The organism is Mesorhizobium sp. M0601, assembly GCF_040320845.1.
Taxonomy (GTDB): domain Bacteria; phylum Pseudomonadota; class Alphaproteobacteria; order Rhizobiales; family Rhizobiaceae; genus Mesorhizobium.
This window is the reverse complement of sequence record NZ_JAMYQK010000039.1, coordinates 1-57,243: the sequence shown is the minus strand read 5'-3', so window position 1 is coordinate 57,243 and position 57,243 is coordinate 1. Positions and strand designations below refer to the sequence as shown.

The window sequence follows — 57,243 nt, the reverse complement described above, 5'->3', positions numbered from 1 at the left end:
CTGTTTTTTTTTTTTAAAACATACTTTTTTGGGGGGGGTGTTGCTACGGTATACCGTGCCCCATTCACCACCCTGCGGGGCGGGGCGCGGCGTCCCCCGGCGCCGCCCTTCGTGTATCGGAACGCCCAGTGTTTCGGGGCGCACCGAAACGCGTCACACGCACGATGACGAGGACCAGATGACGGTGAAGCCCCTCTACCGACGTGTCTTGCTGAAAGCGTCGGGCGAAGCGTTGATGGGCGAGCAGCATTTCGGCATCGACGTATCGGTGGTCGACCGCATCGCCGCCGACATCGCCGAGGCCCGCGCATTGGGCATCGAAGTCGGTGTCGTCATAGGCGGCGGCAACATCTTCCGTGGCGTCGCGGTTGCGTCAAAAGGCGGAGACCGCGTCACCGGCGACCATATGGGCATGCTTGCCACGGTTATCAATTCGCTGGCGTTGCGCACCTCGCTCAACAAGATCGGCGTCGACGCCGTGGTGCTGTCGGCGATCGCCATGCCCGAGCTTTGCGAAAGTTTTTCGCAGCGTCAGGCGACCGCCTACATGAACCAGGGCAAGGTCGTCATCTTCGCCGGCGGCACCGGCAATCCGTTCTTCACCACCGATTCGGCTGCAGCCCTTCGCGCCGCCGAGATCGGCGCCGATGCTCTGTTCAAGGGCACCCAGGTCGATGGTGTCTATTCGGCTGATCCCAAGAAGGACCCGGATGCGACACGTTTCGAGCGGATCAGCCATGACGAAGTCATCAAACGCAGGCTTTCGATCATGGATACGGCGGCGATTGCACTTGCGCGCGAAAACAACATTCCGATAATCGTCTATTCGATCCACGAGAAGGGTGGCTTCGGCGATATCCTGAGGGGCGGCGGCCGTTGCACGGTTGTCGCAGACGATTGACCGGACCATGAACCCGAAAGGGACCGGTTGCGGATGAGGCTCGAACAGGGCCTAAGCAGTGAACCCGGGTTAACGGGTCGAGGAGACGATGATGAGTGGCGAGTACGACGATCTCAAACGGCGCATGGACGGGGCGATCGCCGCGTTCAAGCATGATCTGGCTTCGCTGCGCACCGGCCGCGCGTCGAGCAACCTGCTCGATGCCGTGCAGGTGCAGGCCTATGGCACCACCATGCCGATCAACCAGGTGGCAACAGTGTCGGTGCCGGAACCGCGCATGATTTCGGTTTCGGTCTGGGACAAGTCGATGGTCAGCGCAGTCGACCGCGCCATCCGTGAAGCCAATCTCGGCTTCAATCCTATCGTCGACGGTACCAATCTCAGGATTCCGCTGCCCGAGCTCAACGAACAGCGCCGCAAGGAGCTGGTCAAGATCTCGCACGGTTATGCCGAGAATGCCCGCGTCGCCGCACGCCACGTTCGCCGGGACGGCATGGACTTTCTGAAAAAGGCGGAAAAGGACGGCGACATCAGTGAGGACGACCATCGCAAACGGGCCGACCAGGTTCAGAAACTGACCGACGAGACAATCAGCACCATCGACCACCTGCTTTCCGACAAGGAAGCGGAAATCATGCAGGTCTAGGGTCTGGCCACGCCTGGCCCGGAAGCGAGAATATGGCAACGCCCGCGCATGTCGCGATCATCATGGACGGAAACGGACGCTGGGCCAAGGCGCGCGGCTTACCGCGGCTGGCCGGTCACCGCGCCGGCGTCGAGGCGCTGCGCAAGACAGTGCGCGCCGCACCCGGCCTCGGCATCTCCTTCCTGACCGTCTACGCTTTTTCGTCGGAAAACTGGTCACGGCCGAAATCCGAAGTCAGCGACCTCATGGGCCTGCTTAAGCTTTTCATCCGACGTGACCTCGCCGAGCTGCACCAGAGTGGGGTGCGGATCAGGGTCATCGGTGACAGGGCGGGGCTGCAGCCCGACATAAGGGGGCTGCTCGAGGAAGCCGAAACGCTCACTCTCAGCAACGAGGCGCTGACACTGGTCATTGCCTTCAATTACGGCGGGCGCGACGAGATCGTGCGCACCGCGCGCAAGCTCGCAGCGGCGGTGGCGCGCGGTGAGATCGAGAGCGAGGCGATCACGGCCGATTCCTTTGCCAGCTCGCTCGATACAGAGGGCATTCCGGACCCGGAACTGGTCATCCGCACCAGCGGCGAGCTTCGGCTGTCCAACTTTCTGTTATGGCAGGCAGCCTATAGCGAACTCGTTTTCCTGCCTTGCTACTGGCCCGACTTCAGTCGCGAGCACCTGTCCGATGCACTGCGCGATTTCGCCGGCCGCGAGCGCCGCTTCGGCGGACTTGCCGCCCAAGATGTCGCCTCAGGCTGAGGAATGAGCAACCTCCAACTCCGGGTCATTTCGGCCGTCGTGCTTGCCATCGTCACGCTTGCCCTGACCTGGCTCGGCGGACTGTCCTTCCGGTTGCTTTGCGCTGCCATGGCGGCGGTCATCTTCTACGAGTGGACGCGGATGAGCCGCCCCGTTGCCCCGGCAGGTGCTGGTGCTACGGCAGGTCTCGGCTTTCTGCCCGAGGCGCTGATCGTGGTCTTTATTGGTGCCCTCGTCGCCGGCCTGCCTGCGTCTTTGCTGCTGCCGCTCGTCGCGGCTCTGGTTGCTGTCACTGCCGTCGCTTCTTCCATGCGCAGGGCAGGACCGTGGGAAGTATCCGGCCTTGCCTATGCGGCCGTGTCCGGCTTGTCGCTGGCCTTCTTGCGTGACGGCGACCATTCAGGGCTGCTGGCCATTCTGTTCCTATTCGCCGTGGTTTGGGCGACCGATATCTTTGCCTATTTCGTCGGCCGCTCCATCGGTGGTCCAAGGCTGGCGCCGTCGATCTCGCCGGGCAAGACGCGGAGCGGGGCGCTCGGTGGGTTGGTCGGCGGCGTAGTGGCCGGGCTGCTTCTGGCCGCCGTAGCCGGAACGGGCAACCTCGTCGTGCTTGGCGTGGTCGCACTGGTGCTTTCGATTGTCGCGCAGGCCGGCGACCTGTTCGAATCATGGGTCAAGCGACGCCACGGCCGTAAAGATTCCGGCACGCTGATACCCGGCCATGGCGGCATCATGGATCGGGTAGATGGGCTTGTCGCGGCGGCTTTCGCCCTATACGTCATCGGCTGGATTTCCGCGACCGCCGACCATCCGGCACAGGGGCTGTTTCCGGTTTGAACGGCATCGTCGGTGGGCCGGCGCGGGGCTGCGTCATGGATTCGCCTGGATTGATGTCACAGTCGCGGCGTGATCTGTGCCGTGGATGAATTTGAGGGCATGAATTGAACGAGATTTTTCACGCGGTTTTCAGCACAGAGGGCTTTGTCCTCGGCACGCTGGTGCCTTTCCTGTTCGTGCTGACCGTGGTCGTTTTTGTCCACGAAATGGGCCATTACCTCGTCGGGCGTTGGTGCGGTATCGGCGCAAAAGCCTTTTCCATCGGTTTCGGCCCAGAGATCATCGGCTTCAACGATAGCCGCGGCACGCGCTGGAAGCTTTGCGCCATACCGCTCGGCGGCTACGTCAAGTTCGTCGGCGACATGAACGCGACGTCGAGCCAGCCCAGCTCGGAGGAGATCGAGGCACTGAGCGACGAAGAACGCAAGGTGGCCTTCCACACGCAGCCGATCTGGAAGCGCGCGGCGACCGTCGTGGCGGGGCCGCTGTTCAACTTCCTGCTGACGATCGCCGTCTTTGCCGTGCTGTTTTCCGTCCATGGCCGGCCCGTGCTGGAGCCGATGGTGGCTGAGGTCACTGTCGGCAGTCCGGCCGCCGCGGCCGGCATCATGCCCGGCGACCGATTCGTCAGCGTCGACGGCAGCAAGGTCGAGACCTTCGCCGACGTCCAGCGTCTGGTCTCTGGCCGCGCCGGCGACAGCATCACCTTCGTCATGCTACGCGGCGGCAAGGAAATCACCGTCACGGCGACGCCGCGCTTGATGGAACAACAAGACGCACTGGGCAACAAGGTCCAGGTGGCCGTGATCGGCGTCGTCAACAACAACGAACTCGGCCAGCCGCGGCTGATCACCTATAGTCCGGCCGGGGCGGTCGGGGCAGCGGTCCAGGAAACCGGACACGTCATCCAGCGTACCGGCCAGTTCCTGCAACGTTTCGTTGTCGGTCGCGAGGACAAGTGCCAGCTGGGCGGCCCCATCAAGATCGCCAAGATGTCGGGTCAGGCGGCAAAGCTCGGCTTTGAATGGCTCGTGCAGCTTGTTGCATTCCTGTCAGTCGGGATAGGGATTCTCAACCTTTTGCCGATTCCCCCCCTCGACGGAGGGCATCTTCTGTTCTACGGCGTGGAGGCTGTCATCCGGCGGCCGGTGTCCGAACGCATGATGGAAATGGCTTACCGAAGCGGCCTCATATTGGTGCTCGGGTTCATGGGCTTTGTTTTCTGGAACGATCTGTTTGGGTGCTGAAATCATGAAGGAATTTGGCTTCGGCACGAGCAATGTTGAGACGCCGTTTACCATGCGTGGGGATATGCGTGACGCGAAAGCCACGCCGCAGGGTTAAGTAAATACAAATTAACCAGAAGCCTTGCGTGTAGGGAAAATCCGGTTAATACGGTAGGGGAAATTACCGCACGTCCGGTTTTCTCGCCGTGGGGACTTCGAGAAAAGGTACAAAAGCCCGATGAAGGCAGCATCCAAGTTTTTGAGCGCCGCGTCCGCGGTGGCTATGTCCGCCGCTCTGGTTGTACCAGGCGCGCTCGCAGTGCAGTTCGTTGCCACATCGGCCGCCGAGGCGGCTGTCGTCTCCAGAGTCGAAGTCACCGGCAATCAGCGTGTCGACGCGGACACCATCCGCAATTACGTGACGATCAAGCCCGGCAAGGCGTTTTCCAGTTCGGATATCGACGATGCGGTCAAGGCGCTGTTTGGCACCGGGCTGTTTTCGGATGTGCAGATCAACCAGGTCGGATCGACGCTGGTCATCAAGGTGTCCGAATACCAGGTCGTCAACCAGGTGCTGTTCCAGGGCAACAAGAAGCTCAAGGACAACGCGCTTGAGGCCGCGGTGCAATTGAAGCCGCGCGGCACCTTCTCGCAACAGCAACTCGATGCCGATGTCGAGGCGGTCAAGGCCGCATACCGGCGTATCGGCCGCGACGATGCCGCCGTGACCACCCAGATCATGGATCTCGGCGACAACCGGGTAAACGTGGTCTTCAACATCAACGAAGGCGGCCGCACCCAGATTGCCGCGATCAATTTCGTCGGCAACAGCGCCTATTCGAGCCGCCGTCTGTCGGACATCATCTCCACCAAGCGCTCGTCCTTCCTGTCGTTCGTGCTGCGCGACGATGTTTATGACGAGGACAAGCTGCGCGCCGACCAGGAGCTGCTGCGCCGCTTCTATTATAATCACGGCTATGCCGACTTCCAGGTCGTCTCGGCTGTCGGCGAACTCGACGACACAACCAACAAATACACCGTCACCATCACGGTGCAGGAGGGCGAGCGTTATACGTTCGGGGATGTCAGCGTCGAAAGCACGATCCCCGAGGTCGACGCCAAGTCGCTTGAATCGGTGGTCGAGACCCACAAGGGCGATGTCTACAACGCCAAGAACGTCGAGGACACGATCATCGCCTTGACCGAAAAGGTCGCTGGATCCGGCTATGCCTTCGCCCAGGTGACGCCGCGCGGCGACCGCAACTTCGAGAACCACACGATCTCGGTCGTCTATACGGTCGACCAGGGCACCAAGGCCTATATCGAGCGCATCGAGATTCGCGGCAACGATCGGACGCGCGACTACGTCATTCGCCGCGAGTTCGATGTCAGCGAAGGCGACGCTTTCAATCAGGTCCTCATCCAGCGCGCGAAGAGGCGGCTGGAAGCGCTCGATTATTTTGAAAAAGTCGAAATTTCCACCGTTCCGGGTTCTGAGCCGGATCAGGTTGTGCTGGTGGTGGATGTGGTCGAGAAATCGACCGGTGAGTTCACCGTCGGCGCCGGTTATTCGAGCGGCGGTGAAACGTCAGGTCCGTCCGTCGAAGGTTCCGTCAGTGAGCGCAACTTCCTCGGTCGCGGCCAATTCATCAAGGTGGCAGCGGGCGGTGGCAAGAACTCGCGCGACTACAGCTTCTCTTTCACCGAACCCTATTTCCTCGGACGCCGCATCGCGGCCGGCTTCGACATCTACAAGCAGAGCCGAAACTACGACCATTACGACAGCGACACGACAGGCGCGACCGTTCGCTTCGGTCTGCCGATCACCGACAATATCTCAACGCAGCTGGCTTATAATATTGCGCAAGAGAAGTACGAGTTCGACGAGGGCTGCGTTCCCGTTATCAATGGTGGCACCTGCGACGTCTCCCAGGCGATCGTAAACGGCGTTGAAGAGAGCCCATGGCTCAAGTCCTCGGTCAGCCTCGGCCTGATCTACAATACCATCGACGACATGAAGAACCCGCATGACGGTATTTATGCCAATGTCGGCACCGAAGTGGCTGGCGTCGGCGGCGATGCCAAGTTCATCAAGGTCACGGCGCGCGGCAGCATTTATCAGACGCTGTCCGAACAATTGGACCTGGTGGGCCTCATTTCGGGCGGCGCCGGCCATGTCCAAGGCTATGGCAACGGCGATCTGCGCGTCTTCGACCATTTCCAGAGCAGCGACCGTATGATCCGCGGTTTCGAATACGGCGGCATCGGCCCGGTTGCTTCGGACAACAGCAATGACCATCTCGGCGGCACCACCTACTTCAATGCCTCGGCGGAAGCTCAGTTCCCGCTGCCGGTCATCCCCGAAAGCTTCGGTTTGCGTGGCGCTGTGTTCGCCGATGCGGCAACGCTCTACGGCAGCAAAATCGCAAGTGGCCTTGTCAATTCTTCGACAACCGGCATGGAATGGCGCGCTTCCGTCGGTGTCGGTTTGATGTGGGCATCGCCTTTCGGCCCGATCCGCATCGACTATGCGATCCCGGTCAAGAAGGAAAAGACCGACGACGTGCAGGAATTCAACTTCGGCATATCGACCCGCTTCTGATGTGCGGGCAATGATGCTTCCGGCTCGTTTGGATCCGGATGGCAGTGATCCGACACTACAGCGCAGCGCGTCCTATCGGACGCGCAAAGGACGTTGTAGCATTTTGATTTGCGCATGATCCTTTCCGAGGGTCGATTTCCGATTTCGGGGTCATGCGCTAGCTGGATATTGCTTCTGGAATGACCGATCCGGTGTTCTTCGCGCCCTCACGCCGGTATACGGCCGGCGAAGTCGCGAATCTGACCGGCTCGACGCTTGTTGATTCCGGTCTCTTCGATGTATCGATCGAGGCTCTGGCGCCCGCCAACGAAGGCGGCGAGAACGCCCTTGTCTTCGTCGATGGCAGGCGCAATTTCGCCCTGATGCAGTCACTGCGGGCGGCGGCGGTTCTCTGCCCTGCCGAATTTGCCGGCAAGGCGCCGGCGGGCATCGCGGTGCTGGTGCATCCGCGCCCGCAGCAGGCCTTCGCAATGGTCGGGCGTCTGCTTTTTCCGGCCGCTGCAACGCCTGGACCGATGACCGGCGAAACCGGTATCTCGCCGCACGCCCATATCGATGCGACCGCCCATGTCGAGGCCGGTGCGATCATCGAAGCGGGTGCGATCATCGGACCTCGCGCTGCCATCGGCAGCGGGACCGTCATTGCCCCGCATGCGGTCATCGGTCCGTCCTCGCAGATTGGCCGTGACGGCTATGTCGGTCCAGGTGCCAGCGTGCAATATGCGTTGATTGGCAATCGCGTCATCATCCATGGCGGTGCCAGGATCGGCCAGGATGGCTTCGGTTTCGTGGCCGGCGCCAAGGGTCCGGAGCGGGTTCCGCAGATCGGCCGTGTCATCATCCAGGACGACGTCGAGATCGGGTCGAATACGACCGTCGATCGCGGCGCCATGTCCGACACGATCATCGGCCAGGGCACCAAGATCGACAATCTGGTGCAGATCGCGCACAACGTTCGCATCGGCCGCAATTGCATTATAGCCGGGCTTTCGGGTATTTCCGGTTCCGTGACGGTAGGCGACAACGTCACCATGGGTGGCGGTGTCGGCCTTGCGGATCATTTGACCATCGGGTCCGGGGCCAAGCTTGCGGCAAGAAGCGGGTTTATGAGCAATGTGCCTGCCGGTGAGATTTGGGGAGGATATCCGGCGCAGCCGATGGCGGAAGCCATGCGCGAGATAGCGGCCTTGCGCAGACTTGCACGGACGCGCAAACAGGGTGAGGGGGGAAATGGCTGACATCGCAGCGGCGACGCTCGAAGCGGTTGACATAATGCGGCTGATGAAGCTCCTGCCGCACCGCTATCCGTTCTTGATGATCGACCGTATTGTCGACATAGATGGCGACGAATCCGCCGTCGGCATCAAGAACGTCACCATAAACGAGCCGCATTTCCAAGGTCATTTCCCCGACCAGCCGGTCATGCCCGGCGTGCTGATCATCGAGGCGATGGCGCAGACGGCCGGCGCCATCTGCATCCGCAGCCTTGGTACGGAAAAGCCGTCGCTGGTTTATTTCCTGACCATCGACAATGCCAAGTTCCGCAAGCCGGTCGTTCCAGGCGACCAGCTGAAAATTCATGTGAAGAAAATCAAGAAACGCGGCAATCTTCTCAAATTCGCTTGCGAGGCCCTCGTCGATGGCGCCAAGGCGGCGGAAGCCGAGATCTCGGCGATGATGGTCGCAAGCGGCTGACAAACGAATGCTAATGAAAATCCAGACAGTCATCCATCCATCCTCGGTCATCGAGGCAGGCGCCCAAATCGGCGAAGGCGCCCGCATCGGGCCCTTCTGTCACGTCGGCCCCGACGCCGTGATCGGCGACCGCGTCGAACTGGTCAGCCATGTCTCGGTGATTGGCGCGACCACCATCGGTGCATCGACCAAGGTCTATCCGATGGCGATACTGGGCGGGCCGCCGCAGAACACCAAGCACAAGGGCGGCCGTACCACGCTGGTGATCGGCGAGAACTGCACGATCCGCGAAGGTGTCACCATGCATGTCGGCACCGATTCCAGCCGCGGCGAGACGACGATCGGCGACAACGGCAATTTCCTTGCCTATGCCCATATTGCCCATGACTGCGTGGTCGGCAAGAACGCCACCTTCGCCAATCAAGCGACGTTAGGCGGGCATTGCGAAGTCGGTGACAATGTCTACATCGGCGGCCTTACCGCGGTTCATCAGTTTGTCCGCATCGGCGATAACGCCTTTCTCGGCGGTTGCTCGGCGATCGTCGGCGACGTCATTCCTTACGCCATCGCCGTTGGCAACCGTGCCAGCCTTCGCGGCCTCAACATCATTGGCCTGAAGCGCGCCGGCCTGCCGCGTTCGGAGATCCACTTGCTGCGCAAAGCCTACAAGACGATCTTCGATCGCTCCCGGACCGTCGGCGAAAACATCGAATTTGCCAAGGCGGAATTCGCCTCGTCGCCGACTGCCATGAAGATCGTCGACTTCATCGCCGGTCGCGGCAAGCGGCACTACGCCGTGCCGTCCCTCAAGGGTAGCGACGGCGACGACACCGATGATGAAGACTGAGGGCAGATGACGAAGATTGAGGCTGCCGGAAAAGGCCTTGATCTCGCGCCAGATGCCAAGGTCGGCATCATCGCCGGCGGCGGCAGTCTCCCGGTCGAAATTGCCCGAGCGCTCGCCCGGCAAGGCAAATTGCCCTTCGTCGTGATGGCGGCCGGCGAGGTCGATCGCATAGCCGATTTCGAGCCCTACGAGCAGGCAACCTTGAGGCTGGAAGACGTCGGCTCGCTGCTGCCGATCCTTAAGCGGCACCACGTCACGCATCTCGTAACCGCGGGTCATATCACGCGCCGCCCCAGGCTGAGCGCCATGCGCCTCAATTTGGGCCTGCTCGCGTGGCTACCCAGCCTCTTCGTCGGTGTAACCCGGGGGGACGATACGGTGCTGAAACTGTTCGTCCGCAGGATCGAGCGCAGCGGCATCAAGGTCATCGGCGCTCACGAGATCGTGCCGGAGCTGGTCGCCGCCGAAGGCCTGCTGACCAAGGCGGCGCCACGCAAATCCGACTGGCGCGACATCGAGGCGGCGCACGCGGCGGCAAAAGCCATCGGCGCGCTGGATATCGGCCAAGCGGCTGTTGCGGTCGGCGGCCGCGCCATTGCGTTGGAAGGCGTCGAAGGCACCGACGGGCTGCTCGAGCGGACAAGGGAGTTGCGCGGGCACGGCAGGCTGGCCGGCGGGAGCCGCGGTGTTCTGGTCAAATGCGCCAAGCCCGGTCAGGAACTGCGTGCCGATCTGCCCTCCATCGGCCCGCTGACCGTCGAGGCGGCGCATGCCGCCGGACTGGCCGGCATTGCCGTCGAAGCCGGTCGCTCGCTGGTGCTCGAAGGTCCCGCCACCATCGGACGTGCCAATGCGCTCGGCCTGTTCGTGATTGGCCTGCCTGCTACGGAGCCGGCGCATGGCGAATGAGCGGCCGTTGAAGATAGCCGTCGTCGCCGGCGAGGAGTCCGGCGACCTACTTGGCGCCGACCTTTTGCAGGCGCTCAAGCGCATGACCGGGCGCGAAGTTCGGCTTGTCGGCATCGGCGGCCGCCATTTGCAGGCGCTCGGCCTGGCGCCATTGTTCGACGGCAGCGAGATCGCACTGATGGGGCTTAGCGCCATCCTGCGCGACCTGCCGCGCCTGATGCGGCGGATCGGCCAGCCGGCAAACGCGATTGCCGGTGAAAAGCCCGATTGCCTTATCACCATCGACAGTCCGGATTTCTCGCTGCGCGTCGCCAAGAAGGTGCGTGCCGCCGATCCGACTATCCCGATCGTCCACTATGTCTGCCCGAGCGTGTGGGCGTGGCGGCCGGGCAGGGCGGCGGCGATGAAGCCATATGTCGATCACATTCTTTGCATCCTGCCGTTCGAGGTGAAGGAACTCGCTCGCCTGGGCGGGCCGCCCGGCACCTATGTCGGGCATCGCCTTGCACACGATCCGGGCATAATCAGTGCCGCCAGGGCGCAGGCGCAGCCGCGTGACCTGTCCGCAGATCACGTCAAAACGTTGCTTGTACTGCCAGGTTCGCGTCGTGGTGAGGTGCGACGCATGGTCGGGCCGTTCGGCGAGACGGTGTCGATCCTGCGGGCGCGCGGGCACCGCTTGCGCCTGCTGTTACCGACGGTGCCGCACGTCGCCGACCTGGTCAGGACCTCGGTCGCGAGCTGGGACGAGAAGCCGGAGGTCATCCTTGATGCCGAACGCAAATGGCAGGCCTTCGGCAAGGCCGATGCGGCGCTGATCGCGTCGGGGACGGTATCGCTGGAACTGGCACTGGCGAGTGTGCCGATGATCTCCTGCTACCGGCTCGATCCGGTCATGCGCATGGCGCAGCCGCTGATCAAAGTATGGAGCGCAGCCTTGCCCAATCTCATTGCCGACCGGCCGGTTGTGCCGGAACACTACAATCAATATGTGCGGCCGCATTATCTGGCGCGGCAGTTGGAAGCGCTGTTCTCCGATACCGCCTACCGCACCTGGCAGAAGCACGGTTTTGCCGACATTGCCGGGCGTATGGCAACCGCCAAGCCGTCAGGCGAGATTGCCGCGGGTGTGGTGATGGGGATGGTGAGGAAGTGAGTGAATTGTGAATAGTGAATTGTGAATAGTGGTTTCTATGGACAGGGAGCGACGCTTCGCTACTCCCATTCACCATTCACCATTCACCATTCACCATTCACCGCTTCGCGATTGGTACGTAGTCTCGTTCCGGCGCGCCGGTATAGAGCTGGCGCGGGCGACCGATCTTCTGGTGCGGGTCCTCGATCATCTCCTTCCACTGCGCGATCCAGCCGACGGTGCGGGCGACCGCGAACAGCACGGTGAACATGGTGGTGGGAAAGCCCAGCGCCTTCAGCGTGATGCCGGAATAGAAATCGACGTTCGGATAGAGCTTCTTCTCGATGAAATAGGAATCGGTCAGTGCGATCCTTTCCAGCTCCATGGCGATGTCGAGCAGTGGATCGTCCTTGATGCCGAGCTCGCCCAGGACCTCGTGCGCGGTCTTCTGCATGATCTTGGCGCGCGGATCGTAATTCTTGTAAACGCGGTGGCCAAATCCCATCAATCGGAACGGATCGTTCTTATCCTTGGCGCGCGCAATGAATTCCGGGATGTGATCGACATGACCGATCTCGCCCAGCATGTTCAGGGCTGCCTCGTTGGCGCCGCCATGTGCGGGACCCCACAGGCAGGCGATGCCGGCAGCGATACAGGCAAAAGGATTGGCGCCCGACGAGCCGGCCAGGCGGACGGTCGAAGTCGAGGCGTTCTGTTCGTGATCGGCGTGCAGGATGAAGATGCGCTCCATCGCGCGGGCCAGCACCGGATTGATCTTGTATTCCTCGCAAGGCACGGCGAAGCACATATGCAGGAAGTTGGCTGCGAAATTCAGCTCGTTCTTCGGGTAAATGAATGGCTGGCCGATGTGGTATTTATAGGCCATCGCCGCGATCGTCGGCATCTTGGCGATCAGCCGCATTGACGCGACCATGCGTTGATAGGGGTCCGAGATATCGGTGGAATCGTGATAGAAGGCCGACAGCGCGCCGACCACGCCGCACATCACCGCCATCGGATGCGCATCACGGCGGAAGCCGGTGAAAAAGCGCGACATCTGCTCATGCACCATAGTGTGGCGCGTCACCCGGTAGTCGAAATCGTCCTTCTGCGCCTTGGTCGGGAGTTCACCATAGAGCAAGAGATAGCAGACTTCGAGGAAGTCGCCGTGCTCGGCCAATTGGTCGATCGGGTAGCCGCGGTGCAAAAGAATGCCAGCACCGCCATCGATGAAGGTGATTTCCGATTCGCAGCTCGCCGTCGACGTAAAACCGGGATCGTAGGTAAAGACGCCGGCGGTGTTGTAGAGCGAACCGATGTCGATGACGTCCGGTCCTACCGAACCACTTCGTATCTTGAATTCATGGGTTTTGCCGCCGAGTTCCAGCTTGGCCGTCGATGCCTGGGTTTTGCCGCCAAATTCCATTTTTGTCGCAGGTTCGGTCATAGCAAACTCCTTTTTGTTTCCTCAGGCCGGCAAAGGCAAAATATCTGAACCCAACACGTCAAAAGCATCGGAATACGCACATTTGCGCCCGCAATTGAATCTGCGCGGCAGATTAGGCCAAGACCCAATGTTGCACTGCGAAACACACCTTTCAATGCCAATCTTCTTGGGCCAGTTTGCTAATCGATTTGATCAGCGATCCGCGCCAGGCTTTCCTCGCGGCCAAGCACGGCAAGCACATCAAACACACCTGGCGAGGTACTTTTGCCGGTGAGCGCGGCGCGCAAAGGTTGGGCCACGGCGCCGAGTTTATGGCCGGCGGCCTGCGCATAGTCGCGGATCGCGGCTTCGGCTGAGGCGGCAGACCACCCCGAAACCGTGGCTAGTGCCGCATGAGCGCCCCGCAGGATCGCGCGCGCCTCACCGCTGAGCAGCGCCGCCGCCTTCTCGTCGACCGGCAGCGGCCGTTCGACGAAAAGGAATGCAGCCCCTTCAACAAGTTCGACCAGCGTTTTGGCGCGCTCCTTCAGGCCCGGCAACGCGGCAAGCAGTTGCGCCCTGCGTCTGTCGTCGAGGCGAGCGGCGATTGCCGGGCCGCCTTCTAGATAGGGCAGAGTGGCGATGAAGATGTCGAGCAGCGCCGCGTCGTTCATCCGGCGCATATGCACGCCGTTAAGCGCCTCGAGCTTGGCGAAGTCGAAACGGGCGGCGCCCTTGTTGACGTCGCCAATGTCGAACCATGTAATCATGTCGGCGATCGACATGATCTCATCGTCGCCGTGGCTCCAGCCAAGCCTCGCCAGATAGTTGAGCAGCGCCTCCGGCAGGTAGCCCATGGCGCGATAGGCTTCGACGCCAAGCGCACCGTGCCGCTTCGACAGCTTGGCGCCGTCGGCACCGTGGATCAGCGGGATATGCGACATCGACGGCACCTCCCAGCCCATGGCCTGATAGATTACGGTCTGGCGTGCGGCGTTGGTCAAATGATCGTCGCCGCGGATGATGTGGGTGATGCCCATGTCGTGATCGTCGACGACGACGGCATGCATGTAGGTGGGATTGCCGTCCGAGCGCAGAATAATGAAATCGTCGAGATCCTTGTTGGGAAAGCGCACGTCGCCCTGGACGCGGTCATGCACCACCGTCTCGCCGTCTGTCGGCGCCTTGATGCGGATCGCCCCCTTGGCGCCGGGCGGCGCCTCCGACGGGTCGCGGTCGCGCCAGCGCCCATCATAGCGGGGCGGAAGCCCCTTGGCTCGCGCTGCCTCGCGCATCGCCTCCAGCTCCGCCGGCGTCGCGTAGCAGTAATAGGCCTTGCCCACGCGCACCAGCTCCTCGGCCACCTCGCGATGGCGCGGCGCGCGCTCGAACTGCGAGACAGGCGCGCCGTCCCAGGTGAGTCCGAGCCAGGAAAGTCCGTCGAGAATGGCTGCCGTCGCCGCATCCGTCGACCGCTCACGGTCGGTATCCTCGATGCGCAGCAGCATCGTGCCGCCCGTGTGCTTGGCGTACAGCCAGTTGAACAGCGCCGTGCGCGCGCCGCCAATGTGCAGATAGCCGGTGGGCGAGGGGGCAAAACGGGTGACGACCTTATCGGGCATGGAACTCTCAGGCGGGCGAAGGAAGTGGGTTTGCGGACTTTCGCGCGTTGCGCGTTCATGTAGCATAGGAGGTCGAGGGCGCAAGGGGCAGACCCGATGGCTGTGCGAGGCCGTGGTGCGGGCGAGGGCGAGGACGTTGGCAGCGACGTCAGCGAACCCTTGCTGTTTGCCGCTCCCCCGCCTGTCCTGCCGGCACCGGCATTGCTACCTGCTCCGCGCTTCGATGCTCCGTCGCTGCCGGCCAGCGACCCAGCAACGGTTCTCGTGCCCGCGGGCGAGCCCATCGTACGCCTGCCCAGGCGTTTCCGCCTCCCGTCACCGTCCCGTATCCGCAACAGCGTAACCACGGCGGCCGGTCTGGAACTCGACCGCGGCATCGCCTTCCTGCTGGTGCCGGTGTTCCTCGCATGCGGGGTGGTCGTTTATTTCGGGCTGTCGGTGGAGCCGGCCTTTCCACAGCCGATCGCAATCGCGCTCCTCGCGACCCTTTGTGCCGTCGTCTCGCGGTCATGGCCCAGGACGCGCCTGTGCTTCATGGTGGCGCTGCTCTGCGCGCTTGGCGTACTTGCCGCCAAGTTCGAGACATGGCGTGTCGGAACGCATATGCTCGGCTCCGAAATCTCGACGCGGCTGACGGGTCGCGTCGTATCGTACGAGCCCATGGCGAGCGGCCGCATCAGGCTGACAATCGATGTGATCTCAACGGCCAGGCCGACACTGCGCTACATGCCGGAACGGGTCCGCGTTTCGGCGATGAAGATACCGGCTGAGCTGACCGCCGGTTCCGAGATCACCGGCTATGTGCGGCTGCTGCCGCCGACCGGCCCGGTGCGGCCCGACAGCTATGATTTCTCGTTCGACAGCTATTTCGCCGGTATCGGCGGCAGCGGCTTTTTTCTCGGCAATCCGAAAGTCGTGTCGTCGGGCAGCATGCCGCTTGCCGCGCAGCTTTCTTCCGCGATCGAAGACGCGCGCGAATCCATCGCCGACCATATCCGCAGCCGCATCGGCGGTGCCGAGGGCGAGATTGCTGCTGCGCTGATCGTCGGCGTGCGCGCCGGCATTCCCGAGGAGATCAACGAAGCGATGCGGCGCACCGGCATCTACCACATCATCTCTATCTCGGGGCTGCATATGGCGTTGGTCGCCGGCACCATCATGGCGCTGCTGCGGGGTGCCTTCGCGCTGTTTCCCGATTTCTCATCCCGACGGCCGGTCAAGAAATATGCCGCGGCCGCCGCGCTTTTTTCGATTGCGGCCTACCTCGTCTTTTCCGGCATTGTCGTGGCGGCCGAACGCAGCTTCATCATGCTGGCGGTGATGCTTATCGCCGTGCTGTTCGACCGGGCCGCGCTCACCATGCGCAACCTGGCGATCTCGGCCATCGCGGTCATCCTGGTGTCGCCGCACGAGGTGGTCGGTCCGAGTTTCCAGATGTCCTTCGCCGCGACGGCGGCCCTTGTCGGCGCCTATGCAGGCTGGTCCGATTACCGCGCCGGCAGGGCCACCACGCCGCCGCCGCGGCAGTCGCCGCTACGCTTTGCCACTCGAAAGGTCCTGCTGGGCATGTGCGGTCTGGCGATGACCTCGATCATTGCAGGGAGCGCCACGGCGCTTTTCGCCATATGGCATTTCCAGCGCGTGGCGCCGCTCAGCCTGTTCGCCAATCTGGCCATCATGCCCATCGTGTCACTGGTCGTCATGCCCTTCGCCGTTCTCAGCGCGCTGGCGATGCCGTTCGGTGCGGATGGCCCTTTTCTCTATGTCATGGGCAAGGGGCTGACGGCGATGATCGCCCTGTCCGGGTGGATCTCGGAGCGCTCGCCGATCGATGCGGTCGGGCTGATTTCGCTGAGATCCGTCCTTCTGGTGACGATCGCCCTCGTCATTGCCAGCATGGCGACGACGTGGTTGCGGCTGGCGGCACTTCCTTTTGCGCTCGCCGGCTTGCTGACGACAACGCAGACACGCATACCCGACGTATTGGTCTCGGAGGACGCACGGCTGGTCGCGCTGCCGATCGGCAGCGGTGAACTCGCGGTCAACCGGGCACGCCCGAATGAGTTCACCATCGACAACTGGAAACGCGCGCTCACATCAGAGGCTATCGTCGCGCCGGAAACACCTGGAAAGAACGACCCGCAATTCGACATTGCCGATCCGGCCGACCTACCGCCGGGCATGCCGTTCATTTGCACGGACGGCCTCTGCCTTGCCAGGCATCCATCCGGCGCGATCATCGCGCAAGCCAAGGACCGCGATACTGCGCGGCCAGCCTGCGCCTTTGCCAGCTTGATCGTCATCGACGACGCCACCGCCCATAACCCCTGCTACTACGACCGGCTGGTCCTCGTCGTCACCAAACGGCAACTGGCGCGCGCGGGAAGTGCCGCCGTCTATTTCGATCCACAAGCGGCAACACGCGCCGAGATCCGCTTCGCCGTCGAAAAATCATACCGGCCCTGGCACGTGCAGCGGAAATTTTCACGCGCGGCACGGGGCCTGCCGCCATACCGCCGGGCCGACAACCCCAAAGCCGGCGCCAAGGGCGGAGCTCAGTAGCGGCGGATCAGTCCGACGAGCTTGCCCTGCACCTTGACCCTGTCTGGTCCGAAGATGCGCGTCTCGTAGGCCGGATTGGCGGCTTCCAGGGCGATCGAGGCGCCCTTGCGGCGGAACCGCTTCAGCGTCGCTTCCTCCTCGTCGACCAGTGCCACCACGATCTCACCGGGGCTCGCCGTATCGGCATTGCGGATGATCACCGTGTCGCCGTCGAAAATGCCGGCCTCGATCATCGAATCGCCTTTGACCTCAAGCGCATAATGCTCGCCGCCCATGATCATATCCGGCGGCACCGAAATCGAATGCGTCTGGTGCTGGATGGCGTCGATCGGCACACCGGCAGCGATGCGGCCCATCACCGGGATCGAAACGGCGGCGACGACATCGTCGTCATTTCCGGCTGCGGGCACGCGCGACGATGTCGGCTTGCCTTGCCGAGGGGCGCCTTGCCCAAGACTGCCCTGGATGACACTCGGCGAGAACTTGCGCGCCGCATTGAGGCCGGGGGCGATCGAGTCAGGCAGGCGTAGCACCTCCAGCGCACGGGCCCGGTTGGGCAAACGGCGAATGAAGCCGCGCTCCTCCAGCGCCGTAATCAGCCGGTGGATTCCGGATTTGGAAGCCAGGTCGAGCGCTTCCTTCATCTCGTCGAATGAAGGCGGGATACCGCTTTCCTTCAACCTTTCGTGGATGAACATAAGCAGTTCGTGTTGTTTGCGTGTCAGCATAGCGACCCCCAACAGAATCAGAAAAACAAACCCAGAACAAACACTATCTGTTCCAGTTGTGTTCCGCAACTGTTTAAAGTTTAATGAATGCGTTAAGGCTCGGGAAACAAACGACGTCCCCTACCGGCGTACCGCATTTTCACCGCCGCGAGCCTCATCGCCTTGATTCTGCTTTCGTTTGCGCCCTTCTGGCCTCCTAGAAGGCAGCACTGGCATCGGCCGTCGGTCGGCAAAAGGCACGGAATTGAACCCGTATCGACTGTGCGGTTTGGTCGATGCACCGTGAACGAAACGAACTCAAAACGCCAACCTCGGGTTAAGTCCCGGTTTCCACCGCCTGGTCAGGCTGCTTCTCGCCGGTGGAGCCTTGCTGCGCGCAACCAGGTAATGGAAGAACAGTCGATGCGTGTCCGGCGTTGCGTTGGATGTTGGGGGAGCAGACAAATCATGACAGGAATTCCCGATCTCGTGGCCATAAAGGCGATGGATGCCGCGGATCCGCTGCGCGCGATGCGCGACCGCTTTGTGTTGCCGCAAGGAGTGATCTATCTCGACGGCAATTCGCTAGGAGCTGCTTCACGTGCCGCTTTCGATGAACTGCACAAGGCCGCGACCGAAGAATGGTCGCATGATCTCATCCGCGCATGGAACACGGCCGGCTGGTTCAACATGCCGCTTGAACTTGGCGACCAGCTCGGGCGCCTGATCGGGGCCGCGGCCGGCCAGACAGTGGTCTGCGACACGACATCGGTCAATATCTACAAGCTGCTGCACGCCGCCATGGCCATGCGACCGGAGCGGCAGGTCATCGTCGCCGAGGGCGATAGTTTTCCGACGGACCTCTACATGGCCGAGGGTGTGGTTTCGACGCGAAAAGATACGCTGCTGCGCCTCTCGGGAGTCGACGCGCCGACCATCGAAGAGCTGATCGACGAACGCACCGCCGTGGTGCTGGTCAACCACGTCAACTATAAGTCGGGCGAACTGCGCGACATGCCGGCGCTGACGCGCAGGGCTCAGGAAGCCGGGGCGATGATCGTCTGGGATCTCTGCCACACCGCCGGCGCGATGCCAGTCGAGCTCGACAAGGCAAACGCCGATTTTGCCGTTGGCTGCACCTACAAATATCTGAATGGCGGCCCGGGCGCGCCTGCCTTCATCTATGCGGCTGAGCGGCATCTTTCCGACATCCAGCAGCCGCTCACCGGCTGGTGGGGCCATGCACGGCCCTTCGCCTTCGAGCCAGGCTATGCGGCCGGCACCGGCATCCGCCGGTTTCTGTGCGGCACGCAGCCGGTCCTGTCGATGCGCACGCTGAAGGGCGCGCTCGACATCTGGAACGATGTCGACATGACGGCGGTGCGCAAGAAGAGCATCGCGCTGGCGGATCTGTTCATCGAGCTTGTCGAGGCAAAGTGCGGCACTTACGGGCTCACGCTCGAAAGCACGCGCGATGGGGAAAAACGCGGCAGCCAGATTTCATTCATGCATGAGCATGGCTACCAGGTCATGCGCGCGCTGATCGAACGTGGCGTGATCGGCGATTTTCGCGCGCCATCGACCATGCGCTTCGGCTTCACCCCGCTCTATGTCGGCTATGCCGATGTCTGGCAGGCCGTCAAAGTGCTTGAGGACATCCTGCACACCGGTGCGTGGAAGGATGCGCGCTTCGCCATCAAAGCAGCTGTCACTTGAGATTGATGCGAGAGCTGGAATCGTGAGGCTGGCGACGACGCGCCGCGCGATGCTTACGGCTACGCTGCAGGGCCATATGCCAGGGAGGGCGCAGGGTGTTCGAACGTCACATTGCCGATTGGGACAACGCCTATGCCAACGGCGCCAACATAGCCGGCAGCGATCGCTGGCCGGCGGCCTGGATCGAGCCCGCGCGGGTTTTCCGCGACGTGCTTTCGACCGAGGGCAGGGCGCGGCTCGACATGGCCTATGGCGACAACCCACGCAACCGGCTCGATCTTTTCCTGCCGGCCATCAAGCCCAAGGGACTCGTAGTGTTCGTTCATGGCGGCTACTGGATGGAATTCGACAAGAATTTCTGGTCGCATCTTGCCGCTGGCCCTGTTGATCGCGGCTATGCGGTGGCGATGCCGTCCTACACGCTCTGTCCGCAGATACGCATTGGCGGCATCGTCAAGGAGGTCGGCGCGGCGATCGGCAAGGCGGCGGCGACGGTTGCAGGGCCGCTGATGCTGACCGGGCACTCGGCCGGCGGCCATCTTGTTAGCCGGATGGTTACGGCGACGACGCCGCTGGCGACCGAAGTGGTCCGGCGCGTTCGTCATGTGGTGTCGATCTCGGGGGTGCACGATTTGCGCCCGATCATGCGCACCGGCATGAACGAGACGCTGGCGATCGATGAGGCCGAGGCGCAGGCCGAAAGTCCGGTGCTGCTGCGCCCGATGGACAAGGCCCGCCTGACCTGCTGGGCCGGCGGCGGCGAGCGCGCCGAATTCCTGCGTCAGAGCGCGTTGCTGGCCAACATCTGGATCGGCCTGGGTTCCGCGACCAGCTCGGTGGTCGAACCTGACCGGCATCATTTCAACATCATCGACGGTTTGGCCGATCCAGACCATCCGCTGACCCGGACCTTGATTTCGGAGTGAGGCAGGTTCAGCGTAGCATCAGCACGTCGCAGGGGGAGCCCGTCGCCGCGGCAGGCGCGAACGGCGCGCGAACGATCAGCCCGTTGGCATCGGCCAGCATTTTCAGCATCGAGGAGTCCTGGATGCCGAACGGCGTCGCCACGAGCGTACCGGCGTCATCTATGACAACAGCCCGCACATAATCTTGCCTGAGATCGTTGGCCGGCATGGCGGCACCGAGCCGTGCCCGACGTATATCCTGCTGAAAGGCGCGGCCGCCGAGCCGCGCCAGCAGCGGCTTCAGGAAGAGCTGAGTGCAGACCAGGCTTGCCACCGGATTGCCGGGCAGGCCGATGCAGCGAATGTCTCCCAGCCGCCCGAACATCAGTGGCTTGCCCGGCCGCATGGCGATCTTCCAGAAATCGAGCGTCATGCCTTGCCCGGTCAGCACGTCATGGACGAAGTCGTGGTCACCGACCGAGGCACCGCCCAGCGTGACGATGACGTTCGCGCCAGCCTTCACGGCCTTTTCAACCAGCGCAGCGATCGCCTCCCTGCGGTCCGGCGCGATGCCAAGGTCGAGCGCGCGCGCACCGACCGACTGTGCGGCAGCGGCGACACCATAGGCGTTGGAGGAGATGATCTGGTCGGGGCCAAGATCGCTGCCCGGCGGCAGTAATTCGTCGCCGGTGGCGATGATGGCCACCAGCGGCCGTTTGACCACGCGCACCTCGGGGTGATTGGCCGATGCCGCCAGCGGCAAGGCCGCCGGGTCGAGCAGGCGGCCTTTGGGCAGCAGGACATCGCCCTTGGCGAAATCGAGCCCGAGGCGGCGGATGTTGCGCCCCTGCACCGTCCGTTCCGTCACTTCGACGCTGCCGCCACCGAGATCGCGGACGTTCTCCTGGATGACGATAGTGTCGGCGCCTTCGGGAAGCGGCGCGCCGGTAAAGATGCGCACGGCCTGCCGCTGCTGCACCGTTCCGGCAAAGCCGCGTCCGGCCGGCGCCATGCCGACCACCGAAAGCCTTGCCGGTACGGACGCGATATCGGCCGCCCGCACGGCATAGCCGTCCATGGCGGAGGCGTTGAACGGCGGCTGGGTGCGGAGCGCCACAACCGGCTCCGCCAGCACGCGGTCGGCGGCATCCAGCAGTGCGACGCGTTCGCCCGGCAGCGCTGCTGCGCCGTCCAGCAGGCGCTCGAGCGCCTCGGCAACTGGGACCAGCACCATTATCGGCCTGCCTCGGTGGCCCCGTCTCCGGTGATCTTGTAGTCGCCGGATTTGCCGCCGGTCTTTTCAACCAGCCTTATGCCGGAGATGACCATGGCGCGGTCGACCGCCTTGGCCATGTCGTAGATGGTCAGGCAAGCGACCGAGACGGCACTCAGAGCCTCCATCTCAACGCCGGTCTTGCCGGTGACGCGGGTCAATGCTGTCACCTTCAGGCCGGGCAGCGCGGCGTCCGCCTCGATATCGACAGATATCCTGGTCAGCAGCAGCGGATGGCAAAGCGGGATCAGTTCATGCGTCTTCTTGGCCGCCATGATGCCGGCAATGCGCGCGGTGCCCAGCACGTCGCCCTTCTTGGCGTCGCCGGCGAGGATCATGTCCAGCGTCTCGGGCCGCATCGCGACAAAGCCTTCTGCGACTGCCGTGCGCACCGTCACAGCCTTGTCGCCGACATCGACCATGTTGGCTTCGCCCTGCGCGCCAAGATGGGTGAGGGTGGCCGCCATCCTCAAACGGCCTCTGCCGGCGCCTTGCCCGTCAACAGCAGGCGCGTTGCCGCGGCCACGTCCTGCTGGCGCATCAGGCTCTCGCCGACCAGGAAAGTCGCAATTCCGCTCTGCTCCAGCCGGCGGCAATCGTCGTGCGAAAAGATACCGCTCTCGCTGACCAGATGGCGGTCGGCCGGCACCATCGCTGCCAGCCGCTCCGAGGTCTGCAGGCTGGTTTCGAAGGTCCGGAGATTGCGGTTGTTGATACCGATCAGCCGCGACGACAGCTGCAGCGCGCGTTCCATTTCAGCCTCGTCATGCACTTCGACCAGCGCGTCCATGCCGAGCCCGAACGCTGTCGCTTCGAGTTCTCTTGCCAACGCGTCGTCGACGCTGGCCATGATGATCAGGATGGCATCGGCGCCCCATGCCCTGGCCTCGTAGACCTGATAGGGGTCGAACAGGAAATCCTTGCGCAAGGCAGGCAGCTCGACGGCAGCGCGCGCAGTGGTGAGGAATTCGGGCGCGCCTTGGAAGGAGGGTGCGTCGGTCAGCACCGAAAGGCAGGCGGCACCGCCCTTCGCATAGGCCCTGGCCAGCGCCGGCGGATCGAAATCGGCGCGGATCAGGCCTTTGGATGGGCTAGCCTTCTTGATTTCGGCAATCAGCGCGAACCTGCCGGATTTGCGCTTTGCTTCAAGGGCGGAAAGAAAGCCGCGCGGCGCGTCGGCATGCGTCGCCCGTGCCTTGATCTCAGCCAGCGGCACGCGCGCCTTGGCCGCCGTGATCTCGTCGCGCTTGTAAGCCTCGATCTTGCGCAGGATGTCGGACATGGTTTTTAACCGTTCGAAATCTCGATCAGCCTGTCGAGCACTTTCAGCGCGCGGCCGCTGTCGATGGCCTGCGCCGCCGTTACCATGCCGTCGGCGAGCGTCGTCGCTGTGCCGGCCACCACCAGCCCGGCGCCGGCATTCATCAGCACCGTATCGCGAAAGGCGCCGGCGGCGCCGCCCAGCATGTCGCGCAGTGCCTGGGCGTTGTGGGCGGCGTCGCCGCCGCGCAACTCGTCCTTGGTGTGCCGCTTCAGTCCGACGGCTTCCGGGGTCAGCGTAAAGCTGCGGATCTCGCCGCCGGCCAATTCGGCGACAAGTGTCTCGCCGGTGGTGGTGATCTCGTCATAGCCGTCGCCATGGACGATCCAGGCATGGTCGGCACCAAGTTCCTTCAACGTTTCTGCCACCGGCATGATCCATTCGGGCAGGAACACGCCGACCATCTGCCGTCTGACACTCGCCGGATTGGAAAGCGGGCCCAGCAGGTTGAAGATGGTGCGGGTTCCGAGCTCGACCCGGGTCGGGCCGACATGCTTCATCGCCGGGTGATGCGCCGGCGCGAACATGAAGCCAACGCCGGCCTCGTGGATGCAGCGGCCGATCGTCTCCGGAGGGATGTCGATCTTGACGCCCAATGCGATCAGCACATCGGCGGCGCCGGTCAGCGAGGACAGTCCGCGATTGCCGTGCTTGGCGACGGGCACGCCGCTGCCGGCGATGACGAAAGCGGATGCGGTCGAAATGTTGACGCTGTGCGAATTGTCGCCGCCGGTGCCGACAATGTCGATGGCACCCTCGGGAGCTTCGACACGCAGCATCTTGGCGCGCATGGTGGCGACGGCGCCGGCGATCTCGCTGACGGTCTCACCGCGCACGCGCAATGCCATCAAGAAGCCGCCGATCTGGCCGGGGGTGGCATCGCCGGACATGATGATGTCGAAGGCCTCGCGCGCCTCCTCGAAGGAAAGAGCGCTGCCGGCGGCGACCTTGGCGATGTGGATCTTCAGCGCGCTCATCTGGCCAGGGCTTGGGTTACGGCCGCCTGATCGATGCGGACGTCATATTGCGTCTGCAACTGCGCCACCAACTGGTCGAGCAGGTCGTCGGACATGCCGGAGGTGAAGGACTTCTGTGCGTCCTGGGGCACTGAGCTGGCATCGGCCCCGGCAGGCTCGAACACCTCGGCAACCTTGAACAGGATCTGTCCGTCGCCCGTAGGTGAGGGGATCAACCCGGCGCCGCCTTCTCCGACGCCGAACATCGCGGCGGCGCCTTCCTTGCCGAAATCGACGTCGTCCGCATCGCGCTTGACGCCGCGCTTGGTCTGCTTTTCGAGCTTGAGCTCACCGGCGATCACCTCGAGCGTGACGCCGGCCTTGAGACGCTTCTCGAGCTCCTGTGCTTTTGCTGTGAGCCGTTTGGTGGTCTCCGCCGCGGTCCAGTCGGCCACGACCTTCTGGCGGACTTCGTCCAATGTGCGATCGCGGGCAGGCGTGATCGCGCTCACGTCGTAGAAGACGAAGCCGTTATCGGCGGTGGTGAGGCCTTCATTGTCGGTTCCGGGTTCGGATTCGAACACCGCCTTGATGAGTGCCGGCGATTCCGGCAGGTCTTTGACGATGCTTCCATCCGGCCGTTGGCCGGTGCGGTCGATGGCATCGATGGTGACGACCTTCAGCTTCAATTTGGCGGCAGCCTCGGCGAGCGAACTGCCCGAGGCGCGCGTATCCTCGTAATTGTCGTGCACGTCCAGCAAGATGCGGCTTGCCTCGCCCAGTGCCAGGTCCTTGCGGATCTGCTCGGACACTTCGGCCAGCGGCTTCACCACTTCGGGCTTGATGTCGGTGACGCGCAGCAGAACGGGACCAAAGGCGCCCTGTACGACCGGGCTGACCTCATTGACGTTCAGTTTGAAGGCAGCATCGGCGACCGCCTTGTCGGCGATCTTGTCCTTGGCCAGCGTGCCGAGCAGCGTGTCTGCCGGCGTCTTGCCTTCGGCAGCGACGATCTTGTCGAAGGTCGCGCCGGTCCTGAGCGAATCGAGCGCCGCCTTTGCGGCATCAGGTGTCTTGAACACAAGCTGCTCGATGGTGCGCATCTCCGGCGTGGTGTAGCGCGCCTTGTTCTTATTGTAGTCGTCGCTGACCTGTTGGTCGGTCACCGCGCTCAAATCCATGATGTCTTCCGGTTCGAGCCTGACATAGGAGAACTTACGGTATTCGGGAGCGGCGTAGGTTTTCTTGTTTTCCTCGAAATAGGCCGAAAGCGCGCTGTCGGACGGCGCTTCTATCGGTTCGACCAGCGATTTCGGCAAGGTCAGGTAGTCGATGGTGCGATCTTCGCCGCGATAGAGCGCGACCGCCTTGAAGAATGTATCCGGGGCCTTGAGGCCGTCCGAAACCGCCTCGACGATCTGCTGGCGGACCGCGACCTGGGCGCGGTTCTTCAAATAGTCATCCGGCCGCATGCCGACCTGCCGAAGCAGGTACTCGAAGGTTCTCCTGTCGAAGGTTCCGGCAGGCCCTTTGAACGCCGGGTCTTCACGCGTCAGTTCGGCGAGCCGGTCCTTGGACAGGCCGAGGCCGAGCTTGCGGGCCTGCTCGTCGAGGACGGCACCCGACACGAGTTGCGCCAGCACCTGGTTGTCGATGCCGAGCGCCGTCGCTTGCTCACGGCTGATGCGCTGGCCGAATTGCTGCGACATGACGCTGAGCTGGCGATCGTAGGCGAGGCGGTATTCGTTGATCGAGACCTTGGTGCCTCCGGCCGTAATCACGGCGTCATGGCCGGCAAGACCGCCCATCAGCCGCCCCGAGATGCCCCAGATGGCGAAGCTCAACACCAACAATGACAGCAGCAGTTTCGCGACCCAGGTCCCCGCCGCGCTTCTCAACATACCAAGCATGAGTACTTCCGATTTTTGCGCATTTCGCATGCGCCGAGTCTGAAACAAGCGCAATAGCGCCCTTCCTGCCCACTGTCGATTGCTTTGTGGCCTGATTTTGATAGTGAGGGCCAGCTGGAAATTGCCCGGAGAAACAAATCCCATGACCACTGGAATCCGCCCGCTCGTCGCCGGCAACTGGAAAATGAACGGCACCAGCGCCTCGCTCAACGAGATCAGGATGATCGGCAACGGCTTCATGAGTGGGCTCGACGCCGAGACCGAAGCGGTGGTCTGCGTGCCGGCGACCTTGCTTGCGCACGCCGCCGAGATTCTGTCGCGCACGCCGGTGCGGGCCGGCGGAGAGGATTGCCACACCGAGGAGAGCGGCGCCTATACCGGCTGCATTTCGGCCGAGATGCTGAAGGATGCAGGTGCCAGCCATGTCATCGTCGGCCATTCCGAATGCCGCGCCGATCGCAAGGAGGACGATGCCTTGGTCCAGGCCAAGGCCTCCGCCGCATGGCGCGCCGGGCTGGTGGCCATCATCTGCATTGGTGAGACAAGAGCCGAACGAGAAGCAGGAGCCACGCTCGACGTGCTGTCGCGCCAGGTCGCTGGCTCGGTCCCGCCAAACGCCACGGCTTCCAACACCGTCATTGCCTATGAGCCAATATGGGCGATTGGGACCGGCTTGACCCCGACCGCCGCCGACGTCGCCGAGGCACATGCGCATATCCGCGAAGAACTGGCACGGAAGCTCGGCAATACGGCGGCCAAGATGCGCATTCTCTACGGCGGCTCGGTCAAGCCGTCCAACGCCATCGAGTTGCTCGGCGTCAGGAATGTCGATGGCGCGCTGGTCGGCGGCGCCAGCCTAAAGGCGGCGGACTTCCTCGGCATCGCGGAAGCCTATCGAAACATCGCTTGATACAAGGGCTGGCTGCTGCATTTGAGCGGACGGCCGGCGTCGAAATCGTTGCAAAGGACGCATTGCTTCCCATATTCCGGCCACGGGCTTGGAAATGCCGTCAAAGCATTGTATTGAGCCGCCTCCAAATCAGCGGCCGCACAAGGCCTTGCCAGGGTAAATTATGGAAACCGTACTGATCGTCGTCCACCTCATGGTCGTGCTCGCGCTTGTCGGCGTGGTGCTGCTGCAGCGCTCCGAAGGCGGCGGCCTCGGCATCGGCGGCGGATCGGGCTTCATGACCGCGCGTGGCGCCGCCAATGCGCTGACGCGGGCGACGGCGATCCTGGCTGCCGCTTTCTTCGTCACTTCGCTGACACTGTCGATCGTTGCGCGCTATGGCGAGAAGCCGATCGACATTCTCGATCGCGTGCCGGCGACCTCGGACGGAGCAGGCAAGGGCGTACTCAACCAATTGCCTGGAACCACGACGCCGACGCCGCCGTCGGGCACCACGGCGCCGACCCCGCCGTCCGGCAATGGCGCGGCAACGACGCCGCCGCCAACCGCTCCGGCGACGCCGCCAGCGACAAACGGCGCCACCGCGCCGGCTACGCCGCAGGTCCCCAACCAGTAATAGGGCAACTTATGCCGCGATCTGTTGTCGTTTGAACACAGTCGCGGCAAATGCCGCACGATCACGAAGATTCGACTGCGCCTCACGCTTGAGGCGCTTCCGGCTAATCGATTATACGTTGCACGCGGCATTCTCGGCGTCCTTGGGGGGCGCCGGGCGACGCCGTGGGCAACAAGCATTGAACGATCGGATCTTCCCCATGCAGCTTCGCAGCTTCATTTTTGCCGGCCTTTGTGCCGTGCTCAGCCTAGGTGCGCCCGCTTTCGCGGCCATGCCGACGGCAAACTCGGCCCACAAAGCCGCAACAACAACCGACGTCGTCAAGGTCGCTGCCAAAAGCGATGCAGCGCAATTGAAGCTTCTCAAGAAGAAGAAAGATCCGACGCCGGACGACCTTGCGCAGATCCGCAAGATCGAAGCCAAGATCGCAGCCGACAAGGACGCCGCTCGCGCCAAGGCACTCGAAGCCAGGAAGCTGGCGATGCGCGAGGCGGCGAAAGCCAAAGCCGATGCGGAACGCCAGGCGTTCCTTGCCAAGAAGAGCCAGCCGCTCGCAACGGCCAAGGTGGCTGACGCCACGCCGGCCAAGAAGAAGACCGTCAACATCATCGAACCGATTACGCCCATTGCGCCGATCCAGTCGGCCGAGCCGATCCCGGCCGAGGCCATGAACGTTGCGCTGACCGGCAACAATGGCGAGTTGCGCAGCGAACCGGTCGGGCAGAAGCCGCAGAGCGTCGGGCTGTTCGCGGGACTGTTCGGCGGCACATCCTCTTCGTCGATGTCGCTGCTTCCGGAAACACGCGCGCTCGACGCCGCGCTCGAAAGGAAGCAGGCCAAGCGGCAGTTCAAGGTCAAGCCGGAATTCGTGCCGCAGGAGGTCGAATTCACCGGCTACAACCCCGGCACCATCGTCATCGATACCAGCGCCCGTCGTCTCTACCTCGTCGAATCATCGTCAACCGCCCGCCGTTATGCCATCGCGGTCGGCCGGGAAGGCCTGCAGTTCAAGGGTACGGTTGCCGTCGGCGACAAGCAGGAATGGCCGCGCTGGATTCCGACGCTGGATATGCAAAAGCGCGAACCCAAGCACTATGGCCAGTACAAGGACGGCATGCCCGGCGGCGGCGACAATCCGCTCGGTGCGCGCGCCATCTATCTTTACGACGGCAAGAAAGATACCCACCTGCGCATTCACGGCACCATCGCGCCGCAGTCAATCGGAACCAGCGCCTCCAATGGCTGCTTCCGTATGATCAACGAGCACGTCATGGACCTTTACCGCCGGGTGAAAGTAGGCACCAAAGTCGTCATCATCTGACGCTTTGACAGATCGTGCCAAAAGGGCCGGCCTCGCCGGCCCTTTTGTTTTGATACGCCAACGACCAGAGCGCCTTCTTGGGAAAAAGCCTTCGCGGCGGTTTTTTCTCTGGCGGAATCAATTCGGCCGCGTTAAGCGATGACTCCCATGGCGCGATATGTATTCATCACAGGCGGCGTGGTCTCCTCACTTGGAAAAGGCATTGCTGCAGCGGCCCTTGGGGCTCTCTTGCAGGCGCGGGGCTATCGCGCACGCATCAAAAAGCTCGATCCCTATCTCAATGTCGATCCCGGCACGATGTCGCCCTATCAGCACGGTGAAGTCTTCGTGACCGATGACGGGGCCGAGACCGATCTCGATCTTGGCCATTATGAGCGCTTCACCGGCCGCTCGGCCAACCAGCAGGACAACATCACCACCGGCCGCATCTATAAGAACATCATCGAGCGCGAGCGGCGCGGCGACTATCTCGGCGCCACCGTGCAGGTCATTCCGCACGTCACCGACGAGATCAAGAATTTCGTCCTCAACGGCAATGACGACTACGATTTCGTGCTGTGCGAGATCGGCGGCACCGTCGGCGACATCGAAGCGATGCCGTTCCTGGAGGCGATCCGCCAACTCGGCAACGACCTGCCGCGCAACAACGCCGTCTACGTCCACCTGACCTTGATGCCTTACATTCCGACGGCAGGCGAACTGAAGACCAAGCCGACGCAGCATTCGGTCAAGGAGTTGCGCGGCATCGGCATCGCACCCGACATACTGCTGGTCCGCGCCGACCGGCCGATCCCCAAGGAAGAGCGCAGAAAGCTGTCGCTGTTCTGCAATGTCCGCGAAAGCGCCGTCATCCAGGCGCTCGACGTCCCGCATATCTACGACGTGCCGATGGCCTATCACAATGAAGGGCTGGATTCGGAAGTGCTGGCGGCCTTCGGCATCGATCCGGCGCCGAAGCCGCGCATGGAACGGTGGCAAGCGGTGTCCAACCGCATCCAAAATCCGGAAGGCGAAGTGACCATTGCCGTCGTCGGCAAATATACCGGCCTCAAGGACGCCTACAAATCGCTGATCGAGGCGCTGTCGCATGGCGGCCTCGCCAACCGGGTCAAGGTCAAGCTCGACTGGATCGAAAGCGAGATATTCGAGAAGGAAGACCCGGCGCCGTGGCTGGAGAAGGTCCATGGCATTCTCGTCCCCGGCGGTTTTGGCGAGCGCGGCTCGGAGGGCAAGATCCTGGCGGCGAAGTTCGCGCGCGAACGCAAGGTGCCGTATTTCGGCATCTGCTTCGGCATGCAGATGGCCTGCATCGAGGCGGCGCGTTCGCTGGCCGGCGTCGAGCACGCATCATCGACCGAGTTTGGTCCAACCGAGGAGCCGGTTGTCGGCTTGATGACCGAATGGCTGAAGGGCAACATGCTGGAAAAGCGCAGGGAAACCGGCGACCTTGGTGGTACCATGCGGCTCGGTGCCTACCAGGCCGACCTCGCCAAGGGATCGAAGATCGCCGAGATCTATGGCGATACCCAGATTTCCGAACGCCATCGCCATCGCTACGAGGTCAATGTCGACTATAAGGAGCGGCTCGAGGATTGCGGCCTGGTGTTTGCCGGCATGTCGCCGGACGGCGTGCTACCGGAAACGGTCGAATATCCCGACCACCCCTGGTTCATCGGCGTGCAGTACCATCCCGAGTTGAAAAGCCGGCCGCTCGATCCGCACCCGCTGTTTGCCAGCTTCATCGAGGCGGCGGTAGAGCAGTCGCGGCTGGTCTAACTAGCCGCCCATGCAAACTTACGTCGCGCTGCTCTACAGCATTGTCCTGGGCGAGGGGCGGCGGGTCGTCATGTCCGATCTGAAGGCGATGGCCGAAGGCCTGGGTCTGAATAACCCGCGCACGCTGGTGGCGACCGGCAATCTGGTTTTCGAGGCGCAAGAAACAGACCTTGCGGCGTTGGAGCAGCGGCTGGAGGTGACGTTCGCAAAGACTTTCGGCCGCCACGTCGACATCATCGTGCGCCGCGCCGACGGCTGGCTGAGGATGTCGGCCAGCAATCCGTTCCCAGCCGAATCGGCTGAGGCCGCGGACCAGGTGGCGGTGCGCGTGATGCGGGCGCCCGTTCCCGCCGAGACCGCCGCGGCGCTTGAGGCGTATGCCGGCAAGGACGAGAAGCTGCGGATTGTCGGCGGCGACATCTGGATCGTCTTTTCCCGCGAGACGCCGAGTTCGCGGCTGCTTGCGGCGGTCAGTCACAAACGTCTCGGCATCGGCACCTCGCGCAACTGGAATACGGTGCGCCGCCTGGCCGAGATGGTCGCAGAATAAACGGGGCGGCTCGCGCCGCCCCAAATCGCTCAGGCCTTGGCTATCCTGGCTCCGGCACCGAGTGCCATGGTGCGCAGCACGTAGTAGATGACGCCGGCAATTGCCACGCCGAAGAACCAGCCATAGACGCCCCACCATGACGGCAGCAGGCTGGTGAAGTTGGGCAGGATCGAGGAGAAGACCGCGCCGATACCGGCGGCGATGAAGGCATTGACATGCCAGCCGCCCTGAAAGCGGAATTCGCCATTCTCCCTGTAGAGCGCCTCGACGTCGACCTCGCCCTTCCGGATCAGATAGTAGTCGACCATCATCACGCCGAAGATCGGCCCCATCGTTGCGCCAATGATGTTGACGAAGGAGGCGGCACTGCCTTCCCAGGGCGCGAATGGATAGAGCACCAGCGCGATCAGCGCCGCGATGTAGCCGCCCTTCTTGAAGTCGATCTGGCGTGGAAAGACATTGGAGAAGTCGAAGGCCGGCGACACGAAGTTCGCCACCACATTGATGCCGAGCGTCGCCACCGCAAAGGTCAGGGCTGCGAGCGCCGCCAGGAACCAGCTGTCGAATTTCGCCGAAATCTGGTCGGGATGCAGCAGCACCTCGCCATAAACATCGAAGGCGGCGATCGTGGTGACGCCGGCGACCAGCGAGAACAGGATAAGATTGACCGGCAGGCCCCAGATGTTGCCCTTGCGCAGCGATGCCTTGTCGGGGGCGTAGCGCGCGAAATCGCAGAAGTTGAGATAGAGCGCGGAGAAATAGGTCACCCAGATCGCGGCCACCGCAAACAGCGAGGTCCAGGAGCCCGGCGTGCCCGGCACGCCCGCGTCCTTTGTCTTTTCCAGCAGCACATCCATCGGGATGTCGCTGGTGAACGCGAAGGTGCCTGCCTTGATGCAAAGATAGATCGCCAGGATCAGCATCATCACCCACACCGCCGGTCCGGCCCAATCCTGGAAGCGGCGCACCGTTTCCATGCCTTTCTGGATGATCAGGAGTTGCAGCGCCCAGATGACGGCGAAGCAGATCACCTCGAGCCCGGAGTGGCCGAGGAAATGGGTGCTCTGGTTGAAGTCGGCGAACCATTGCGAGCGGATCAGCAGGGCTACGATCGCCCCGGAGGCGGCCGCCGTCTGCGCGCCGTACCAGAAGCAGGCGACGATGGCGCGCACCAGCGCCGGTATGTTGGCGCCCCAGATGCCGAAGGAGGCACGCGCCAGGACCGGGTAGGGCACCCCGGTCTTCACGCCGGCATAGCCGACCATGTTCATCAACGCATAGATGATCAGCGAACCGATACCGATGGCGATGATGAAGTTGACGAAGCCGCCGCAGAACAGGAACAGGCTGGCAGCGAGATAGTAGCCCCACAGGCTGTGGACGTCCGACGTCCAGACGTTGAAGATCGAGAACGGTCCCCAGTTTCGAACCTTCGCCGGAGCGAGATCCTCATTGTACAGGTCCGGTGATGCGCCTTGTATTGTCATTGCTATGTCCTCCCCTTGCAACCGCACGCGCCTCCACGCATGGCACGCAGGTTAAGCCTGACGCAGGGGAACCGGCAAGCAGACGATTTGCCGGCTTTGGGCTTAAAGTCATTCAATGAGAAACGCGCTTATCGGCGTGGCGTCGTTGAGCTTCTAGCGCCGGCGATTCGTGGGGTGACACCGATCGCTCGACCTAAGCTCCAGAGTCCACCTTGTGCGTGATCAGGGCGGCAAGCTTTTTGGGCGCTTGTGCGCGATAACTCTCATCGAGCCATGACTTCAGTTGTCCCATCGGTGGCAGTTCGTCCGGTGCTGGTTCGAACGTCACCCATCCGCTCTTGCCAAGGCCGTACTCCGTCGGCGACGCATAGTGGAGCTTTCTCGCCTCGTCGCCGCTGTAGGGGAGTTTGAGGGAGATGCTGAACGGTTCGCCTTCAAGGCTCAAATAAGCAAAGGTCTTGCCTTTCACCGCGAGATCGTCGTGACCAGGCCACGGACTCTTTGTCTCGGCGCCTGGATAGGTGAGGCCGAAGGCGCGTAGTTCCTTGAGAACGGCATCGGTCGAAGCGCGCGATTTCCTACTCATCAACTCTCCTCCATCGCTGTCGGTGGCTATCCTGGCAGACGAGCCGACGGGGAGCCTCGACAGCAAGAGCTCGGAGCAGGTGTTCACAATCCTGCAGAATCTGGTGCGCGAACGCGGCAAGACGGTCGTGGCAGTCACGCATGACCTCGACATGGCCGCACGCATGGATCGCCGCATTCACATAGTGGACGGGAAGATCAGCTGAACCGGGCCACGGCGCGATCAGGCCACCGCCGACGTCTCGAAACTGGCCTCAAGCCAGGCTATTGCGCCCGTCACGTCGTCGAGGACATAGGTTGCGGCCGTCGGTCCGTTCGGCTTCACGCGGATGGAGATGCCGCCAATTTCATTGATCGCCTCGAAACCGTGTTCGTCCGATGTATCGTCTCCGAGGAATATCGGCCGCCGGCCAACAAAGGGCGGAATGTCCATGAAACGCCGGATGGCAGCACCTTTGACGGCTTCCAAAGGCATGAGCTCAACGCCGGCGTTTCCCGGAAGCACCCGATAACCCTTCGGAAGCCGGGCCAATGCCTGTTCGACGAGCTGGATTGCGGGTGCAAGCAGTTGCGGTGCTGCTCTTGTATGAACGGCAAGGACCGGCCCCTTGCGCTCGACATAGACCTTGCCGCTGCCCAGTTCGGCCTCGATCTCGTCCGCAAGGGCGGCGATGTCGGCCGGCGCGTCGGCGGCATCGATCGGACCGCTCGGCGTCAGCCGGTGCTCCAGCCCATACAGTCCGGCAATCCGCAGCTTCAGCGGGTGGAACAGCTTGTCCACGGCGGGAATCGATCGGCCGGTGATGAAGGCGACCGCACCATCCAGCCGCCGCTCGATGCGTTCGAGCAGATTGCGCAATTCCTCGCCGACGAACACCGCGTCGGGATGGGCAGCGTGTTCCAGCAGGGTTCCGTCGATGTCGAGGAAGAGCGCCCATTGCCCTTCCGACAGGTTCAACGCCGGTGGTTGTTCAAAGCTTTTCACGACGCTGCCTTCCGAGCCCGCTCGAACATCGAGATGACGTTGTTGGTGTTCGATGGCGGGCGCTCGCCGGTTCCGGTCACCCTGTCGAGATCGCCGCGTTTGCGCAGGCGCGCGGCGTCCAGCAGCATGCTGCCGGCCCAGCGGTAGACATTGTTGTCGCGGACCATCTCGCGCATCGGCCGCAAACGTTCGCGCTGCTCTTCCGGCGTCATCGTCAGCGCCTGCAACAGCGCCTCGCTCATCATGGCCGCATCGTAGGGGTTGACGATCAGTGCTTCCAGCAATTCGCGCGAGGCACCGGCGAAGGTGCTGAGCAAAAGCACGCCCTGTTCGTCGTCGCGCGCTGCGACGAATTCCTTGGCGACAAGGTTCATGCCGTCATGCAGACTGGTGACCATACAGATGTCGGCGGCACGATAGACCTCGTAGACCTGCTCCTGCCGATGATGTTCGGCGACCATCAGGATAGGGCTGTATGTCTCGCTGCCATAGCGCCGGTTGAGCTCCTCGGCACAGCGGCGGCATTCGTCGTGGAGTTGCTGGTAGGCGGGCAATGTCCCCCGGCTCGGCGCGGCGATCTGCAGGAAAACCACCTTGCCTATCCATTCGGGATATCTCGTGAACAATTCGTCCAAGGCATGGAAGCGATCGAGAATGCCTTTCGTGTAGTCGAGGCGCTCGACGCCAACGCATAGTTTGGTATCCGCAGACAGGCCGAATCTGTCGCGCACGCTGGCGCGGCACTCCTCCACAGACGGCAGTTTTGCCAGCAATTGGGCCGGCCATTCTATGGAAATGGGATAGGCGTGGACCAATGTGGTCTGCCCACCATAGGAGATTGCCGCGTCTGCCCGTTCGATCCGGCTCTCCAGAAAGCGGTCGACACTTTCGGTGAAGTTGTTGGCATGGAATTGGGTATGAAAGCCGATGATCGAACTGCCGAGCAGTCCTTCCAGGATCCGCTCACGCCACGGACAGATGCTGAATACTTCCGAATTAGGCCACGGGATATGCCAGAAGGTGATGACTATCGCGTCCGGCAGGCGCTGGCGGATCATGCGCGGCAGCAGCGCGAAATGATAGTCCTGCACCAGCACGATCGGCCGTTCGTTGCGGGCTTCGGCAACCACCGTATCGGCGAATTTGCGGTTGACGGCCTCGTAGGCGTCCCAGTCCGAGGCGCGAAACACGGGGCGGGTGAAGGCGATATGGCAAAGCGGCCATAGGCCCTCATTAGCGAAGCCCAGATAGTAGCCCTGATATTCCTCCTCCGTCAGCCAGACCCTGCGCAGCGTGTAGGACGGATTGCCTGGCGGCACCTGCACCCGGTCGTCCTTGTCGACGGTGAGACGGTCTGCCGTGCCGCCGCCATAGGCGATCCAGGTGCCGGCACAGGCGCGGGTGATGGGCTCGAGTGCCGAAACCAGGCCGCTGGCCGGCACCAAAAGTTGGACCCCGTCGTCCTTGATGTTGTGGATGTAGGGTTCGCGGTTGGACACCACGATGACCTGTGCGTCCGGCAGGTCGTCGGCCAGGATCTTGCGCAACGTGTCGGGCGACCACGTGACCAGTGCCGCATCGGCGGACTGGCCGTTCTTTTCGAACTCGCGCAGCACCTTGCGTGCCGCTTCCGAGGCGACATCCTCGCTCGGCGTGTATGCGGCGGCCGTTGCGCGACCGCGGCGCTGGCGGGATATCGACAGGAGAATGGCAAAAGCGGAAAAGCCAAAACTTGCAATCAGCAAAACCCAGAGCAGGTTTACAGTATAATCTGACATGGAATGTGATCTCGCCTCCGGCCGGCCGATAGCCGTTTTTTTTATTTGTTTTCTGGTTCGCCGCCGTATGACAACGACAGCGTCCCCACCCCGCCCATTTTTGCAACGCACAAAGAGGCTATCGGTTCCGGACGATTGCAACGCGCGCGTCATTTTCGATGCGCCGCAGCGCGGCGGCATCAAGTGCGCACGATGAGCGGCACCATCCCCTCATACCGGTCGGCAAGAAAGGCGACGACCCGGTCGCCGACACGCTGGAATGTGAGGTCGACCACTGTCGAGCCGACACCCAGATGCCGCAATGTCAGCGTGTCGATGCCGATCGGCAGCCTTGGGCGGGTGACCCGGATTTCGCTGTTCCAGCCGTCGATTTCGAGCCCAAGGCAGGCCTGCATCAGCATGAAGGCCGATCCCGCTGACCAGGCTTGCGGCAGGCACGCGACGGGATAGGCGATGGGCGCTTCGCCCGGCGACCGGGTAAAGCCGCAGAACAGTTCCGGCAGCCGCATGTTGAAATGGACAGCCGATTCGAACGTGCCGCTCATCAGCCGAACCACGCTGTCGCGCACGCCATAACGTGCCAGGCCTGCACCGCACATGGCGGTGTCGTGCGGCCAGATCGAACCATTGTGGTAGGACATCGGATTGAAGAATATCGCATCGTCGGCCAGCGTCCTCACGCCCCAACCAGAGTGGAACGACGCGGAGAGCAGCTGATCGGCGACCATCTGCGCCCGTTCCGGCTCGGGCAGCCCGACAAAGAGAAGATGGCCGGCATTCGACGTCCGTACCTTGCAGAGCTCGCCTGCACCATCGATCGCCAGTGCATAGAAATTGAGATCGTCCATCCAGAAATGGCGTTCCACCGCGGCGCGCATGGTTTCGGCGCGTTCCTCCCAATGATCGGCCTTGTCGTCCTCGCCGCGGCGGCGGGCGAGCGCCGCCAGCCCACGGAACGCGGCAAAGACGTAGCCTTGCACCTCGACCAGGGCGATCGGCCCCTTGGGCATGCGGCCATCGGCATGGAAGACGGAATCGAAACTGTCCTTCCAGCCCTGGTTGGCAAGGCCGGTCTCGGCGCCGCGCTGGTAGGTAACGAAGCCGGTCGCGCGGCTTGTCTCCTCCGTCCATTCGGCCGCTGCACAGAGCGATGGCCACAGGCTGTCGACGAACGCCATGTCGCCGGTACGATCCGCATAGGCGCAAGCGAGATGAATATAGAGCGGCGTGGTATCGACGCCGCCGTAATAGCGGCCGAACGGGAGCTCCCGCAGTGCCGCCATCTCGCCCTTGCGGGTCTCGTGCATGATCTTGCCGGGCTGCGAATCGCTGAACGGCGACGTTTCGGTCGCCTGATGCTGGGCGAGAAAGGCGAGTACGCCGCGCGCCAGCCCAGGATTCAACCACAGCATCTGCAATGCGGAAATCACCCCGTCACGGCCAAATGCCGTCGAGAACCAGGGTATGCCGGCATAGGGGTAAGGTCCGGTTGCAAGCTCGGTGGTCAGCAGCGCCACGTCCGCGCGCGCGCGTTCGATCCAGTCGTTGAAGACGCGGCCAGAACTGTGCACCGTCGCGCCGTGGCGGCGTTTGGCGCGCATGCCGAAGCGAGCGCGGGCGGCTGCAGCCCGAAAACGGTCGCGGTCGGGTGTCTCCGCCACTTCCGGGCCGACCTCGATATAGAGGACCTCGCTGCTGCGCTTCGTCACCGCAACCAGGAAATCCGCGCGGCTGGCGGTCAAATTGTCCGGCGCCTGCGAGAACGAGATCGCCGACAGGCGCACGAGTTGGTCCAGCCCGTCATATCGAAGCACCACGGATGTCGGACTGGTCTCGGCGGCGTGGGCTATTCCGCGCTTGAGCCGGGTCGAACCGCGCACCTCGAACATGTCGCGGAAATCTGCTGCGAAATGCAAGGAAACCCGAATGGCCGACGATTCCTGGCTGTAGTTGGAAAGGGTGATGCGCTCGAACAGCCGGTCCTGCCAAAGCAGCCTGACGCGTTCTATGTGGATCGCGCCCTGCGGAATGTCGCGACCACCGACACTCTGGATCGGCAGATTGGTCAGGTTCGAGGTGAAAAGCACATTGTCCTGGCTGAGCGAGGCGCCGAGCAACGACATTTGCCGGCCACCGACCGTCAGCCGGAATTCCGAAAGCACACGCGTGTCGTCTCGGAAAAAGCCATCGCCGGCGCCGCGGATGTCGCCATAGGCGTCGGCCACCGCGAAGCAGTCGGCTTGCTTGAGGGCGAACAGCCGGTGCGGCTCCCGGGGCGCAACCTCGTCGAGGGAGGCAAGGGCTACGGCGGGATCAAGCTTACGCTCGTCGAGTTGATTCATACGTCACAAGCTCTGTCGTTTCGTTCCAACGTCCACAATGACGCCGATCAGGACGCTCTCGCTTCACCGGGAGTACCGATCAGGCGCGCATAGGCAGCCACATAGTCGTGGGCCATTCTCGTGGCAGAAAAACGGTTTTCGAACACGGCTCTCACCTGTCGCCTGTCGAGGCGCAGCAATTCCGGTATCGAGGCGACCGCAGCATCGACCGTATCGACAAGAAAACCGGTCACGCCGTGGTCGATGATCTCCGGCAGGGCACCGCATTTCCAGGCGATCACCGGCGTGCCACAGGCCATAGCCTCTATCGCGGCAAGACCGAACGGCTCCGGCCAATCGATCGGAAACAGCAGGCCGGCCGCCTTGCCGAGGAATTCCGCTTTTCTGTCCTCTTCGATCTCGCCGATATAGTCGACACGGTCGCCGTCGATCAGCGGCTCGACCGTGTCGTGGAAAAAAGGGCGGTCGTCGTCGCCGATCTTTGCCGCAAGCTTCAGTTTCAGCCCGGAGCGCAAGGCGATCTCAATGGCACGGTCCGGGCGCTTGTCGCGCGACAGCCGGCCCAGAAAGGCCAGATACGGCTCGTCCACCTCCGTCTCGAAAGTCGGCTCGTACATATTGATCGGTAGCCCGTGATGGATGGTCGCCAGCCAATTTGCCCTGGGTAGCCCGGTTCTCTGGCTGCGCGAAATCGAGATCATCGGAAAGCGCGGAAAATGTTCGTAGGCGGGGGCCAGGTCGACATAGTCGAGCCTGCCATGCGGTGTCGTCACCGTCCGGTCGGGCATGTGTTCGAAGAAAGGAAAATGCAGGAAGTGGCTGAGATGGAAATGGATGATGTCGAACTGTTGCGCACGGCTCCTCACCTCGGCGAGCATCGAGAGATGCGCCGCTGTTTCGGATTTGTGCGGGCGCGGATCGAGACGGAGCGCGCGCTCGCGACACGACACCAATTTCGCCGATGTCTTGGTATCGCCGCTGGCGAACAGGGTCACGTCATGGCCAAGCTCGACCAATCCTTCGGTCAGATAGGAGACGATGCGCTCCGTCCCTCCATAGAACCGGGGTGGCACGGATTCATGGAGCGGCGCCACATGGGCTATTCTCATGTTTTGGCATTTCCCTCAAAAAGACTGCTCGTGGCATCGAAATGCATCAGCCGCCCTAACGTTCCCGTACAATGGCAAGATGCCACCCAATTGGGGCAAGATGTCACCCAATTGGAGCTGCCGGGCGCGTCCACCGTTGCTCGTCTCGTCCAGCAAACATTTTTCAGGCCAAGCCATGTTTTGCCGGGAACCAAAGTCGGGTTCGCGAGTTTAGTGGGGTTCGATCGCACGCATCCGGTCGACGGGGAGGAAATGATGGACCGCTTGCAATTCTTTTCGCCCGTGCGGATTTTGCGCGGACAGGGACAGCCCGTGGAGGAGATCGACAGCGTTGCCGAAGCGATGGCATTCTTGCGAAAATGGCCGGCCGGGCGGCGCGGGCCGGTTTACCAGTGCGCCGTGAATTGCTGCGCTGCGGCCATGGCCGGCCGGATGTCGGCCGAGGAAGCGAGAAAGGCTTTTGCCGGCTTCGCCCGGATCACCCGCCTGCTCGAGGGCGATCGGCCGTTGCCGATGAGCGGCGAGGATCGGCATCGCGATCACGCCTTGAGGCGATAAGCCAGCTGCCGCAGATGGTCCGAGCAAAGGCATTCAGCCTGAGCGCCTGATCGGCGACCGACTCGCTTTCGCGAACAGTCGTTTGAGTTGAGCAACGGCGCCGTTTTCGCTGATGTAATCGCAATAGGCGACGTAATCGGGGTCGCGTGACAGATGGCATTCCTCGGTGATGGCGCGGAGTGCGTAGATGGCATTGAGCGCGAGCAGGATGGCGGAGTGCCGCAGCGCTTCAGCGGGTCCTGCGGCGGTGAGGAAAGGTAGGGAGACCAGCCACCACGACAGGTTTTTCGAAACATAGGCCGGATGCTTGATCCAGCGATACGGTCCGCAGGTGATGATTCCGCGATTGGTGAGATTGGAAAATCTCAGGCCAAAGCTCACGGTGGACCAGACAAAAATCAAGATGCAGAAGAGGATCGCCGATCCCCAGAAAACCTGGAGCGCCGGTGAGGGCATCACCGCCGTCCAGTTGGCGCCCGTTTCGTAGTTCAGGTAGGCACGGGTGGCGGCGTTGATGGGTTCATAACAGGCAAGACAGACCAGCCAGCCGAATACGGTGGGCTCGACGGTGCGGATATGATTGTCGAGGACGCGCAGCGTGAAGACGTAGCCGACGACCGCGACAAGAACATCCACCATGAACAGGAGATCGATTGCAAAAGCGTGCCAGCGCATGATGTCGAATCGATACGGTTGTTCCAGCCCGGCAAGGATCGAACCCAGTGTGGAGCACAGATAGACGAACATCAGCGGCAGGAAGAAGCCTTTGACGATCCAGCTCCGCACGTGCTGGCGTATCTGCTCGGTCCTTTGCGGCACGGCGCCGCTGAGGACGAATGCACCGATTTCGGCATATGAATCTTCCGGATCGGTCTGCCGGCGGTCGACATAGGCAACATAAAACGGCGCGGCGACGAGCAGCGCCGGCAAGGTGTCGAAAAGCGCCGCCCAGTAGGGGGCGTAAAACCCGCGCCGGTATTCCGGCACTATCCAGTAGACTGCGGCAATGGTCGTGAGCGTGACGATGAAGCCGATGAGCTTGCGCACGACGCGCTCGACTTCAAGCACTCGCATCGGCTTCGCCTGCAATCCCGTCGAACGCCTCCGGAACGTCTGGAAATAGGCCGTGTCGACCGCGATCATCGCTGCGGCGGTAGCTGCAATGACAGTCATGGCCTGCAAATGTACAGGCCAGCTTCTGTTGACGAGCACTCCGACGGCCAGCGCAAGACCAAACAGTCCTGCAAGGCCGGTGAGGGGCGCGGTCGCGGATTTCGGTTGGAGCGTCAAGCTGCTACTCCCGTTGCATGAGGGTTGATCGTCGTCGGCGGCCGCGACGGGTCACGTAGTGTGCCCACCCGCCGCCGCTGGTGCCACTTGAGCAGCCGCTACACTCCACCGCTGCCGTTGGATCCGCTGCTGCTTGTCCCGTCGTTGCCGCCGCTGGATCCGCTGCTACTGCTCGATCCGCTTGAGCCGCCGCTGCTTGTTCCGTCATTGCCGCCGCTTGAACTGCTGGTGCCACTCGAACCGCTGCTACCGCTCGAACCGCTGGTGCCGCTGGAACCGCTGGTGCCGCTCGATCCGCTGCTGCCGCTCGAACCGCTGCTGCCGCTCGAACTGCTGGTGCCGCTCGAACCACTGCTGCTGCTTGAGCCACCGATGGGCCTGTTGTTGAGGTTGTGTGGCGAGCGATGGTTGTTGGCGCCCTCGTTTGTATTTTCGCAGGTGCATTTGCGCTGATATTTGGTGCCGAAAGCACTGTGTTCATTGCTCGCCTTCTTGCAGACCAACCTATGGCAAATCAAATTCGCTTCGGTTGTCTCGGGGGTAAGGCCGGTGATCACTATTGCGGTTGTCGTGGCCGCCATGGCCATGATCGAGAACCGGAGTAAATTCCGAAAATTTTGCATAGATACCTCGCTTTCTGACGCCTCGCTTCTCGGGCTCGCGCCCAAGCTTCCTGATTGTCGAGCGGGTATTTGCAACAAGGCCGCATACGGATCGCTTACGCCTCAGCGGTCGGGCTCAGGGCGGCGAAAAAAGTTGAACAAAGCGCAGACAATGCTGCCGCATTGCGGTATTTCGACCAGAAAAAGGAAGATGCACTTTGGGGGAAACGGAAAATGTCGAAACGGCTTAGACTGGTGCTGGGAACGGCCGGCGCAATTGCCGTCGCCATTGTCTGGGGGATCATCGCCACGTTGTTGGGTGTGCCATCGATTCTGATCACTGTAGGAGCGGTCGCGATCGGCGCAGGCATCTACAGCTATGTCGATCGAAGCCGAAGCTGATCCCGGTTATCAGGCTACGGGCATAACGCAAAAATCCCACCGTCGCAGACTGTCTGCGGCAATGCTCAGTGTACGAAAATTACCAACGACAGCGGTCTGTGGAACGAGTGGCCTGCCGAAGCTATTGTGGTGTCGGTCCGAGACACCCCCGCCTCGGGTCATTGGCTCACCCAGCCGAGTGGTCCGCTGCTACCCAATGGCAGCGGACCTTCATCCGGAGGACAGACCCGGAAGACGGATTGTGCCGAATCGAGGGAGAACGATGGTCGTTGACGAGATTGCCGCGCGGCGCCTGAAAATTCTGCTCGAGCAATACATGGAGACCAGGAAGAGGCGCCACGATGCGGTTTCCACCGCAGCGGCTGAGATCGCGATCAGGGCTGTCATGCCGAATTGCCCGGCCTCCGGAAAAGTCCTGGACGACATGATTGCGGCATGTGCGTTCGAACACGGGCTGGGGGTGCTGTTCGATCGACCTGACGCATGAAGGCCTAAACGCCATGAATCCCAACGCCAGAATCGCACGGTGCTGTCGTGCACAAATCCGACGCTGTTCCTGAGGCGCTGGCCACTAAAGCGCATCGCGTCGATCGGCCTCATGCGATGCGCTGTAAGTGCCTGTTTTTGTGCATGTCGTTGCCGCAAAACCGCTGCACAGTTTTGCGCGACATGCATTAGAGAAACCGACCGACCGGAGCAGCCATGCCGAGATATTTTTTCCATTTCCGAAACAATGAGGGCCGCTTGACGGAAGATTTCGAGGGTCAGGAGTTGGACGGTTTGTCCGCGGCTCAGGATAACGCAATGGCCTCGGCCAAGGAAATCCTGGCCGAGGGCCTGCTCAGCGGCAGCCCGGTCCTGACAGGTCTTTCCTTCGAAATCTGCGACGAGAACCGGAAGCTGCTTTTCCGATTTCCATTCTCGGAAGCTGCCGAAAAGGCCGGCACTCGGCCGTGATTGGCCAAAAGCCCCGCGATGCGGGCGAGCTTTGATCGAGCCTGGCTGAAAAACCGCATGTCGCGGCAAGACGGTCGTTGGTGCAAATCAGCACCATAGCCAAATTAGTAGCATAGCTGCCGGCACAAAGCAAGAACAAATATGGCTTGCCTTGCCTACGGGGGCGCCAAGCGACGTTGCCATTTCCAACCAGTATGTCGATTTGTCGGGCCGGGTGTTCGTCAACTTACCGAAACGTCTTCGCAGGATGCTGTGATCAGGAGTTCCTTTCTCCCGCGGTTGCGTTTACAGGACGCTCAGGACAGTGTCGTTTGCGCGCCGGCAACTGGACCGAGTTAGGCCGGGCGCACAGTCCCCCTCCGTCAAGGAAACCAGTCCGGCGCCGTTTTTGGAGAACAATGATTTGTGGTGGTCAAATAAGCAAAAGAGATTCAAGGGAACGTGGGACGACCGACTGGACGGCCTATTCTCAGCAGAGGTCGACTACGCCGGGAAAACCATTCTCGATGTTGGCTGCAACATGGGTATTGTCGCCTATGAGATATCCAAGCTAGGACCGAGTTCGATCCATGGGATCGACATTCTCAAGCCGCATATCGAGACGGCCAGGATGATCTTCCTGGGTTGTCCGGTCCAAAGCCAGTTCGATTGTCTCGATCTTGGCAGCCGGAAGCTGCAAAATGTTCTCAAACCGCAGTACGACATCGTCATGCTGCTGGCTGTCTACCATCACATGCAGTGGAGCCTCGGCGCGGACAAGGCGCGACGCGTGCTGTGCGATATCGCCGGGCGTGCTCAAACGATCGTTGCCCGCGTCCCTCCTGGCAAGGATAAGGAGATGATCGCGGTGCTTTCGGATGTGGGCTTTTCAATCAAAAGCAATCACACATCGCCTCTTGGAAGCCATCTCATGGTCCTCGCGAAACACTGACCGGGTATAGCGCGGCCGACGGCGAATGGCGCAAGAGCCGCGTGGCTGGGATCCGCTATGCTCGGACGCGAGGAACCGACAGTCATAAGCCGATGACGTGCAAGGATCCGGTTCGGCATTGACTGCGGTCGGGAACGAAGCCACAGACAGGTGATCGAAACCGTCTCGTGCTTCAAGACAACACGAAGACCGGACGGGATCGCAACGGGCGGCGACAAGATGATTGCAAAGAAACGAGTGTCAACGGTCCCGGCATATCCGCTGATCAAGCGTCTGATTGGCGAAAATCTGCCGCCGCACAAGATGCTGTATGTGACAGGTTTGCTGTGCTCGATCGCTGCTGCTGCCGCGGTCGGCGCGACGGCCTGGATCATGAAAGTCATGATCAACACCATCTATGTCGAGCGAGACGCTGCCGCTGTATCGGGTATCAGCGTCGTCATCATCGGCATTTTCCTGGTCAAGGGCATAGCTGCCTACTGCCAGACCGTCACAACGGGAAAGATTCGCCGGGCTATCGTTTCGGACCTGCAAAACCGGCAATTTTCTCGAATGGTGCGTTTCGACATCAGCCGTTTCGCGAACCAGCATCCGGCAAAATTCATCTCCAAAATCATGTTCAACGCGCGCGCCGGGGCGACCGTTATTCTCACCCTCACGAGCAGCGCCGTCTCTGATCTGCTGACCCTGATTGCCTTGGCCAGCGTCATGGTCAAGCAGGACCCGGTGATGTCGCTGATATCCGTGGCGGTTCTGCCGATGCTGTTCCTGTCAGTCGGCGCGATAACCAGGAAGCTCAAGGCGCTGGCGAGGGGCGAGACGGAATTGGCCGCGCAGGTCCAGTCGATCGGCACGGAAGCCGTCGAAGGCATCCGCACCATCAAGTCCTTCCAGCTCGAGGACAAGGCCGTCGCCAGCTTTGCAAAGGCCGTCCGCAAGATGGAGAGACGTGGCATCCAGATCAACCGGACGTCAGCATTGATGAGCCCATTGATGGAGACCGGCGGCGGCGTGATCATCGGGCTTTTCGTTATGTACGCCAGCTGGCAGACCCTCGGCAACGGCAAGACGCCCGGCGAATTCATGGCCTTCATTACCGCGTTCCTGCTTGCCTATGAGCCTGCCAAGCGGTTGGCCCGGGTCAATGTCGACATTCAGAAGCAAATGGTCGCCGTCGAGCAGATGTATGATTTGATCGACACGCCCGAGCAGCGGCGACTCGCGATCGCGGGCGAGCGTCTGACCGACGTCGATGGTGGTATCCGCTTTGAAGATGTGGCCTTTTCCTATGACGGCAACAGCCCCGCGCTCGAGGGTGTTTCCTTCGATGTCCGACCTCGTGAGAAGCTGGCGATCGTCGGCCGCTCCGGCGCCGGCAAGACCACCATCGTCAATCTAATCCTGCGTCTGATGGAGCCGGACAAGGGCAGGATCCTGATCGACGGAAAGGACATTTCGAAGATCAGCCTGGCCGACGTCCGCGATAACATCGCACTTGTGTCGCAGGACGTCTTCCTGTTTGAAGGCTCGATCCGCGACAACATTCGCGACGGCCGCCCGAATGCCACGGATCAGGAAATCGAATCCGCTGCGAACCTCGCCCGGGTCACCAGCTTTGCTTCGGCGCTCGAAAACGGGCTCGACACGCTTGTCGGGCCAAGCGGCACCAACCTGTCCGGCGGGCAGAAACAACGCGTTGCCATCGCACGCGCCCTGCTCAAGAATGCTGCGGTAATCGTCTATGACGAAGCGACATCCGCGCTTGACGGTGAAAACGAACGGGCGGTTATGGAGGCAGCCTTCGACAACACATTTCAGCGCACGGTGATCTGCATTGCGCACAGGCTGTCTACAATCAAGGCGGCCGATCGTATTCTCGTGTTTGACGCCGGACAGCTTGTCGATGCTGGAACGCATGACCAGCTTGCCAAGCACAGCGAGATATATCGTTCGATATTCCACCTGGAGACGCCCGATCCGATGGTCGAAAGCGGCAAAAAGCTGCGGCAGAGCGTATTGCGCTGAAGGCCGATGACCAGCTTTTATCACGGTTCCTATGTCCGGTATGTAATTGGTGGACTGGGCCTTCAGGTACGCCGGTACAAAAAGGCGGTGCGCAGGTTGTTTTTCAGTCCCAGGCAGCCTCGTTCCATTCTTGAGCTGCAGGCCAAGGTTGAGGCCCTGATCGTGCGCAGGGACTGGAAAGGCCTTGAAGCCGGTACCAATGAGATGGCTGTCACGGCCGATCATAATCGCGACCCCGAGCTGATGCAGAAGGCGGGCCAGGCGTTCGAACGCCTTGGCAACTTTGCGCGGGCAGCTGAGCTTCGGCTTTCCGCTCGCCGGCTGCGGAAAGGGAAAGGCGCCAACGAGTGGACCGGCGAGAATCTCGGATCGGATACACTGCTGATCGATCTTGTGGAGGATGACCCGCGCAGCCTTGGCCGGGTTATCCGCCACGCGCGACTGGCCGGCGCTGCCGCTGCCTATGCGCAAAGCGCAACAATCCGGGTCGAGCCGCGCCTGGTATCAATTCTGCAGCGAACGTTCCCGAAGGCGACCGTGGTCCCGGCGCAGCGGGATGTGGTCGGCGACAAACACGCGACTTTCGAAGATCTCGCCTGGGTGTTCGGACGCGATGCCGAAAAACTTGCTGCCGACTTCGTGCCGCTGCGGGCAGATCCTGAACTCGTCGAGACATTCCGCAAGCGCTATCGGGCGATGACGGATCTGCCGCTGGTCGGTCTCTCCTGGGGCAGCAAGTCCCATACCAAGGACGTGCCTGATTTTCCTGAATGGGCACGGTTCATCGCCCAGACGCCAGCGACATTCGTTTCGCTCCAGTACGGGCAGGTCAAGCCGGCGTTGCGGCGCCTTCGCAACGGCAACGACGCGCGTCTGATCTTTGACGACAGCGTCGACCAGATGGTCGACATGGACCGTTTCGCCGCACAGGTCGCCGCACTCGATGCTGTCGTGACGATCAGCAATACAGCTGCCCATCTTGCCGGAGCCATTGGCGTGCCGAGTGTTTTCCTCATCGACGATAATTTTCAGACGGCATGGCCGGTGACCGGCGACCGGACACCCTGGTATCCGAAGGGCATTGTCATTCGCAAGGAGGGACGCCCTTGGTCGCTGGTGCTCGACGAGGCCGGCCGGCGGCTCTCGTCGATCCTGACGACGCTTTCCGACGCTCCCCGAGGACGATAGAACATCGCCGTGCAGAACAGACGAACCATCCTTCAGAAGGCAAAAACCGCCGATCTGCGCCCGCAAGGCGCCGTCGGCAAGCGGCTGCAGAAGGTTCTCGAGCGGGCAAAGGAACTTCTTAGACGTCCCTCGCGCCATGCCGACGAAAGCGCCGAAAGGCATATGAGGCTGATGGAGGAAAGCGTGCAGCGTGGTGACTGGCAAACTGCTCGCGACCATGCACTGGCGCTTGGCGCGCTTGGTGAGCAGCTTGGCGATCTCGGCCTGATCAAGAAAGCGGGGCGCGGACTGAGGCGTCTCGACGGAGGAAATCGCATCTGGCAGTTGATGGCGGCGAGCAAGCAGCGCGGCAGACCCGATTGGGATGGCAGTGATCTTGCGGGTCGCACGCTTCTCGTCGATCGTCGCGAAGGCGACCTGGCGATCTTTTTCCAGTTCGCGTCGCTGCTTGGTCCAGTTGTCGCGGCTGCCGGTCGATGCATCGTCTTCGTCGAGCCGCGACTGGCACCGCTTTATCGCAGAACATATCCTGCGCTTGATGTCAGGATTGAAGGGGAAGAGGACATGGCGGCAGTGGACGCCGATGTCGTTGCCGGTTTCGAGACACTCGCAAAGCATTTCTGGCCGGACGACCCGGCGGCACGCGCGCCCTTCGTTCCGCTGGAGCCGGACCGCCGACTGGTTGCCGAGCTGCGCGGCACCTATCTCGATGGCGGCCCAGGTCCCCTGATCGGATTTGCCTGGGGAAGCCTGAACAAGAGCAAGGATCTGCCGGCTCTGGACGATTGGCGGACGCTGTTCAGCAGCTTGCCGGGGCGCCTGGTCAGCTTGCAATATGGCGATGTCGGGCCGGCCCTCTCCGAGTTCGAGCGCCACACTCCGGGGCGCATCATCCATGACGCTTCAGTCGACCAGTTGACGGACATGGACCGCTTTGCCGCCCAAATTGCGGCGCTCGACGCGGTGGTCACGATCAGCAATACCGGCGCCAACCTCGCCGGAGCGCTCGGCGTGCCGACGATTGTCATGCTCGACGATGGATTTCGGCTGTCCTGGCCTGCTTTCGGTGACACCGTCGCCGCATATCCGAGCGTTCGACTGGTCCGAAAAGGCGGCCGAGCCTGGGCGTCGGCAGTCCAGGAAGCAGGCGGACGGGTCATGCAAATCTTCGGCGGAGCTGGCGATGGAGGGTAGCCAACTTCTCGGCCGGTTGCGCCGCGCTGTCGCGCTTGCAGGCTACCGATACAAGGTCTGGTTCCGACGTCACCGGCGGCAGCTCTTCCTTCGCTGGCGCGACGGCGACATTGCCGATCAGATGGCGGATTATCGGCGAAGCGTCGAGTCCCGCGATTGGCCGGCGGCACTGCCGAAAGCCCTGGCTCTTGGATCCATTGCGAAGTCGAGGGGCGAGGTCCACCTGATCGACGAGCTCAGCAAGGCGCTGATGCGGATGGGCGCCTATGGCGCAGCCGCCGAACTCAGGATCGCCCGACGCCACATCGTCAACGGCCGCGTCGATGGCGAGTGGCTGGGCCAGGATATTTCGGGCCAGACACTGCTGGTCGATCTGATGGAAACCGAAAAGCAGGGTCTGGCCACCGCGATCCATCATGCGAGTTCCGTCGGCTGTGCGTTGGGGCGCGCCGCCCGTTCGATCGTCCTGGTCGAGCGCCGCCTGGTACCGCTCTTTCAGCGCACTTTTCCGACCGCCGATGTGCGGCCGGTCGGCGCTGACGGCAAGGCCGCCTATGGCGAGGCGCAGGCCTTCGCCGGCGTCCAGCATCTGACTGCCGTTTTCGAGACCGACGAGGCGACGATCCGCGAGCATTTCGTGCCCCTTAAGCCGGATCCGGCCCGGGTCGCTGAACTTCGCGCCCGCTACCGGCATGAACGACGGCCGTTGGTCGGTATCGCATGGGGCAGCTCCAATCCCGGCAAAGACCTGCCGCCGCTAGCCGCCTGGCGAAACCTGATCGGCCGACCGGACCTCCGGTTCGTCTCGCTGCAGTACGGCCAGATCGAGACCGATCTGAAGGTCCTGACCGACGGTGAGCCGGAGCGCATTCTTCATGACAGATCGGTCGATCAGCTCGTCGACATGGACCTTTTCGCCGCGCAGGTTGCCGCGATGGACGCCGTGGTGACCATCAGCAATACCGGAGCGCATCTGGCGGGCGCGCTCGGCATCCCCTCGATTTTCATTCTGGGCGACGGCTTCAAGCGCTCCTGGCCGGTCGACGGCGACCGCACGCCCTACTATCCATCGGCCGTGCTGGTCTCGAAACGGGAACGCCCCTGGTCCGTGGTGATGGGCGAGGCTGAGGCCATCCTGGCGCCATGGCTCACAAAAGTGAGTGGCTAATGCCTGTCGTCCGAAAGGGTGTCACTGAAGACGCTTCGACGCGATCCGCATTAAGGGTTCGGCCGACGGATCGCGGAATGGAGCGCCCGTGTCGAACAGTCGTCGCAACAGGCCAAAAAACATAAGGCATTCCGAACCGGGATATAGTAAAGGCCAATTCGCCCCGCAGAGGATCGCAATTCTTGCTGGCATTTCTGCCTTGTGTTCGAATTAGCCGTAGGCTTAGGCGCCCAGTAATGGGGTTGGTCTGGCCGGCAGCGGTTCGGGCGCCAGCTCTGATAATCTAAAGGAGGTCTCTCCCATGTCCTTTCTAAAATTTTTCCAGGCCAAAGCGCCGCCTCTTCCTCTTATCGTATCCTTTCCAAAATCGGGGCGCACGTGGCTACGTGTCATGCTGGACGATCTCGGAGTTGAAGTTCAATACATTCACGACGGAACCGACCACAAGTTACTTCGACCGAAATCGAGCCTCAAGGAGAATAAATCTCGGTATAAAAAGAGAAGAACAATAATGCTTGTTCGCGATCCAAGAGATACGGTGGTCTCAGGGTACTTTCAGGTTCAGAAGCGCCACATGCTTCCAGCGGGATCGTTCAGTGATTTTATCAGAAGCGACAATCATGGGATTGAAAAGATCATCAGATTCAATCTGCATTGGTTCGCGGCCATGCCCCGGATGCGCGAAATCCGGTATCTTCAATATGAAGATATGCATCGGGATACCGCTGGTGTCCTTCGCGCGATCCTTGGATTCCTGAACCAGCAGGCTGACGATCGGACGCTTGTCGAGGTGGCGAACAACCGAACGTTCGACAAGATGAAAGTGAGTGAATCGACTGGTGATCTGTCCGATCGATACGGCAAGATATTACAGCCGCGCGATGCGAATGATCCCGAAAGCTTCAAGGTGCGCAAGGGCAAGATAGGCGGTTACGGCGAATATCTTTCCGAGGACGATGTGGCCTATTGTGACGAGCAGTTGGCTAAGTTCGAATATTGGGAGAAGCTGGACAAGGTTTTTAGCACGAACGGCTTGTGCTACGCTCGCGTCGATAACCGCGCCCGGGTCGCCTTGGGTTAGGGAGCATTGCCGACATGGTGATGCGGACCGGATTCATTTGCGGCTGCGGCCATAGCGGGACGACGTTGATTGCGACGATCCTTGCGTCGCATCCCGACGTCTACCTGCCGCTCCAGGAAACCAACATTTTCTTCAAGTGGACGCCACTGGCCATGTTCCGCTTCTGGAAACTGAAGCGGGCGGCGCTCGATGCTGGAAAGAACGTGCTGCTTGAAAAGACACCGCGGCATATCCGCCGTGTCGCCCGCATTCGCCGGCTCGTCCCCGGTGCGCGTTTCGTCATGCCGGTGCGAGATGGGCGCGACGTCGTAGCGTCCCTGATCAAACGACTTGGCGACCCAACGGAGGCTCTCGACCGCTGGATCAACGACAATGCGCTGGTTCTTGCGGAACGGGGAAAGCCGGATGTGCTGATCTATCGCTATGAGGACCTAGTCGAGAATCCGGCCAAAGTCGTCGAGCAGATATGCGGCTTTCTCGATGTAACCTTCAGCCCGGATCTCCTCGACTATCACAAGAACCCGCAGCAGTGGTTCAAGCCGACCGACGCCAGCGGCGAGACGCCACATGCGGTGCTCCGGAACCAACAGGTCAATCAGCCGATCTATGACGGGAGCGGAAGATGGCGCTCCGAACTTGGAAACGCCGAGCTACAGGACCTGGTACAGGGACGAGGTGCCCAGCTTATGAAAGCATTCGGTTATGCATGATGTCGGTTCGGCATCTGCTTGAAATGCCGTCTACCAATCAATTTTGTCGATCAAACCCGTTTTGAACAGGCTGTGAGCGCCTTCGTACAGCATTGACTGTTCGCTCATCGCGCTGAGAGCGGCTTTACCGCTCGATACCTCATGATACTGGCGATATTTCGAAGCGCCGTTCCAATACTGACCTTCCGCCACCGCGACCTGCGCCTTGTCGTTGAAATCGGCGAAGAACTTGAAATGAAGCAGGCCAGCCAATCCCTTTCTATAGTTTCGCCAGTAGGGCAGCGGTGAGTGAATCGACGTAAAAATCGTCTGGCGGTCAACATATATCAGAGGAAACTTGGTCAACTTGTGCTGCCTGGCGAAAAGCCGGGTTCTCGGGCCGCCTGTGATCTTGAGATGCCGGGGGCTCCTCGTCACCTCATAGCCGCTGCCGTCGAAATGGTCTGCAACTTGCCATGGCGGCACGATGGGATCGAAGGGTACGTCCCAGATGTTTCCGCTCGGATACATGTCGATCATCGGCGCCAGCAGGCGTGTCATTCCGCGCCGCTTCAGCCAGTCGGCCATCGCACCGAGCGGATGCTGATCCATGCCGTCATAGACAAGATATTCGTCCGCATCCACGGTCAGATACCAGCGAGGCTGACCATAGATCTGCACAATCCGCTGACGCCAAAGGTTTCCCAAGTCCGACTGCGAATAGGTGATCGGCGAGCTGAATAGATCGACATCTGGCTGCTCGGCCAGAAGCTCAGCTGTTCCGTCTGTCGAGCGATCATCAAGGACGGCGAATCTGGTGACGCCGAGTTCGCGATAGTGCTTCAGGAACGGGCGTAGCCTGTCCGCCTCGTTGCGGATGACGAGGATCAAAGGCAGGTCATTCGCTTTAAGGGGCGTTATCGGCCGCAGCGATGACACTTCTGCCCGTCTTCCGAAGGTGTGTCTCAGCCGATATATGGCGGTGTCGGTAATCGTCCGGCGGACAATGGCGGGCCAGGTTGCTTTGCTCAAGCCATCGATTCCCCTCATGGCGGTCACCGGCTGGAGCTGGCGCTGATCCGCTGTTTGCAGTTAATTTCTACATGCAGCACCGTTAGGCAAATCGCAAGCAGTTGCGGACAATGGACACAGGCCTGTTCTGAGTTCCGGCGGGTGAGCTTTCCAAGTGTTGCCGATGCGAGCTGGCCTCTATAGACATCGTCAGATGGCAACAAGGCCGGAGCCCAGTCCCCATGCACGCCGGCATTCGTGGCAGCGAAAATCAATTCGACAGGCCGCTCCTGTTCGTGCGCCAGCGTTATGCGCCTTTCGGTGGAGGCGAGATCATGTTGGAAAACATCATGGCCGCATTCGCCGCGCGTCAGCGGCGGGTGGCCGTGCTGTCCAGCGACTGGCCGCGTTATGAAGGCATCGAGTTCATCCATTGTGCCGGCCGCCGGTTTCCGCGTTCGCTGCGGGCGACGTCCTTTGCTCAAGCTGCCTGCCGCAAGATCGCCGAGATGCCGCCGGCGCTGGTGCAGAGCAACGATCGTCTCCCGTGCTGCGATGTCTTCCGGGCCGGGGAGGGCGTTCATGCCGCCTATCTTGCCGAGCGGCGGCGTTTCGAAACGCGGCTTGGCAGGGCGGCAATGGCGCTGAGCCCCTTTCACCGCCAGACGCTGCGCCTCGAGCGCGCAACCTATGCCAGCCCACGGCTCAAAGCTGTCATAGCGATTTCGAAGATGGTCGCCGAGGACATTGTCCGTCACTACGATTATCCGGCGGAAAATGTGCACCATATTCCCAACGGGGTGGATCTCGACCGCTTCAACCCGCAGCTGCGCCAGCAGCATCGGGCGACAATCCGCGCGCGGCTCGACGCCGACGAAAACAGGCCGGTCGTCCTGTTTGTCGGCTCGGGCTTTGCGCGAAAAGGACTGCTTGCACTGATGAAGGCGGCCGCCAGGCTCGATGGCGGGCCTGAATTGTGGGTCATCGGCCATGATTCGCGCGCCGACGCTTTCAGGCAGGCCGGTGACAGGCTCGGTCTCGGCGCACGGCTCAAGATGCTGGGGCCGCAGAAAGACATGCTGCCGTGGTACGGCGCGGCCGATATTGCCGTGCTGCCTTCCATCTATGATCCTTTCGGCACAGTGGTCATCGAAGCGATGGCCAGCGGCTTGCCCGCCGTGGTAAGCACCGGCTGTGGAGCGCGCGAGCTTGTCGAGCGGTTCGAGCCGACGCTCGTTTGCGATGCGGCCAGCGAAAGCGACCTCGCTGCAGCGCTCGCGCACGCGCTGCAGTTGTCGTCACGACCTGACACCGCAGCCCGGGTGAGAGCGGCGGCCGAACACTATGATTTCAATGTCATGATCAAGCGAATGATGGCGCTTTATGAAAGCCTTGATCTGAAATGATTTTCGACTTTGTTGAATTAGGTTAGTACCCTCAGTGTGCTAACGGGCCGGGAGCCGATGCTGCAGATGCATTCGAATGACAGTGGCAGCTTTGATGCCGGAGCATTCTGACCGTGCCGGCGCTCTCGGTCATTATCATCACCCGCAACGAGGAGGCATCCATCGCGCAATGCCTTCGGTCGGTCCATTTTGCCGATGAGATCGTCGTTCTCGACAACAACAGCAGCGACAGAACCAGGGAGATTGCCGGTGCTCTGGGGGCAAAGGTTCTGATGACCGTCGATTGGCCCGGTTTCGGCGCGCAAAAAAACCGTGCGCTGGCCGCGGCAACGGGGGATTGGATCCTCTCGCTGGATGCCGATGAGTGGGTGGAGGCGCCGCTCGGCGCGGAAATAAGGGCCGCAATCGCCGACCCAAAAGCCAATGACGGCTTCGAAATACCGAGAAGATCGCGCTTTTGCGGGCACATTGTCCGCCATAGCGGCTGGTCGCCCGATCTGGTGCTCAGGCTCTTCCGTCGCCGCTCCGGGCGGTTCAGCGACGACACCGTGCACGAGAAGGTATTGGTGAACGGGAAGGTCAGCCGATTGTCCCAGCCGATCGAGCACGATTCCATTACCGACTTGGCAGATGCCCACGACAAGATCGGCCGGTACGCAGAAGCGTCCGCCGCGCAACTGCTTGCCGAGGGCAAAAAAAGCTCGATAGGCAAGGCGGTTTTGCGCTCGGTCTGGGCCTATGTGCGCAGCTATATTTTCCGGCTGGGATTTCTGGACGGTTCCATTGGTGCGATGGTGGCCGCGTATTCGGCCAGCTACACCTATCAGAAATGGGCCCGTGTCGCATTGGGAATGCGAGGCCCGGTCCACCCAAAAAAGCAACGCTGAGGCCAGGACAAATCTGTGAGAAACCGGCTTGGTTGACCGCAATTGTTGCCGAGCCATCGCCAACTAGTTAGTGTACGACCGTAAAAATCGAAAGCCAGGGTAGTGAATATGACTGATGCGTTTAGGGTATTTATCGGATGGGACAGCCGTGAGCCGATCGCGTACGACGTCGCGCGACACTCGCTGCTCAAACATGCGTCGGCGCCTGTCTCCGTCATTCCGATCAAACAGGACGAGATGCGTGCCCGCGGGCTATATTGGCGGGAAAAAGATCCGCTCGCCTCAACGGAGTTCACCTACACGCGCTTCCTCACGCCCTTTCTCGCCGACTACACGGGTTGGGCCCTGTTTTGCGATTGCGATTTCCTGTGGCTTGGTGACGTCGCAGGCCTGCTGAAATATACGGACTCGGACAAGGCGGTCTATTGCGTCCAGCATGACTATACGCCGAAGGCCACAACCAAGATGGATGGTGTGGTCCAGACGTCCTATCCTCGGAAAAACTGGTCGTCGCTGATGCTGTTCAATTGCGCGCATCCTTCGGTCAGATCGCTCACGCCAGAGGTCGTGAATCAGGAAAGTGGCGCCTATCTTCACCGAATGCAGTGGGTTGCCGACAAAGATTTGGGCTCATTGCCGGTAGAGTGGAATTGGCTCGAAGGTTGGAATGAAAAGCCTGCGGTCGGCACACCTAAGGCGGTCCACTATACCAGCGGCGGCCCGTGGTTTGCCGAATGGCAGAATGTCGACTACGCCGATTTGTGGATAGCAGAACGCGACGAGTTCCTGGCTTCCGATCAAGCGGAATCTTCTCAGAGCGCCGTTCGATAAGAGCATCGTGTTTGGCAGGTGACCTGGGCGCTTCCGAAAGTGGCATTGATTTTCATGTCGCCAAGGGCGCAGCAACCAGCCGTCAGGCGCGGGGCGTCGACAACGTGTTGCCGCCGGGGGGCGGGACCGGGCAGATTGCACCTACGAATCTGGCGGCTCCGGCCGGGTAACCATGCCGCGCTGAGATAAGGTTCAGCTCGCGCCAATATGATCGGTTTGGAGTCCGTCAGCTCTTTCATCGGCCTAGCCGGCACGCGAAAGTCGACCATGCCGTCACTGCGAAGACGCCTCGATCGTTTCCTGGAGAACCGCGGGCCTAAAATACCGCGGCTGCAGCTGAACCATGTCGAGCGCCTGGCGCTGGTCCGTCGCCATGGTGATTTTTCCCTTGCCTATTCGACCGCCGTGCAGAGGGGGCTTCACTACTTCGGCGATGCCCAGGGCTACATCGCTTACGGCAGCAAAACGCGACATCATTTCGCGCTCGGTGATCCAGTGGCTGCCCCGGCCGATCGGCGCGACTATATCAGACGTTTCATCGAGGTTGCCGGCAGCCCGTGGTTTGTGCAGATCGGCGACCAGACGGCGCGCGTGCTTGCCGGGCTTGGCTATCAGGTCAACCGCCTCGGCGTCGATACCAGGCTTGTCCTGCCCGGACACGACTTTTCCGGAAAGCGCAATGAGACAGTGCGCTATTCCGAACGCTGGCTCTTGAAGAAGGGTTTTTCCTTCGCAGAGGACAACGGGACTGTCTTCCTCGACGAGATTGCCAGGCTCTCCCAGAATTGGCGGGCCGACCGCATTGTCAAGCGCTGGGAGATGAGATTTCTCAACAGGCCCTTTGCCGATCACCTTGGCGTCGATATGCGCCGTTTCGTCCTGCACGGTCCAGATGGGGAACTCGTGGCCTTGCTGGATTTCGATCCGCTGTTCAGCGACGGCAAGGTCATCGGCTACACCACCTCGTTCAAGCGCAAGCACATCGATGCCTCGGCGCATGCCGAGATCGGCCTGACCAAATTCGCGGTCGACCGCTTTCGCGATGAAGGTGTTTCCGTCGTCACCCTAGGCCTGTCGCCGCTTGTCGAAATCGGACCTAGCGGGTTTGCCGAAAGCGATTTCTGGCGGCACGCCTTCCAGCGTGCCTATGACTCCCCCTGGGTCAATCGCACCCGCTTCAATCTGCAGGGGCAGGCGGCCTTCAAGCGCCGGTTCCATGGTGTCGAAGAGCCGACCTATCTTGCCTTTCGCAAGGGGACCTTTTTCGAAGCGCTTTCTCTGCTCCGGCTGATCAGGGCCGTCTAGTGCCTGGTGGCTGAGCGCTCGTCGTCTCCTGGTATGGTCGACCTCACACCGGTCAGGCTTGGTTGTTTAGTTTAGGCGGGAAAGGAATGCCGCGGCGGGAAGCAAAAGACCGGCTGCGAACCGTCGGCCCATTCTGCGGCGTTCCCCAGTCCCGCCGGGCACGTTTGGCAGCCTGAGAACGAGTTGTGTGCGTCAAGTTCTGCAAAATGGCGTGGCATTGCGTTGACGTCGGCGTGTCCGCCGCGCAGCCCCCGTGTTTAGCGGAGCGGCGGACACATGACGGTGCTCAGGCGGCCAAGGCCCTCAGG

At 61.7% G+C, this 57,243-nt stretch carries 51 protein-coding genes and 1 pseudogene; 36 read left to right on the top strand and 16 right to left on the bottom strand.

Features of this window, described 5'->3' with window-relative positions:
• The first annotated feature begins 178 nt into the window (after positions 1 to 178).
• The 11 genes from pyrH to lpxB all read left to right on the top strand — a co-directional run bounded on the left by pyrH (position 179) and on the right by lpxB (position 11,574).
• Positions 179 to 901, top strand: coding sequence for a UMP kinase (pyrH, locus tag NKI41_RS26585; RefSeq protein ID WP_352474282.1), 723 nt, complete (start codon positions 179 to 181; stop codon positions 899 to 901).
• Positions 902 to 992: 91 nt separating this feature from the next.
• A complete protein-coding gene (frr, locus tag NKI41_RS26580) occupies positions 993 to 1,547 on the top strand; it encodes a ribosome recycling factor (protein ID WP_084640965.1) in 555 nt (184 codons plus the stop codon).
• Positions 1,548 to 1,579: 32 nt separating this feature from the next.
• Positions 1,580 to 2,302, top strand: coding sequence for an isoprenyl transferase (locus tag NKI41_RS26575; protein ID WP_023674936.1), 723 nt, complete (start codon positions 1,580 to 1,582; stop codon positions 2,300 to 2,302).
• A 3-nt stretch (positions 2,303 to 2,305) separates the two neighbouring features.
• On the top strand, positions 2,306 to 3,139 hold the full coding sequence (locus NKI41_RS26570; protein WP_352685776.1) for a phosphatidate cytidylyltransferase: 834 nt from the start codon (positions 2,306 to 2,308) through the stop codon (positions 3,137 to 3,139).
• Between the two features lie 104 nt (positions 3,140 to 3,243).
• Entirely contained in the window at positions 3,244 to 4,386 is a 1,143-nt protein-coding gene (gene rseP / locus NKI41_RS26565) for an RIP metalloprotease RseP (RefSeq protein WP_352685775.1), read from the top strand.
• Between the two features lie 217 nt (positions 4,387 to 4,603).
• Entirely contained in the window at positions 4,604 to 6,967 is a 2,364-nt protein-coding gene (gene bamA, locus NKI41_RS26560; protein WP_352474279.1) for an outer membrane protein assembly factor BamA, read from the top strand.
• Positions 6,968 to 7,146: 179 nt separating this feature from the next.
• Positions 7,147 to 8,205: a UDP-3-O-(3-hydroxymyristoyl)glucosamine N-acyltransferase gene (lpxD, locus tag NKI41_RS26555; protein WP_352474278.1), complete on the top strand. Its 1,059-nt coding sequence runs from the start codon at positions 7,147 to 7,149 to the stop codon at positions 8,203 to 8,205.
• Complete coding sequence (fabZ, locus tag NKI41_RS26550; protein WP_352502391.1) at positions 8,198 to 8,662, top strand: 3-hydroxyacyl-ACP dehydratase FabZ; 465 nt, start codon at positions 8,198 to 8,200, stop codon at positions 8,660 to 8,662. Before lpxD ends, fabZ begins: the two co-directional genes overlap by 8 nt.
• Before the next feature lie 13 nt (positions 8,663 to 8,675).
• Entirely contained in the window at positions 8,676 to 9,509 is an 834-nt protein-coding gene (gene lpxA, locus NKI41_RS26545; protein WP_352474276.1) for an acyl-ACP--UDP-N-acetylglucosamine O-acyltransferase, read from the top strand.
• 6 nt (positions 9,510 to 9,515) lie between these two features.
• A complete protein-coding gene (locus NKI41_RS26540) occupies positions 9,516 to 10,418 on the top strand; it encodes an LpxI family protein (RefSeq protein WP_352685773.1) in 903 nt (300 codons plus the stop codon).
• A complete protein-coding gene (gene lpxB / locus NKI41_RS26535; protein ID WP_352685771.1) occupies positions 10,408 to 11,574 on the top strand; it encodes a lipid-A-disaccharide synthase in 1,167 nt (388 codons plus the stop codon). The genes NKI41_RS26540 and lpxB overlap by 11 nt, the downstream gene beginning before the upstream one ends.
• A gap of 97 nt (positions 11,575 to 11,671) precedes the next feature.
• Here the strand turns inward: lpxB and gltA are convergent, their stop codons facing one another.
• Together gltA and gltX are read right to left on the bottom strand one after the other, a co-directional pair.
• Positions 11,672 to 13,000, bottom strand: coding sequence for a citrate synthase (gltA, locus tag NKI41_RS26530; protein WP_352685769.1), 1,329 nt, complete (start codon positions 12,998 to 13,000; stop codon positions 11,672 to 11,674).
• Between the two features lie 179 nt (positions 13,001 to 13,179).
• Positions 13,180 to 14,601, bottom strand: coding sequence for a glutamate--tRNA ligase (gltX, locus tag NKI41_RS26525; RefSeq protein ID WP_352502394.1), 1,422 nt, complete (start codon positions 14,599 to 14,601; stop codon positions 13,180 to 13,182).
• A 96-nt stretch (positions 14,602 to 14,697) separates the two neighbouring features.
• On the opposite strand from gltX, the gene NKI41_RS26520 reads away from it, so the two are divergent.
• On the top strand, positions 14,698 to 17,163 hold the full coding sequence (locus tag NKI41_RS26520) for a ComEC/Rec2 family competence protein (RefSeq protein WP_352685768.1): 2,466 nt from the start codon (positions 14,698 to 14,700) through the stop codon (positions 17,161 to 17,163).
• On the opposite strand, the gene lexA is transcribed toward NKI41_RS26520, so the two are convergent.
• The gene (gene lexA / locus NKI41_RS26515) at positions 17,157 to 17,891 is read right to left on the bottom strand and encodes a transcriptional repressor LexA (protein WP_023674949.1); all 735 of its coding nucleotides are present in this window, start codon (positions 17,889 to 17,891) and stop codon (positions 17,157 to 17,159) included. The two genes, NKI41_RS26520 and lexA, sit on opposite strands and share 7 nt — an antisense overlap.
• Before the next feature lie 447 nt (positions 17,892 to 18,338).
• Here lexA and kynU point away from each other — a divergent pair, with 447 nt between their 5' ends.
• Together kynU and NKI41_RS26505 are read left to right on the top strand one after the other, a co-directional pair.
• On the top strand, positions 18,339 to 19,586 hold the full coding sequence (gene kynU, locus NKI41_RS26510) for a kynureninase (RefSeq protein WP_352685766.1): 1,248 nt from the start codon (positions 18,339 to 18,341) through the stop codon (positions 19,584 to 19,586).
• A 95-nt stretch (positions 19,587 to 19,681) separates the two neighbouring features.
• Positions 19,682 to 20,512 (top strand): hormone-sensitive lipase, encoded by an 831-nt coding sequence (locus tag NKI41_RS26505; protein ID WP_352685764.1) that lies wholly within the window; start codon positions 19,682 to 19,684, stop codon positions 20,510 to 20,512.
• A gap of 7 nt (positions 20,513 to 20,519) precedes the next feature.
• On the opposite strand, the gene NKI41_RS26500 is transcribed toward NKI41_RS26505, so the two are convergent.
• The 5 genes from NKI41_RS26500 to NKI41_RS26480 are packed head-to-tail and all read right to left on the bottom strand — an operon-like array spanning position 20,520 to position 25,951.
• Complete coding sequence (locus NKI41_RS26500) at positions 20,520 to 21,725, bottom strand: molybdopterin molybdotransferase MoeA (RefSeq protein WP_352685762.1); 1,206 nt, start codon at positions 21,723 to 21,725, stop codon at positions 20,520 to 20,522.
• A complete protein-coding gene (gene moaC, locus NKI41_RS26495) occupies positions 21,725 to 22,231 on the bottom strand; it encodes a cyclic pyranopterin monophosphate synthase MoaC (protein WP_352474267.1) in 507 nt (168 codons plus the stop codon). Before moaC ends, NKI41_RS26500 begins: the two co-directional genes overlap by 1 nt.
• A gap of 2 nt (positions 22,232 to 22,233) precedes the next feature.
• Positions 22,234 to 23,046: an indole-3-glycerol phosphate synthase TrpC gene (gene trpC / locus NKI41_RS26490; RefSeq protein WP_352685760.1), complete on the bottom strand. Its 813-nt coding sequence runs from the start codon at positions 23,044 to 23,046 to the stop codon at positions 22,234 to 22,236.
• Between the two features lie 5 nt (positions 23,047 to 23,051).
• On the bottom strand, positions 23,052 to 24,062 hold the full coding sequence (trpD, locus tag NKI41_RS26485) for an anthranilate phosphoribosyltransferase (protein ID WP_352474265.1): 1,011 nt from the start codon (positions 24,060 to 24,062) through the stop codon (positions 23,052 to 23,054).
• Complete coding sequence (locus NKI41_RS26480; RefSeq protein WP_352685758.1) at positions 24,059 to 25,951, bottom strand: SurA N-terminal domain-containing protein; 1,893 nt, start codon at positions 25,949 to 25,951, stop codon at positions 24,059 to 24,061. The genes trpD and NKI41_RS26480 overlap by 4 nt, the downstream gene beginning before the upstream one ends.
• Before the next feature lie 142 nt (positions 25,952 to 26,093).
• On the opposite strand from NKI41_RS26480, the gene tpiA reads away from it, so the two are divergent.
• The 5 genes from tpiA (at position 26,094) to NKI41_RS26455 (ending at position 31,124) form a co-directional block, all read left to right on the top strand.
• The gene (gene tpiA / locus NKI41_RS26475; RefSeq protein ID WP_352474263.1) at positions 26,094 to 26,861 is read left to right on the top strand and encodes a triose-phosphate isomerase; all 768 of its coding nucleotides are present in this window, start codon (positions 26,094 to 26,096) and stop codon (positions 26,859 to 26,861) included.
• Positions 26,862 to 27,024: 163 nt separating this feature from the next.
• Positions 27,025 to 27,477 (top strand): preprotein translocase subunit SecG, encoded by a 453-nt coding sequence (secG, locus tag NKI41_RS26470; protein WP_352474262.1) that lies wholly within the window; start codon positions 27,025 to 27,027, stop codon positions 27,475 to 27,477.
• Positions 27,478 to 27,676: 199 nt separating this feature from the next.
• Positions 27,677 to 28,798, top strand: a complete 1,122-nt coding sequence (locus tag NKI41_RS26465) for a L,D-transpeptidase (protein ID WP_352685756.1) — start codon at positions 27,677 to 27,679, stop codon at positions 28,796 to 28,798.
• A 147-nt stretch (positions 28,799 to 28,945) separates the two neighbouring features.
• Positions 28,946 to 30,574, top strand: coding sequence for a CTP synthase (gene pyrG, locus NKI41_RS26460; RefSeq protein ID WP_352685754.1), 1,629 nt, complete (start codon positions 28,946 to 28,948; stop codon positions 30,572 to 30,574).
• 10 nt (positions 30,575 to 30,584) lie between these two features.
• Positions 30,585 to 31,124 (top strand): DUF1697 domain-containing protein, encoded by a 540-nt coding sequence (locus tag NKI41_RS26455; RefSeq protein WP_352685752.1) that lies wholly within the window; start codon positions 30,585 to 30,587, stop codon positions 31,122 to 31,124.
• 29 nt (positions 31,125 to 31,153) lie between these two features.
• Here the strand turns inward: NKI41_RS26455 and NKI41_RS26450 are convergent, their stop codons facing one another.
• Together NKI41_RS26450 and NKI41_RS26445 are read right to left on the bottom strand one after the other, a co-directional pair.
• Entirely contained in the window at positions 31,154 to 32,611 is a 1,458-nt protein-coding gene (locus NKI41_RS26450) for an NCS1 family nucleobase:cation symporter-1 (RefSeq protein WP_352474257.1), read from the bottom strand.
• A 193-nt stretch (positions 32,612 to 32,804) separates the two neighbouring features.
• Positions 32,805 to 33,197, bottom strand: coding sequence for an MmcQ/YjbR family DNA-binding protein (locus NKI41_RS26445; RefSeq protein ID WP_352474256.1), 393 nt, complete (start codon positions 33,195 to 33,197; stop codon positions 32,805 to 32,807).
• Here NKI41_RS26445 and NKI41_RS26440 point away from each other — a divergent pair.
• Positions 33,193 to 33,402 (top strand): annotated as a pseudogene (locus NKI41_RS26440) (ABC transporter ATP-binding protein); the annotation flags it as partial. The gene NKI41_RS26445 and the pseudogene NKI41_RS26440 overlap by 5 nt on opposite strands.
• A 17-nt stretch (positions 33,403 to 33,419) precedes the next feature.
• Here NKI41_RS26440 and otsB read toward each other — a convergent pair.
• The 4 genes from otsB to NKI41_RS26420 form a co-directional block, all read right to left on the bottom strand.
• Positions 33,420 to 34,181, bottom strand: coding sequence for a trehalose-phosphatase (gene otsB / locus NKI41_RS26435; protein WP_031211298.1), 762 nt, complete (start codon positions 34,179 to 34,181; stop codon positions 33,420 to 33,422).
• A complete protein-coding gene (locus NKI41_RS26430; RefSeq protein WP_023674969.1) occupies positions 34,178 to 35,959 on the bottom strand; it encodes an alpha,alpha-trehalose-phosphate synthase (UDP-forming) in 1,782 nt (593 codons plus the stop codon). Before NKI41_RS26430 ends, otsB begins: the two co-directional genes overlap by 4 nt.
• Before the next feature lie 179 nt (positions 35,960 to 36,138).
• A complete protein-coding gene (locus tag NKI41_RS26425; protein WP_352540550.1) occupies positions 36,139 to 38,301 on the bottom strand; it encodes an amylo-alpha-1,6-glucosidase in 2,163 nt (720 codons plus the stop codon).
• A 47-nt stretch (positions 38,302 to 38,348) separates the two neighbouring features.
• Entirely contained in the window at positions 38,349 to 39,410 is a 1,062-nt protein-coding gene (locus NKI41_RS26420) for a glycosyltransferase family 4 protein (protein WP_352685750.1), read from the bottom strand.
• On the opposite strand from NKI41_RS26420, the gene NKI41_RS33355 reads away from it, so the two are divergent.
• Entirely contained in the window at positions 39,396 to 39,968 is a 573-nt protein-coding gene (locus tag NKI41_RS33355) for a DUF982 domain-containing protein (protein WP_502901245.1), read from the top strand. The two genes, NKI41_RS26420 and NKI41_RS33355, sit on opposite strands and share 15 nt — an antisense overlap.
• Before the next feature lie 33 nt (positions 39,969 to 40,001).
• Here the strand turns inward: NKI41_RS33355 and NKI41_RS26410 are convergent, their stop codons facing one another.
• The gene (locus NKI41_RS26410) at positions 40,002 to 41,258 is read right to left on the bottom strand and encodes a methyltransferase family protein (RefSeq protein ID WP_352685748.1); all 1,257 of its coding nucleotides are present in this window, start codon (positions 41,256 to 41,258) and stop codon (positions 40,002 to 40,004) included.
• 24 nt (positions 41,259 to 41,282) lie between these two features.
• Here NKI41_RS26410 and NKI41_RS26405 point away from each other — a divergent pair, with 24 nt between their 5' ends.
• The 11 genes from NKI41_RS26405 (at position 41,283) to NKI41_RS26355 (ending at position 51,516) form a co-directional block, all read left to right on the top strand.
• Positions 41,283 to 41,711, top strand: a complete 429-nt coding sequence (locus NKI41_RS26405; RefSeq protein ID WP_352685746.1) for a hypothetical protein — start codon at positions 41,283 to 41,285, stop codon at positions 41,709 to 41,711.
• 239 nt (positions 41,712 to 41,950) lie between these two features.
• A complete protein-coding gene (locus tag NKI41_RS26400) occupies positions 41,951 to 42,262 on the top strand; it encodes a hypothetical protein (RefSeq protein ID WP_352502408.1) in 312 nt (103 codons plus the stop codon).
• Between the two features lie 262 nt (positions 42,263 to 42,524).
• Entirely contained in the window at positions 42,525 to 42,749 is a 225-nt protein-coding gene (locus NKI41_RS26395; RefSeq protein ID WP_352502409.1) for a hypothetical protein, read from the top strand.
• Between the two features lie 215 nt (positions 42,750 to 42,964).
• Positions 42,965 to 43,219 carry a DUF6894 family protein gene (locus NKI41_RS33350; protein WP_352977186.1) on the top strand — a complete coding sequence of 85 codons (255 nt, stop codon included), beginning with the start codon at positions 42,965 to 42,967 and terminating at the stop codon, positions 43,217 to 43,219.
• Positions 43,220 to 43,523: 304 nt separating this feature from the next.
• Complete coding sequence (locus NKI41_RS26385; protein ID WP_352685744.1) at positions 43,524 to 44,150, top strand: class I SAM-dependent methyltransferase; 627 nt, start codon at positions 43,524 to 43,526, stop codon at positions 44,148 to 44,150.
• A gap of 237 nt (positions 44,151 to 44,387) precedes the next feature.
• Positions 44,388 to 46,175: an ABC transporter ATP-binding protein gene (locus tag NKI41_RS26380; protein ID WP_352685742.1), complete on the top strand. Its 1,788-nt coding sequence runs from the start codon at positions 44,388 to 44,390 to the stop codon at positions 46,173 to 46,175.
• Positions 46,176 to 46,337: 162 nt separating this feature from the next.
• Positions 46,338 to 47,363, top strand: a complete 1,026-nt coding sequence (locus NKI41_RS26375) for a glycosyltransferase family 9 protein (RefSeq protein WP_352685740.1) — start codon at positions 46,338 to 46,340, stop codon at positions 47,361 to 47,363.
• Positions 47,364 to 47,372: 9 nt separating this feature from the next.
• Complete coding sequence (locus NKI41_RS26370) at positions 47,373 to 48,557, top strand: glycosyltransferase family 9 protein (RefSeq protein WP_352685738.1); 1,185 nt, start codon at positions 47,373 to 47,375, stop codon at positions 48,555 to 48,557.
• Positions 48,547 to 49,725, top strand: a complete 1,179-nt coding sequence (locus NKI41_RS26365; protein ID WP_352685737.1) for a glycosyltransferase family 9 protein — start codon at positions 48,547 to 48,549, stop codon at positions 49,723 to 49,725. The genes NKI41_RS26370 and NKI41_RS26365 overlap by 11 nt, the downstream gene beginning before the upstream one ends.
• A gap of 301 nt (positions 49,726 to 50,026) precedes the next feature.
• A complete protein-coding gene (locus NKI41_RS26360) occupies positions 50,027 to 50,806 on the top strand; it encodes a sulfotransferase domain-containing protein (protein ID WP_352471923.1) in 780 nt (259 codons plus the stop codon).
• 14 nt (positions 50,807 to 50,820) lie between these two features.
• On the top strand, positions 50,821 to 51,516 hold the full coding sequence (locus NKI41_RS26355) for a sulfotransferase family protein (RefSeq protein ID WP_352502415.1): 696 nt from the start codon (positions 50,821 to 50,823) through the stop codon (positions 51,514 to 51,516).
• 30 nt (positions 51,517 to 51,546) lie between these two features.
• Here the strand turns inward: NKI41_RS26355 and NKI41_RS26350 are convergent, their stop codons facing one another.
• Complete coding sequence (locus NKI41_RS26350; protein ID WP_352685735.1) at positions 51,547 to 52,527, bottom strand: glycosyltransferase family 2 protein; 981 nt, start codon at positions 52,525 to 52,527, stop codon at positions 51,547 to 51,549.
• Positions 52,528 to 52,748: 221 nt separating this feature from the next.
• On the opposite strand from NKI41_RS26350, the gene NKI41_RS26345 reads away from it, so the two are divergent.
• From NKI41_RS26345 to NKI41_RS26330, 4 genes are all read left to right on the top strand, one after another.
• On the top strand, positions 52,749 to 53,912 hold the full coding sequence (locus NKI41_RS26345) for a glycosyltransferase family 4 protein (RefSeq protein WP_352685733.1): 1,164 nt from the start codon (positions 52,749 to 52,751) through the stop codon (positions 53,910 to 53,912).
• Between the two features lie 113 nt (positions 53,913 to 54,025).
• Positions 54,026 to 54,799: a glycosyltransferase family 2 protein gene (locus NKI41_RS26340; protein WP_352471919.1), complete on the top strand. Its 774-nt coding sequence runs from the start codon at positions 54,026 to 54,028 to the stop codon at positions 54,797 to 54,799.
• A 108-nt stretch (positions 54,800 to 54,907) separates the two neighbouring features.
• Positions 54,908 to 55,630 (top strand): glycosyltransferase, encoded by a 723-nt coding sequence (locus NKI41_RS26335; protein WP_352448862.1) that lies wholly within the window; start codon positions 54,908 to 54,910, stop codon positions 55,628 to 55,630.
• 267 nt (positions 55,631 to 55,897) lie between these two features.
• Positions 55,898 to 56,935: a phosphatidylglycerol lysyltransferase domain-containing protein gene (locus NKI41_RS26330; protein ID WP_352471917.1), complete on the top strand. Its 1,038-nt coding sequence runs from the start codon at positions 55,898 to 55,900 to the stop codon at positions 56,933 to 56,935.
• The last annotated feature ends 308 nt before the right edge of the window (positions 56,936 to 57,243 follow it).

Bases quoted from the DNA above. Each gene is read 5' to 3' on its own strand.
- pyrH (WP_352474282.1), top strand. From the start codon at position 179: ATGACGGTGAAGCCCCTCTACCGACGTGTCTTGCTGAAAGCGTCGGGC.
- frr (WP_084640965.1), top strand. From the start codon at position 993: ATGAGTGGCGAGTACGACGATCTCAAACGGCGCATGGACGGGGCGATC.
- NKI41_RS26575 (WP_023674936.1), top strand. From the start codon at position 1,580: ATGGCAACGCCCGCGCATGTCGCGATCATCATGGACGGAAACGGACGC.
- NKI41_RS26570 (WP_352685776.1), top strand. From the start codon at position 2,306: ATGAGCAACCTCCAACTCCGGGTCATTTCGGCCGTCGTGCTTGCCATC.
- bamA (WP_352474279.1), top strand. From the start codon at position 4,604: ATGAAGGCAGCATCCAAGTTTTTGAGCGCCGCGTCCGCGGTGGCTATG.
- lpxD (WP_352474278.1), top strand. From the start codon at position 7,147: ATGACCGATCCGGTGTTCTTCGCGCCCTCACGCCGGTATACGGCCGGC.
- fabZ (WP_352502391.1), top strand. From the start codon at position 8,198: ATGGCTGACATCGCAGCGGCGACGCTCGAAGCGGTTGACATAATGCGG.
- lpxA (WP_352474276.1), top strand. From the start codon at position 8,676: ATGAAAATCCAGACAGTCATCCATCCATCCTCGGTCATCGAGGCAGGC.
- NKI41_RS26540 (WP_352685773.1), top strand. From the start codon at position 9,516: ATGACGAAGATTGAGGCTGCCGGAAAAGGCCTTGATCTCGCGCCAGAT.
- lpxB (WP_352685771.1), top strand. From the start codon at position 10,408: ATGGCGAATGAGCGGCCGTTGAAGATAGCCGTCGTCGCCGGCGAGGAG.
- gltA (WP_352685769.1), bottom strand. From the start codon at position 13,000: ATGACCGAACCTGCGACAAAAATGGAATTTGGCGGCAAAACCCAGGCA.
- gltX (WP_352502394.1), bottom strand. From the start codon at position 14,601: ATGCCCGATAAGGTCGTCACCCGTTTTGCCCCCTCGCCCACCGGCTAT.
- NKI41_RS26520 (WP_352685768.1), top strand. From the start codon at position 14,698: ATGGCTGTGCGAGGCCGTGGTGCGGGCGAGGGCGAGGACGTTGGCAGC.
- lexA (WP_023674949.1), bottom strand. From the start codon at position 17,891: ATGCTGACACGCAAACAACACGAACTGCTTATGTTCATCCACGAAAGG.
- kynU (WP_352685766.1), top strand. From the start codon at position 18,339: ATGACAGGAATTCCCGATCTCGTGGCCATAAAGGCGATGGATGCCGCG.
- NKI41_RS26500 (WP_352685762.1), bottom strand. From the start codon at position 21,725: ATGGTGCTGGTCCCAGTTGCCGAGGCGCTCGAGCGCCTGCTGGACGGC.
- moaC (WP_352474267.1), bottom strand. From the start codon at position 22,231: ATGGCGGCCACCCTCACCCATCTTGGCGCGCAGGGCGAAGCCAACATG.
- trpC (WP_352685760.1), bottom strand. From the start codon at position 23,046: ATGTCCGACATCCTGCGCAAGATCGAGGCTTACAAGCGCGACGAGATC.
- trpD (WP_352474265.1), bottom strand. From the start codon at position 24,062: ATGAGCGCGCTGAAGATCCACATCGCCAAGGTCGCCGCCGGCAGCGCT.
- NKI41_RS26480 (WP_352685758.1), bottom strand. From the start codon at position 25,951: ATGCTTGGTATGTTGAGAAGCGCGGCGGGGACCTGGGTCGCGAAACTG.
- tpiA (WP_352474263.1), top strand. From the start codon at position 26,094: ATGACCACTGGAATCCGCCCGCTCGTCGCCGGCAACTGGAAAATGAAC.
- secG (WP_352474262.1), top strand. From the start codon at position 27,025: ATGGAAACCGTACTGATCGTCGTCCACCTCATGGTCGTGCTCGCGCTT.
- NKI41_RS26465 (WP_352685756.1), top strand. From the start codon at position 27,677: ATGCAGCTTCGCAGCTTCATTTTTGCCGGCCTTTGTGCCGTGCTCAGC.
- pyrG (WP_352685754.1), top strand. From the start codon at position 28,946: ATGGCGCGATATGTATTCATCACAGGCGGCGTGGTCTCCTCACTTGGA.
- NKI41_RS26455 (WP_352685752.1), top strand. From the start codon at position 30,585: ATGCAAACTTACGTCGCGCTGCTCTACAGCATTGTCCTGGGCGAGGGG.
- NKI41_RS26450 (WP_352474257.1), bottom strand. From the start codon at position 32,611: ATGACAATACAAGGCGCATCACCGGACCTGTACAATGAGGATCTCGCT.
- NKI41_RS26445 (WP_352474256.1), bottom strand. From the start codon at position 33,197: ATGAGTAGGAAATCGCGCGCTTCGACCGATGCCGTTCTCAAGGAACTA.
- NKI41_RS26430 (WP_023674969.1), bottom strand. From the start codon at position 35,959: ATGTCAGATTATACTGTAAACCTGCTCTGGGTTTTGCTGATTGCAAGT.
- NKI41_RS26425 (WP_352540550.1), bottom strand. From the start codon at position 38,301: ATGAATCAACTCGACGAGCGTAAGCTTGATCCCGCCGTAGCCCTTGCC.
- NKI41_RS33355 (WP_502901245.1), top strand. From the start codon at position 39,396: ATGGGCTATTCTCATGTTTTGGCATTTCCCTCAAAAAGACTGCTCGTG.
- NKI41_RS26420 (WP_352685750.1), bottom strand. From the start codon at position 39,410: ATGAGAATAGCCCATGTGGCGCCGCTCCATGAATCCGTGCCACCCCGG.
- NKI41_RS26395 (WP_352502409.1), top strand. From the start codon at position 42,525: ATGGTCGTTGACGAGATTGCCGCGCGGCGCCTGAAAATTCTGCTCGAG.
- NKI41_RS33350 (WP_352977186.1), top strand. From the start codon at position 42,965: ATGCCGAGATATTTTTTCCATTTCCGAAACAATGAGGGCCGCTTGACG.
- NKI41_RS26365 (WP_352685737.1), top strand. From the start codon at position 48,547: ATGGAGGGTAGCCAACTTCTCGGCCGGTTGCGCCGCGCTGTCGCGCTT.
- NKI41_RS26360 (WP_352471923.1), top strand. From the start codon at position 50,027: ATGTCCTTTCTAAAATTTTTCCAGGCCAAAGCGCCGCCTCTTCCTCTT.
- NKI41_RS26355 (WP_352502415.1), top strand. From the start codon at position 50,821: ATGGTGATGCGGACCGGATTCATTTGCGGCTGCGGCCATAGCGGGACG.
- NKI41_RS26345 (WP_352685733.1), top strand. From the start codon at position 52,749: ATGCACGCCGGCATTCGTGGCAGCGAAAATCAATTCGACAGGCCGCTC.
- NKI41_RS26335 (WP_352448862.1), top strand. From the start codon at position 54,908: ATGACTGATGCGTTTAGGGTATTTATCGGATGGGACAGCCGTGAGCCG.
- NKI41_RS26330 (WP_352471917.1), top strand. From the start codon at position 55,898: ATGCCGTCACTGCGAAGACGCCTCGATCGTTTCCTGGAGAACCGCGGG.